The organism is Duganella sp. LjRoot269 (assembly GCF_964254095.1).
Taxonomy (GTDB): Bacteria; Pseudomonadota; Gammaproteobacteria; order Burkholderiales; family Burkholderiaceae_D; genus Rugamonas; species Rugamonas hordei.
This window is the reverse complement of sequence record NZ_CAXUSL020000001.1, coordinates 1,544,040-1,600,323: the sequence shown is the minus strand read 5'-3', so window position 1 is coordinate 1,600,323 and position 56,284 is coordinate 1,544,040. Positions and strand designations below refer to the sequence as shown.

The following is a 56,284-nucleotide window of genomic DNA, read 5'->3' as shown; positions in this document are numbered from 1 at the left end:
ATCGCACTCATCTCGCAGGCCATCGCCGTCGACGCATCGCAGGCCAAGGCCCATTGCAACCTCGGCGTCGCGCTGCTCGACGCCGGCCGTGCCGACGAAGCCTTGGCCAGCCACGACCGCGCGATCGCCCTGCAGGCAGGCTACGCGATGGCGTGGAGCAATCGCGGCAACGCCCTGCGCAAGCTGGGGCGACCGGACGAGGCGCTGCTCAGCTACCAGCGCGCGCTGGACATCCAGCCGAAGTACGCCGAAGCGCACTGCAACCGCGCCATCGTGCTGCAGGACCTGGGCCGCTACCTGGACGCGCTGGGCGCGGCGGAAAACGCGCTGCACATCCACGACCGCAACGCCGACGCCTGGTTCGCGCGCGGCAACGCGCTGCACTGCCTGCGCCTGCTGCCTGAGGCGGTGGAGAGCTTCGACCGCGCCATCCATCTGCGGCCGCGCTGGGCCGAAGCGTACAGCGGGCAAGGCGCGGCCTTGCAGCGGCTGGGCGAATTCGGCGCCGCGCTGGACAGCTACGACCGCGCGCTGGAACTCAAGCCGGATTACGCGCTGGCGCACTACCACCGCGGCAACACGCTGCGCTCGATGGGCCGCAACGACGACGCCGTCGCCGCCTACCGCGCCGCGCTGGCGCATGGCGACAATCCGGAAACCATCGCCTTCGCGCTGGCCTCGGTGGGCGCGGGCGACACACCGGCGGCGCTGCCGGCCGAATACGTGCGTTCGCTGTTCGACCAGTACGCCAACCACTTCGACCAGCACCTGGTGGAAGTGCTGGACTACCAGACGCCGGCCTACCTGGACGGCCTGATACGCCGCACCATGGGCGCCGCCGGCCTCGATACGCTGGACCTCGGCTGCGGCACCGGCCTGTGCGGCCCCTACTTGAAGGCCTACTCGCGCAGCCTGGCCGGCGTCGACCTGTCGCAGCAGATGCTGGACAAGGCGGCCATGCGCGACCTGTACGACCAGCTGGCCTGCGACGACGTCGCGACCTGGCTGGACGGCCAGCGGCAGGCCTGGGACCTGGCGGTGGCGGCCGACGTGTTCGTCTACATCGGCGACCTGGCGCCGGTATTCAACGGCGTGCGCGGCGCGCTGCGGCCCGGCGGCCACTTCTGCTTCACGGTAGAGGCCGGCGACGGCGCGGATTACGTCTTGCGTCCCTCCAACCGCTACGCCCACACGCTGCCATATATAAAGCGCCTGGCCGCCGCCCACGGCTTCGCCATCCTCGCCGCGGAACCGCTGTCGGCCCGCCAGGAAAACGGCGCCCCCATCGCCGCCCTCGCCTTGATGCTGAGGAAAGCAACATAGGCAAACTTGCATGTCAGCCGGGCTTGCCTTAGAATCCGTAGCTCTGTGGCCGCGTTTTGGGCCATGCCGTCTGGGCCGGCGCCGTGATCAGGCCGACCAGTTTCCCATGCAAGATTCTTTACGGTGACCCTTGGATACCGTGCCGTTTTGGGTGCAATTTCTTGCGCTCGCCCTCCTGATATTGTGCTCGGCCTTCTTCGCCATGGCCGAAACCGCCCTGATGGCGGCCAACCGCTATCGTTTGCGCCACATGGCCAAACGCGGCAGCCGCCGCGCCATCACCACGCTGTGGCTGCTCGACCGCACCGATAAGCTGCTGTCGCTGGTGCTGATCGCCAATACGCTGATCAACGCCATGGCCACCGCGCTGGTCACCGCCATCGCCATCCAGACCTTCGGCCACGACGACAACGTCATCACCATCTCCACCGGCGTGGTGGCCTTCCTGCTGATCGTGTTCGCCGAGATCTCGCCGAAAGTGCTGGGCGCCACCTTCCCCGAAAAAATCGCGCTGCCGACCAGCATGGTGCTGAAACCGCTGATGACCCTGGCCAAGCCGGTGATCTGGTTCGTCAACCTGTTCGTCTCCATCGTGCTCAAGGCTTTCCGCATCAAGGCCGGCGCACACGCGCACGAGGCGCGCCTGTCGCCGGAAGAGCTGCGCTCGATCGTGCTCGAGGGCGGCAACTTCATCCCGCAAAAGCACAAGAGCATCCTGCTCAACCTGTTCGACCTGGAAACCATCTCGGTCGAGGACATCATGACGCCGCGCTCGCAGATCGAGGCGCTGAACCTGGAACTGACCGTCGACGAAATCAAGCGCGAGCTGACCACCTGCTACCACAACAAGCTGCCCGTCTATGAAGGCGAGATCAACCGTATCATCGGCATCCTGCACGTGCGCAAGGCGGTGGCGCTGCTGAACCAGGAAGACGAGCTGACCGTCGAGCATTTCCGCGAACTGCTGACCACGCCCTACTTCATCCCGCAGGACACCGGCGTGTTCACCCAGCTGCAGTACTTCCAGGAGAACAAGGAGCGCCTGGGCATCATCGTCGACGAGTACGGCGAGGTGCAGGGCCTGGTCACCCTGGACGATATCATCGAGGAAATGATCGGTGAATTTACGACATCGATGCCGGGTGCCGCGCGCGCCGACACCTTCGGCTGGAACGAGCAGGGAGAATGCCTGCTGGAGGGCTCGACGGCGCTGCGCGACGTCAACAAACGCCTGGGCCTGAACTTCCCGCTGGACGGCCCGAAGACGCTGAACGGCATGCTGCTCGAGTTGTTGCAGGAAATCCCGGACGCGCCGATCAGCATCAAAATCGACCAGTGCATCATCGAAGTGGTGCAAGTCCACGACCAGGCCATCAAAGTCGTCAAATTGATACGTCCGGGTAGCAAACGCAGTCACTAATCCGCATCAATCCCGCATCAATCGCGTGGGCTTAAGCAACATTGCGGAGTACAATCGTTTCTTGGGAGCGACAAACGGCTTTACAAATATGATGCCTGAGAGCATCATTCCGTGATCCGCCCTCCTCCATCCGACGAACGCTTCTATGGCAGCAGTCCTACCCAACGCCGCGCCAGGCGCCCCGATGCCGGGGTTGGCACGCGCATTGCTGCAAGCGGGACGCCTTTCCGCCGTCCAGGCCGAGGCGTTGCAAAAAAAAGCCGTGGGCGAGAAACTGGCGTTCATCGACGTGCTGCTGGCCAGCGGCGCGATCGACTCGCGCGCGCTGGCCACCTTCTGTTCCGAAACCTTCGCCTATCCGATGATGGACGTGCAGGCGCTGAACGTCGAGGCGCTGCCGGCCAAGATCATCGACAACAAGCTGATGCAGGCGCAGCGCGTGATCGCGCTGGCCAAGCGCGGCAACAAGATGTCGGTGGCGATTTCCGATCCGACCAATATACAAGCGCTGGACCAGATCAAATTCCAGACCGAGTCGACGGTCGAACCCATCATCGTCCCGCATGACGCGCTGCTGCAGCTGCTGGCCAGGCTGAACAAGACCAGCGAGCAAAGCATCAGCGACCTGGCCGGCGACGAGGCCGACATCCAGTTCGCCGAAGAGGAAGACGCCGCGGCGGCGGCCTCGGCGGCGGCCGACGCCGGCGCCAACGACGTCGAGGACGCGCCGGTGGTGCGCTTCCTCAACAAGATGCTGATGGACGCCGTCAACATGGGCGCCTCGGACTTGCACTTCGAACCGTTCGAGAAATTCTACCGCGTGCGCTTCCGCGTCGACGGCGTGCTGATGGAGCACGCCCAGCCGCCGATCTCGATCAAGGAAAAGCTGGTGTCGCGCATCAAGGTGCTGGCCAAGCTGGACATCTCGGAAAAGCGCATCCCGCAGGACGGCCGCATGCGCCTGATCGTGTCGCCGACCAAGACCATCGACCTGCGCATCTCGACCCTGCCGACGCTGTTCGGCGAGAAGACCGTCATGCGCATCCTGGACGCGACCCAGGCCCAGATGGGCATCGACGCGCTCGGCTACGATCCGGACCAGAAGGAATTGCTGCTCGACGCCATCCAGCGCCCGTACGGCATGGTGCTGGTGACGGGCCCGACCGGCTCGGGCAAGACGGTGTCGCTGTACACCTGTTTGAACGTCATCAACAAGCCCGGCATCAACATCTCCACCGCCGAAGATCCGGCCGAGATCAACCTGCCGGGCGTGAACCAGGTCAACGTCAACGACAAGGCCGGCCTGACCTTCCCGGTGGCGCTGAAGTCCTTCCTGCGCCAGGATCCGGACATCATCATGGTCGGCGAGATCCGCGACCTGGAAACGGCCGACATCGCCATCAAGGCCGCCCAGACCGGCCACATGGTGTTCTCGACGCTGCACACCAACGACGCGCCGTCGACCCTGACGCGGCTGATGAACATGGGCGTGGCGCCGTTCAACATCGCCTCGTCGGTGATCTTGATCACCGCCCAGCGGCTGGCGCGCCGGCTGTGCACCTGCAAGCAGCCGGTGGAGATTTCGCACGACCTGCTGCTCAAGGCCGGCTTCAAGGAACACGAGCTCGACGGCAGCTGGAAGCCGTACGGCCCGGTCGGTTGCGAACGCTGCAACGGCGGCGGCTACAAGGGCCGCGTCGGCATCTACCAGATCATGCCGATCTCGCCGGCGATCGAGGCGATCATCCTGGCGCATGGCAACTCGATGGAAATCGCCGCCAAGTCGGAAGAGGAAGGCGTGAAGTCGCTGCGCCAGTCCGGCCTGGTGAAAGTGCGTAACGGTCTGACCAGCCTCGAAGAAGTGCTCGGCTGTACCAACGAATAGGAAACATACCCATGGCGACATCCGGCAACGCAGGCCACCAGGTCAAGGAATCGATTTTCGCCTGGGAGGGCAAGGACAAGAGCGGCAAGACCGTGCGCGGCGAGCTGCGCGCCGGCGGCGAGGCGGTGGTCAACGTCACCCTGCGCCGCCAGGGCATCATGGTCACCAAGGTCAAGAAAAAGGCCTACCGCAGCGGCAAGAAAATCACCGACAAGGATATCTCGCTGTTCACGCGCCAGCTGGCGACGATGATGAAGGCCGGCGTGCCGCTGCTGCAATCGTTCGACATCGTCGGCAAGGGCCACGCCAATCCGTCGGTGTCCAAGCTGGTGATGGACTTGCGCGCCGATATCGAGACCGGCACCAGCCTGAACCAGGCGTTCCGCAAGTTCCCGCTGTATTTCGATCCGCTGTTCTGCAACCTGGTCGGCGCCGGCGAACAGGCCGGCATCCTGGAAGACCTGCTGACGCGGCTGGCGATCTACAAGGAAAAGACGCTGGCCATGAAGGCCAAGATCAAGTCGGCGCTGATGTATCCGGTGTCGATCCTGGCGGTGGCCTTCATCGTCACGGCCGTGATCATGATCTGGGTGGTGCCGGCGTTCAAGGAAGTGTTCAAGAGCTTCGGCGCCAACCTGCCGGCGCCCACGCTGTTCGTGATGGCGCTGTCGGAATTCTTCGTCACCTGGTGGTACCTGATTTTCGGCGGGCTGTTCGCGGGGATCTACTTCTTCTTCCGCGCCTGGCAGCGCTCCTTGCAGATGCAGCGCTTCATGGACAAGCTGCTGCTCAAGCTGCCGGTGTTCGGCGACGTGATCCGCAAGGCCACCATCGCCCGCTGGACCCGCACGCTGGCCACCATGTTCGCCGCCGGCGTGCCGCTGGTGGAGTCGCTCGATTCGGTCGGCGGCGCGGCCGGCAACGCCGTGTACCTGGACGCCACGCGCAAGATCCAGAACGAGGTCAGCACCGGCACCAGCCTGACGGTGGCGATGCAGAACGCCGACGTGTTCCCCAACATGGTGACGCAGATGGTCGCCATCGGCGAGGAGTCCGGTTCGCTGGACGCCATGCTGGGCAAGGTGGCCGACTTCTACGAGGAAGAAGTGGACGAGGCCGTGGCCTCGCTGTCGAGCCTGATGGAGCCGGCCATCATGGTCATCCTGGGCGTGCTGATCGGCGGCCTGGTGATCGCGATGTACCTGCCGATCTTCAAGCTCGGTTCGGTGGTGTAGCCGGCGCGGGCGTTGCGGGGTCCGGCCGGCGCAGCGCCACGATCTGGTGGCGCGCCTCGGCCAGCACCTCGTCGGCCTGGTCGAGGATGGTTTCTATGGTCTCCCGCTCGGCGCTGCCGGGCGGCAGGCGGTGCGCGACGCTCTGGAAGCGCAGGATCATGCCCTGTATGCTTTGCAGCAGCGTATCGTGCAGCGCGGCCGCCGCGCGCGCGCGGTGCTCCAGCCGCCGCCGCATCCGCCGCATGCACACCAGCAGCAGCGCCGAAGGCACTGCGCAGGCCAGCAATAATAGCGGTATCAAGTAGGAAGGCAAGAGCGGCTCCGGGCCGGATGGGGCAGTTCATCACAGTGCCATAACTCGCTGGCGCGGCCCATATCTCCAACGAGGGAAGACGCGTATTGATTGCGATGGTAATCAATTTGACCTACAATCTGCCCATGCGCATCACCAAAGAAAAAGCCGAGGAAAACCGTAACGCACTGGTGCAGGCGGCCGGCCGCCTGTTCCGCGAGCGCGGCATCGACGGCGTCGGCGTGGCTGAAATCAGCAAGGAAGCGGGCCTGACCCACGGCGCGCTGTATGCGCACTTCCCGTCCAAGGAAGCGCTGGCGGCCGAAGCGCTGGGCTACGGCGTGCAGCGCGCGGCCGCGCGGCTGGGCAAGCACGCCAAGGACGGCATCCCCGACCTGGCCGAGTTCCTCGACTATTACCTGGCCCCCGCCACCCGCGACGACATGTCCGGCGGCTGCGCATTGGCGGCCTCGGCCAGCGAGATCGGCCGCCAGGACGCGGCCCTCAGCGCCCACTTCGCCGAAGGCTTCCTGCGCACCGCGACCGCGTTCGAGCGGCAGGTCGCCAAGGCCAGGCCGGAAGCCGACGCGCGCCAGACCGGACTGACGATCGCCGCCGCGATGATAGGCGGCGTGGCGGCGGCGCGCGCCGTCGCCAAGGCGGATCCGGCGCTGTCGGACGAGGTGCTGGCGGCGGTGCGCAACATCCTGGGCGAACTGGGTGGATTGCCTTGAAAAACGGCGCCGCAATGTTGCCGTAATGCTTTATTATGGGCTGGTGATTATCCTGCGGCCCTGAGCTTCTTTCCTATGCCTGAATCGACCCTGCTGTTCGCCCCCGCCGGCAACCTGGCCATCAGCCTCATCGCCGGCCTGTTCGGCCTGCTGTTCGGCAGCTTTCTCAACGTCGTGATCCACCGCCTGCCGAAGATGATGCAGCGCGAATCGGACAATTACGTCGCCTCCGAATCGGGCAAGCAATTGCCGCACACCGACCGCTACAACCTGATGGTGCCGCGCTCGGCCTGCCCGCACTGCAAGCACCAGATCACGGCGCTGGAAAACATCCCGGTGGTCAGCTACCTGGTGCTGCGCGGCCGCTGCAGCAACTGCAAGGCGCCGATCTCGGCCCGCTATCCGGCCGTCGAGGCGCTGACGGGCACGCTGAGCGCCGTGATGATCTGGCACTTCGGCAGCGGCTGGGCCGGCCTGTCGACCCTGCTGTTCCTGTATGCGCTGATCGCCATGACCTTCATCGACTTCGATACCCAGCTGCTGCCGGACGACCTGACCTACCCGTTGCTGTGGGCCGGCCTGATCATGAACATCAACGGCACCTTCGTGCCGCTGCGCGACGCCGTCATCGGCGCGGCGGCCGGCTACCTGGTGCTGTGGTCCATCTACTGGCTGTTCAAGCTGGCGACAGGCAAGGAAGGCATGGGCTATGGTGACTTCAAGCTGCTGGCCGCGCTGGGCGCGTGGATGGGCTGGACCATGCTGCCGACCATCATCCTGCTGTCGTCGGTGGTGGGCGCCATCGTCGGCATCGCGCTGATCGTGTTCGCCAAGCACGGCCGCAACAACCCGATTCCGTTCGGCCCCTACCTGGCGGCGGCCGGACTGGTCGCCATGCTGTACGGCGCGCCGATCGCCGCCTTCACGATGAGCTTTGTACCCTGACCCCGCCATGAACACGCTGCCCACGCTGCCCTTCTCCATCGGCCTGACCGGCGGCATCGGCAGCGGCAAGAGCACCGTGGCCGACATGTTCGCCGCGCGCGGCGCCAGCATCGTCGACACCGACCAGATCGCCCACAGCCTGACGGCGCGGCACGGCGCGGCGATGCCGGCCATCGTCGCCGAATTCGGCCCCGGGTTTGCCGACGCCTCCGGCGCGCTCGACCGCGCGCGCATGCGCAGCCTGGTGTTTGCCGACGCCGGCGCCAAGGCCAGGCTGGAAGCCATCCTCCATCCCCGCATCCGCGACGCCGCGCTGGCCGCGGCCGCAGCGGCCACCGGCAGCTACGTGATCTTCGCCGTGCCGCTGCTGGTCGAATCCGGTTCCTGGCGTGAGCGCGTCACGCGCATCCTTGCGGTAGACTGCCCGGAAGAAGTGCAAATTGCGCGCGTGATGGCGCGAAACAATTTGCCCGAAGCGCAGGTCCGCGCCATCATGGCGGCGCAGGCCAGCCGCCAGCAAAGGCTGGACGCGGCGGACGACGTGATTGAAAACGGCGGCGGAATCGAGGCGCTGGAGCCCCAAATCGACCGCCTGCACCATTTATATTTGGAAATGAGCTGGCATTTTCAAAAAGAACGGTAACAATACCTTCGCAACGTTTGTAATTTTGCTTCGCTTGCTTCAAAATCACGAGAATTCATCGCAAGTCCACCACACAGAGGGATGTTATTTTGATTGTCTACGAATATCCTTTCAACGAGCGCATCCGCACGTTGTTGCGACTGGAGGATCTGTACGAGAAATTCAAGTTCTTTGTGCATCAAGAACATCCCATGCAGCACCACGTCGCGCTGGCGACCATCTTCGATATGCTGGAAGTGGCCGGCCGCGCCGACCTGAAGTCCGACCTGCTGCAGGAACTGGAGCGCCAGCGCCAGAGCCTGCTGGGCTATCGCATGAATCCCAATGTACAAGCCGAAACGCTGGACGCCATCCTGGCCGAGCTGGACGGCGTCAGCAGCGCGCTGGTCGCCGCCCAGGGCAAGACCGGGCAGAACGTGCGCGACAATGAATGGCTGATGAGCATACGCGGCCGCACCATCATTCCGGGCGGCGCCTGCGAATTCGACCTGCCGTCCTACTACGCGTGGCAAAAGCGTCCGGCCGAGCAGCGCTTCAACGACATCGTCAACTGGTTCGCGCCGCTGGCGCCGCTGTTCGACGCGCTGGGCCTGGTGCTGCGCCTGCTGCGCGATTCCGGCGGCCCGGTCAAGATGATCGCCGTCGCCGGCAGCTACCAGCAGATGTTGCAGGGCAAGGTGTACCAGATGCTGCGGCTGACCCTGGACGAATCGCTGGGCGCGATCCCGGAAATTTCCGCCAACAAGTACATGTTGTGGGTGCGCTTTACCAGCCAGGGCGGCGACCTGAAACCCAAGCCGCTGGAAGATGATGTACCATTCGAGCTCACCCTCTGTAACTTCTGAAGATTGATCATGGCCACCGTAGTTGACTGCCCTACCTGCTCCGCCAAAGTGGAGTGGAAGGAAGAGAATAAGTATCGCCCGTTCTGCTCGGAACGCTGCAAACAGATAGACCTCGGCGCCTGGGCCGAGGAAAAATACACGATACCTGCCGAGCCGCCGAAGGATCCCTTCGACGAGGAATAAAACAGCGGGGTCAGTTCCGGCAATCGGACACGAGCTCGACAGCGTCGCTGTCGAGCTCGTGTCCGATTGCCGGAACTGAGGTATCCCGGATTTCCCGGACAGTTAAATAGGCACACAGAATTGTGCCTCGACTTTTACCGGTGTCTGGTACCTTAAGGTTTGGTGCAGACGCATTTGATTGTAGTACACCGCAATGTAGTCGTTGACGACCGCTGCCGCCTCAGCGCGAGTCGGAAAGATCCGGTCGTGTATCAGTTCATTCTTCAAGCTTGAAAAGAAACTCTCGGCCACGGCATTGTCGTGACAGTTTCCTTTGCGGCTCATGCTGGCCTGCAAGCCATGTCGCCCCATCAACTCTCGATAGTCGTGCGATCCATAGGCGCTGCCTTGGTCACTGTGGAAGATGAGGCCCGGTGCAGGTTTTCTTTGATCAATAGCCATCTGAAGTGCTGCGGTCGGCAACGCGACGACCGGGGCATCATGCATCGACCAGCCCACTACCCGACGCGCAAACAGATCTAAGACTACCGCCAGATGCAGGAATCCCTCTTTGGTGCGTATCATCGTCATGTCACCAACCCAGACCTGGTTCGGCAGCCCAACCTGAAAGCGACGCTGCACCAGATTGGGGGCCGGTGGCTGCGAGCGGTCCTTGGCTTGTTTGGAGTGAGCACGACGGCTGCGGTTGGATTTCACCCCGTCGAGCTTACGCAACCGGGCAATGCGGTGTTTGCCGCAACGAACGCCTTGCCCATTAAGCAGGCGCCAGGTCTTGACTGAACCCGGAATCCAGCGGTGTTCCGTGTGCACGCGAACAATCTCCTGCCGCAAGGCCATATCTTCCAAGCTATGCAAGCTCTGTGGCGCCGCCTTGTAGGCGTAATAACGGCTACGACTGATGTCTAGCGCCCGGCACAATGACTTGACGGCAAACTCGCGGCGGTAGCGGTCGATATAGGCGTACTTCACTTCGCTAGGCGAGTTAAGTACGCATCGAACTTTTTTAGGATGTCCAGTTCTTCCTCGGCCTTAGCCAACCGGCGCCGCAGTTGCGTCACTTCATCCTCCTCGTCCAAGCGTGGACGCCCCGGGATTCGGAATTTCTCATCCGGAACCAGCTGATCAAATTTCCTGGCCCATTTGTAGAGCAGGTTACGGCGAATACCTAGTTCCAGTGCCAGGTCGGTCGCAGTTTGCTCTCGTTGCCGCAACCTAACGACCGCCTGCCGCTTAAACTCATCCGAGAACACTGTGCGCAGTCTGGCTGTTTCGTTCTCCATGGCTATCCTCCCGAGGCATGCTGACCTCTGTTAGAGTGTCCATGAAACCCGGGGTTCCTCAAACTGACCCCGCTTTTCGGAACTGACCCCGCTTTTCTTAGCTGTAGCGCACCTGCTCCAGCCACTCCAGCAACGGGATCGTGGCCGGCAGCAGCGGTTCGACGCCCACCGTTCCCTGCCATGCGAACGCCTGCCCTTCCAGGCTTTGCGGTTCGCCATGCCAGTCGCGGCTGATGTAGAAATGCAGCCGCACGTGCGCGTGCGGGTACACGTACTCGACGCCGCACCACTCCTCGGCGCTGTTGATGGTCAGCCCCAGCTCCTCGACAAACTCGCGCTTGAGCGCCTGCAGTATCGTCTCGCCCGGATCGACTTTCCCGCCGGGGAACTCCCAGTAGCCGTCGTACGGTTTGCCCGCCGGGCGCTGGCCCAGCAGCACGTCGCCGTTCGGCTTGACCAGGATGCCCACCGCCACGTCGACCGGCTTGACCTTCACCTCCGCGCCGCTCATGCCTGCTTTCCGGCGTAGTCCTTGGCGAACTGCCACGCCACGCGGCCCGAGCGCGAGCCGCGCTGCAAGGCCCAGCGCAGGGCGTCGGCGCGCGCCGCCTCGATCTGCGCCTCGCTGCAGCCCAGCGACGACAGCCAGTGGCCGACGATGGCCAGGTAGTCGTCCTGCTTGAACGGGTAGAAGGTCAGCCACAGGCCGAAGCGCTCGGACAGCGAAATCTTCTCTTCCACCGTCTCGCCCGGATGCAGGTCGCCGTCCTCGTCGTGCTTGTATGTCATGTTATCCGACATCCGCTCCGGCATCAGGTGACGGCGGTTGGAGGTGGCGTAGATCAGCACATTGTCCGACTGCGCCGAGATGCTGCCGTCCAGCGCCACCTTCAACGCCTTGTAGCCGCTCTCGCCTTCCTCGAACGACAGGTCGTCGCAGAAGACGATGAAGCGCTCCGGCCGCCCGGCCACGATGTCGACGATGTCCGGCAGCTCGGCCAGGTCGGCCTTGTCCACCTCGATCAGGCGCAGGCCGTCCTTGGCGAACTGGTTCAGGCAGGCCTTGATCAGCGAGGACTTGCCGGTGCCGCGCGCGCCGGTCAGCAGCACGTTGTTGGCCGGCTTGCCCTGCACGAACTGGCGGGTGTTCTGTTCGATCTGCTCTTTCTGCGGGCCGATGTGCTGCAGGTCGTCCAGCGCGATCGGCGACACGTGGGCCACCGCTTGCAGGTAGCTGGCGCCGCCGCCGTTGCGCTTGCGCCAGCGGAAAGCGAAGCCCAGCTTCCAGTCCGGCTCGCGCGGCGCCTGCGGCAGCACCGCCTCCACGCGCGCCAGCAAGGCCTCGGCGCGCACCAGGAATTGTTCGAGAGGCGTCGCCATCTTAGGAACGGTAGTCGGCGTTGATGCTGACGTAGTCGTGCGACAGGTCGCAGGTGTAGACCGTGGCCGCCGCCGCGCCGCGCGCCAGCTTGACGCGCACCAGGATCTCGCTCTGCTTCATCACACGCTGGCCGTCCTCCTCCTTGTAGTCCGGATTGCGGCCGCCGTTCTTGGCCACCCACACGTCGTCCAGGTACATATTCAGCTTGCTGACATCCAGGTCGTCGACGCCGGCGTAGCCGATGGCGGCCAGGATGCGGCCCAGGTTGGGGTCGGAGGCGAAGAAGGCGGTCTTCACCAGCGGCGAATGGCCGATCGAATAGGCGATCTTGCGGCACTCTTCGACGCTCGCGCCCTCTTCCACGGTGATGGTGATGAACTTGGTGGCGCCTTCGCCGTCACGCACGATGGCCTGCGCCAGGAACAGCGACAGCTCGGTGACGGCGGCCGCCAGCTCGGCGTATGCCGGCGAGTCCACCGAGTCGATCACCAGCGAGCCGGCGCCGGTGGCGATCAGCATGAAGGAATCGTTGGTCGAGGTGTCGCCGTCGATGGTGATGCAGTTGAACGACTTGTCGGCCACCTGCTTGACCAGCACGTCGAGCACCGGCTGCGCGACCTTGGCGTCGAACGCCAGGTAGCCCAGCATGGTCGCCATGTTCGGCTTGATCATGCCGGCGCCCTTGCTGATGCCGCTCATGGTGACGCTGTGGCCGCCGATGGTGACGGTGCGCGAACCGGCTTTCGGCTGCGTGTCGGTGGTCATGATGGCTTCGGCGGCGTTGTACCAGTTGTCGGCCTTCAGGCCGGCGACCGCTTGCGGCAGGCCGGCGATCACCTTGGCGGCCGGCAGCGGCTCGAGGATCACGCCGGTGGAAAACGGCAGGATCTGCGACGCGTCGCAGCCCAGTTGCGCGGCCAGCGCGGCGCAGGTTTCATTGGCCAGCGACAGCCCCAGTTCGCCGGTGCCGGCGTTGGCGTTGCCGGTGTTGATCAGCAGCGCGGCGATCGGCTTGCCGCTTTCCTTGGCTGCCGCCAGGTGGGCCTTGGCGATCTGCACCGGCGCGGCGCAGAAGCGGTTCAGCGTGAACACGCCGGCCACGGTGGCTGTCGGCGCCACTTTCATCACCAGCACGTCCTTGCGGTTCGGCTTCTTGATGCCGGCTTCGGCAAAGCCGATTTCGATGCCGGCTACAGGCTTCAGGGCGGAGGCGACGGGCAGAGGGGAATTGACGGCCATATAAGTGATCTCGTGGGTGGAAAGTGGGAGCCGCTATTGTAATACCTGACGACGCAAACTGCGCAGGGGCATAGTGGACGCCGCATGGCGGCCATGATGGATGTCGTACAACCCCATGATTTCGTTGAGAAAATATTCATTTTTCAACGCAAAAACCACAGAAAATTAGAACACTCGTTCGGTTTTTAATAAATGCGGTTCGTGCCGTACGGAAATTCGTTTATCGTGAGCCCCGAAATGCCCACCCCCGCATGTCACGAGACAAAAAGACGACACGATCGTCTGCCGCAGACCACACGGACAATAAATCAAAGGATACAGACCACATGAAAAAGCAAGTTTTAGCAGCTGCCGTCTTCGCCGCCACCGCCGCTCTGCAAGCGCAGGCCGGCACCCTGGATGACGGCAACCTGAGCATCAGCGGCTTCGGCACGCTGGGCGTCGCCAAGAGCAATACCGATCAAGCGCAGTTTGCCCGCTACAACCAGGCCGAAGGCGTGGCCGACAAGGCCAAGATCGGCCTGGACTCCAACCTGGGCCTGCAGGCGACCTACAAGCTCAACGACTGGCTGTCGGGCACCGCGCAGATCCTGACCCGCAAGAACACCAGCCCGAGCTTCACCACCGACCTGACCTGGGCCTTCCTCAAGGCCCGCGTCAACGATGAAGTCAGCGTGCGCGTCGGCCGCGTCGTGCCGGCCATCTTCCTGATCTCCGACTACCAGAACGTCGGCTACGCCAACACCATGATGCGTCCGCCGATCGAGATGTACGGCCAGGCCCCGATTGAAAACGTCGACGGCGCCGACGTCAACTTCCAGCGCGCCTTCGGCGATTTCAACTTCACCACCCAGGCGTTCGCCGGCGTCAGCCGCGGCAAGCTGTTCATCCCGACCGCCGGCGGCGTCGTCGCCACCTACCGCGCGCCGGCCGTCGGCATCAGCTTCACCGGCGAATACGGCCCGTTCGTGGTGCGCGTCGGCCACGCGCAAGCTGACCTGAAGAGCAACGACCTGACCCCGATCAACAGCCTGACCGCGACGCTGACCAAGGTCGGCTTCGGCCAGCTGGCCAACGACATCGGCCTGACCGACGGCAAGAAGATCGCCTTCACCTCGCTGGGCGCGACCATGGACTGGAACAGCATCCTGGTGCAGACCGAGTACGCGCAGCGCCGCGCCAAGGAAGCCGTCTACATCCCGGACACCAACGCCTGGTACGTGCTGGCCGGCTACCGCGTCGGCAAGGTGCTGCCGTACTACGCGCACGCCGCCTACACCGACGCGGGCAGCTCGGTGACTCCGCCGGCCACCTTCCCGAAGACCGGCCCGCTGGGTTCGACCGTGTACGGCCTGCTGAAATCGGCCGAGCAATCGTCCGACCTGATCGGCGTGCGTTGGGACTTCGCCAAATCGATCGCGCTGAAGGTGCAGGTCGACCGCGTCAAGCCCAAGACCAAATCGGGTTCGCTGATCTACGTACCGGCAACCGGCATCACCAACAACGTTACCGTCGTCGGCGCCGCGCTCGACTTCGTATTCTGATCGGGAGGCACACATGAAAAAATTGATTATCGCCGCGCTGCTGTCGTCGCTGGCCGCCGCCGCCTCGGCGGAAACCGTCGTCATCGTCAGCCAGAAGAATCCGGCGACCCGCATGTTCTCGGAACAGGCGTCGCAATTCTTCCTCGGTAAATCCAACCTGTTCACGCCGATCGACCAGGCCGAAGGCTCCCACATCCGCGCCGAGTTCTACCAGAAAGTCGCGGAAAAGGATCCTGCACAGGTCAAGGCCCTGTGGTCCAAGCTGGTCTTCACCGGCAAGGCCACGCCGCCGAAGGAATATCCGAACAATGCCGAGGTGAAGAAAGCAGTTGCTGCCGATCCGAAGGCGATCGGTTATATTGACAAGTCGGCAGTGGACGATACCGTCAAGGTGATCCTTACCCTGCCTTAACCCCAGGCAGCCGCTTCATCCCGCCGTCCCACAGGGCGGCGGGCGCGCTCCTGGCATACCCACCGGGAGTGCATGTTTTGAGACTATCGCTGCGCGCGAAATTCCTGCTGCTGAGCGCCGTCATCCAGGCGCTGGTGGTCGGCCTGCTGATCTGGAACAGCCTGCGCCTGATGAACCACGCCGTCAGCACCAACGCCGAGCGGGTCGCGCAAGAATACGCGGTAACGCTCAACCTCTCCCTCAGCCCCTACGCCACGCGCGGCCGCCTGCCGGAACTGGCCGGCTACCTGGCCGAGATGCTGTCCGACCCGGACGACAGCTTCCTGCGCTACCTCGTCATCCTCGACCAGGACGAACAACCTATCATCGAAGTGGGCAAGCGCGCCATGCCGCTGCCCGAAATCCTCAGGCAAGGCGGAGGCACCAGCTTCAAAGGCGTGCGCACCCTCATCAGCGGCGCCACGCTGCACGCGCGCTCGCCGCTGCTGCTGCAGGATAACCGCATCGGCTCGGTCAACTTCGGCCTGACCACCAAGGACCTGAAACAGGCGCGCGACGAGGTGATGGTCCAGGGCGGACTGATTTCGCTGGTCGGCCTGGCGCTCGGGCTGGTGCTGTTCTACGCCTTCACCCACGGCATCGGGCGCCGGCTGGACGCGCTGACGGGCCAGTCGGAACAGATGGCGCTGGGCGACTACAGCAAGGCGCTGCCGGTCGAGGGCGGCGACGAGATCACCGTCTTCACCCGCGCGCTCAACACCATGAGCGCGACGCTGCGCGAGCGCATCGCCCAGCTGGAGCAGTCGCAATTGCGGCTGTCGGAATCGGAGGCGCGCTTCAAGACCCTGTTCGACATGGCGCCGCTGCCGCTGACGGTATCGGACCGCGACGGCCGCATCGTCGCCGCCAACCGGGCGCTGACGCATACCTTCGGCGCGGCCGCCACCAACCTGATCGGCAAGCGCAGCGACGAAGTGCCGTTCTGGGCCAGCGCCATCGAGCGCGAACGCATCTGGGATATGTACCGGACCGAAGGCGCCGTGCATGGCGCGGTGGCCGGCGTACTGCTGCCCGACGGCAGCGTGGGCAGCGTGGCGATCTGGTCGTCGTCGCTGACCTTGGACGGCAACCCGTCCATCATCTGGGCGCTGCTGGACCTGACCGAGGAACTCAACGCCAAGCGCGAGCTGAAGGACTTGAACGTGTCGCTGGAGAGCCGCGTGAGCGAACGCTCGGCCGCGCTGGAGCGCGCCAACGCCGACCTGAGCGCGGCGCTCGAGACCCTGCAGCGCACCCAGGACGAGCTGCTGGCGGCGGAGAAGATGGCGTCGCTGGGATCGCTGGTGGCCGGCATCGCGCACGAACTGAACACGCCGATCGGCAACAGCCTGCTGGCGTCGACCGCGCTGCGCGACCGCGTGGTGGAATTCGACCGCCACGTGGCGGCGGGCGCGCTGCGGCGCTCCGAACTGACGGCGCACCTGGACGAGGTGCGCATGGCCAGCCAGTTGATTTCCGGTTCGTTGCACAAGGCGGCGGAACTGATCTCGTCGTTCAAGCAGATCGCGGTCGACCAGACCAACGACCAGCGGCGCACGTTCGACCTGCAGGCGGCGGTGCACGACACGCTGGCCACCTACCTGCCGCGCCTGCGCCGCAGCGGTTGCGAGGCGGTGATGCAGATCGAGGAAGGGCTGGTGTTCGACTCCTATCCGGGCGCGCTGTACCAGGTCTTGAACAACCTGATCAACAACGCGCTCAACCACGCCTTCGAGGGCCGCCACGGCGGCACCATCACCGTGCGCGGCGAGACGGTCGACGAAGGCATCGTCGAGCTGATGTTCAGCGACGACGGCGCCGGCATGCCGGAGGACGTGCTGCGCAAGGTGTTCGATCCGTTCTTCACCACCAAGATGGGCCAGGGCGGCACCGGGCTGGGGATGAATATCGTCTATAACATCGTAACCGGCGTGCTGGGCGGACGCATCATCATCGATTCGGCGCCGGGCGTGGGCACGGCGGTGCGCATGCTGCTGCCGCGCGTCGCACCGCAGCGCGAGACGAAGTAAAACGCCGCCGTCTTCACGATCCCTTTCTGTTCTCCAGCCTATTTTGCCAGCAGCACGGTGCGGTTCAATACCAGTGTTGTCTGCTGTCCCGCCCCCGCCCCGGGCTGGCCCGAGCCGACACTCAGCTTGTACTGGCCGGGCATCAACTGCCGCGTGCCATCGCGCGTAACAAAGCTCAGGTCGCGCGGCGACAGACGGAAGCTGATCTGGCGGCGCTCGCCCGCCTTCAGCGTCACGCGCTGGAAACCGCGCAGCGCCAGCCGCGGCGCGCCCTCGAATGCCGGCGGCGTCAGGTACAGTTGGGCGACCTCGTCGCCGGCGCGGGTGCCGGTGTTGGCGATCTCGGTGGTGACCACCACGCCATTTTCCGGCGCGCCGCCCACCGGCGCTATCCGCAGCGGCGTATAGCTGAAGGTGGTGTAGCTCAAGCCGTCGCCGAACGAATAGACCGGCGTGCCGGCGTAATAGCGGTAGGTACGCCCCTGCATCGCGTAGTCGTCGAAGGGCGGCAGGTCGGCCAGGCCGCGGTAGAAGGTCAGCGGCAGGCGTCCGCCGGGATCGGCACGGCCCGCCAGCACGTTGGCGACCGCCAGGCCGCCGGCCTGGCCCGGATACCAGGCTTCCAGGATGGCGGCGGCATTGTCCTTCGCCCATGACAAGTCGAGCGCGCTGCCGTTCATCAGGACCACGACCAGGGGTTTGCCCAGCGCCTTGGCGCGCTCCAGCAAACGGCGCTGTTCCGCCGGCAGGTCCAGCGAGGTCTTGTCGCCGCCGGCAAAGCCGTCGATCTTCAGCGCCATCTCTTCGCCTTCCAGATCCGAAGTCAGGCCGACCACGGCGACGATGACATCGGCGTCGGCGGTGCCGGCCTTCAGGTCGGCGTCGACGTCGGTCGAGACCCGTTTCCAGTACAGGCCGGGCACGCCGCTGCCGCCCGCCTCCGCATGGAAGCGCAGCGGGTAGCGCTGGCCCTGCTCCAGCCGGACCTCATGCAGTTGCAACGGTTCCGCCCATTGCGAATAGGCCAGGGCTTCGACCGCCGGCCGGCCACCCACCGTCAGCGTCCCCTTCACGCCGGTCACGCCGAGGCGGTAGGTGCCGCTCTCCGGCGCGACCAGGTCGCCGCTCCAGACCACCATGTGGTGTTCGTCGACCTGCTTCAGCTCGAGCGCATGCGATTCCAGCCCCGGTTCGATGCGGGTGGCGGCCGGCGTGCCGTCGTACTTGCCGTCGTTGCGGTTGAAGTAGTCCGCGCGCAGGCCGGGCTGGCCGTCGGGTGTGCGCAGCGCGGCCGCCGGGACCGGATCGCCGTCGGTGACCGAGGCGCCGGCGGGCACCAGCGTCACCCGCGCCTGCGGCAGCACGCGGCGCAAGCCGTCGACCACCGACACCGGCGGCGCCGACAGCGTCGAGGAGTAATTGCCGCGCAGGACGCGGGTGGCGTCGGCCAGCGGACCGATCACCGCCAGCTTCAGGCCGGGCTTGAGCGGCAGCACGCCATCGTTCTTCAGCAGCACCAGGCTCTTGGTCGCGGCCTGCAGCGCCAGCTCCTGATGCGCCGCCGTGCCGATGGCGCTGACCGGAACGGCGCTGCCGCCGCGCGGTGCGAATCCCGCTAGGTCGCCGTTGCGATAGCGCGCCGAGAACAGGCGCACCAGCGCGCGGTCGATATCGGCGCCGCCGATCAGGCCGCGCTGCCACGCTTCGCGGTAACGCGCGCTCAAGCCCGGCACGTCGCCCAGCGTCTTGGTGTTGCACTCGTTGTCGGTGCCGGCCTTCAAGGCGACGGCCACCGCGGCGGCCGGATCCGGCGCATATTTGTGCTGCTCCGAGATATCGGTCACGGCATCGCAATCGGACACCACATAGCCCTTGAAGCCCCAGGCGCCGCGCAGGGTTTGCTTGAGCAGCAGTTCGCTGCCGCAGGCCGGCTGGCCGTCGATGCGGTTGTAGGCGCACATGATCGATCCGGCCTTGCCGTCCACGATGGCGGCGCGGAACGCGGGCAGATAGGTGTCTTCCAGGTCATGCGCGGAGACGAAGACGTCCGCGAGGTGCCGTGTCGACTCCGGCCCGCTGTGCACGGCGAAATGCTTGGGCGTGGCGATCACCTGCGGCAGGTCCGGGTTCGGGCCCTGCATGCCCTGGATGAAGGCGACACCCAGCGCCGCCGTCAGCTGCGGGTCTTCGCCATACGTCTCCTGCCCGCGCCCCCAGCGCGGATCGCGGAAGATATTGATATTCGGCGACCACGTGTCGAGGCCGGTGCCGATGCGTCCCAGGTGCCCGGTCGCGCGGCCCAGCGTGTGCAGCGCGCGGACCTCGACGCTGATCGCCGAGGCGACCTGCTGAACGAGGGGGGCGTCGAAACTGGCGGCGAGCCCGATGGGTTCCGGGAAGTTGGTGGTCGGCACCGGTCCCAGCGCGCCGTGCAGCGACTCGGTCCACCAGTTGTAGGCGGGGATACCAAGGCGCGGCAGTGCCGGCGCAACGTTCAGCAACTGGTCTATCTTTTCGTCCAGCGTCATCTGCGTCACCAGGGCGCGGGCCTGCGTTTCCGCCTGGGTCCGCACATCGGCGCCCTGGGCGGCGGCCGGAATGGCCAACGCCAGGAGCAGCGCGCAGTAGGTGGATGTCCCCGTATTTTTTTTCATGTTAGTTCCAATGTTATAGAAGTGAAAAATGGTTGCGGTACCATTTTTGCTCGTGATCCTGTCGTCCAAAGTGCAGCCATGGAAATGTAATGCGGGGATTACTGAATAACCAATAACTTTTTAACGAACAACGATATCACTATGGATATCGCAGCCGTTTGCATGCGCAAAAAAAACCCGTAAAGCCTGGACTTTACGGGTTTGTTTGCTTCACGCCAGGCTGTTCAAGCCAGCTTGCCGTGGCAGGCCTTGTACTTCTTGCCGCTGCCGCAAGGGCATGGATCGTTGCGGCCGACCTTCAGGCCCAGCTCCATCAGCTGTTCGCCGCTCAGGCCTTGCAGTTCCGGCGGCAGGCCGCTGACCTGCGCGGGCGCCAGCAGTTCCTCCGGCGCGGCGTTCGGGTTGAAGTCGGCGTGCTGGTAGTGCACGTTTTCCACGTGCGACTGCTGCATCGCCGCTTCCGCAGCGTCGATCTCTTCGCGCGACTGGATGCGTACCGTCATGATCAGCTTGACCACTTCGTTCTTGATCATGTCCAGCATCTGGCCGAACAGTTCGAACGCCTCGCGCTTGTATTCCTGTTTCGGATTCTTTTGCGCATAGCCGCGCAGGTGGATACCCTGGCGCAGGTGGTCCAGCGCGGCCAGGTGCTCGCGCCAGTGGCTGTCGACGCTCTGCAGCATGACGTTGCGCTCGAAGCCGCCGAACGATTCCTTGCCGACGATATCGATCTTCGACTGGTACAGCGCGTCGGCAGCGGCCAGCACGCGTTCCAGGATGTCGTCGTCGTTCAGGTTCTGTTCCGTTTCCAGCATGGAGCGCAGCGGCAGGTCGATCTGCCACTCCGACGCCAGCGCCGCTTCCAGGCCCTTGATGTTCCACTGTTCCTCGACCGATTCCGCCGGCACGTATTCGCGTACCAGGTCGGTGAAGGCGCCGTGGCGCAGGGACTCGATCAGCTCCGAGATGTCGGTGGTTTCCAGCAGCTCGTTGCGCTGCTGGTAGATCACTTTGCGCTGGTCGTTGGCGACGTCGTCGTATTCCAGCAGCTGCTTGCGGATGTCGAAGTTGCGTGCCTCGACCTTGCGCTGCGCCGATTCGATCGAACGCGAAACGATGCCCGCTTCGATCGGTTCGCCTTCCGGCATCTTCAGGCGGTCCATGATGGCGCGCACGCGGTCGCCCGCGAAGATGCGCAGCAGCTGGTCGTCCAGCGACAGGAAGAAGCGCGACATGCCCGGGTCGCCCTGGCGCGCCGCGCGGCCGCGCAGCTGGTTGTCCACCCGGCGCGATTCGTGACGCTCGGTGCCGACGATGTGCAGGCCGCCTGCGGCAACCACCTGCTCGTGCAGCGCCTGCCAGCCGTCGCGCAGCGCCTTGGCCTGCGCGGCCTTGTCGGCGTCGCTCAGTTCAGGATTGGCTTCGACGAACTGGATCTGCTTTTCGACGTTACCGCCCAACACGATGTCGGTACCGCGACCGGCCATGTTGGTGGCGATGGTGATCGCCTTCGGGCTGCCCGCCTGGGCGATGATTTCCGCTTCGCGGGCGTGCTGCTTGGCGTTCAGGACGTTGTGCGGCAGGCCGCCCTTGGTCAGGATGCCCGACAGCAGTTCCGAGTTTTCAATCGAGGTGGTACCGACCAGCACCGGTTGGCCGCGGTCGTAGCACTCGCGGATTTCCAGCATCATGGCGTTGTACTTCTCGGCCGAGGTCTTGTAGACCTGATCCTGGCGGTCCTTGCGCTGCGAAGGACGGTTAGGCGGGATCACCACGGTCTCGAGGCCGTAGATCTCCTGGAATTCGTAGGCTTCGGTATCGGCGGTACCGGTCATGCCGGCCAGCTTCGCATACATGCGGAAGTAGTTCTGGAAGGTGATCGAGGCCAGCGTCTGGTTCTCGTTCTGGATCTTCACGCCCTCTTTCGCTTCGACTGCCTGGTGCAGGCCGTCGGACCAGCGGCGGCCCGTCATCAGGCGGCCGGTGAATTCGTCGACGATCACCACTTCATTGTTCTGCACCACGTAGTGCTGATCCTTGAAGTACAGCGCGTGCGCGCGCAGCGCAGCGTACAGGTGGTGCACCAGCGTGATGTTGGCCGAGTCGTACAGCGAGGCGCCTTCCGGCAGCAGGCCCATCTTGGTCAGGATCGCTTCGGCCTTTTCGTGGCCGGCTTCGGTCAGCAGCACCTGGTGGGCTTTTTCGTCCTTGGTGTAGTCGCCCGGGACTTCGATCTTGCCCTTGCCGTCCGGGGTTTCCTCGCCGATCTGCTGGGTCAGCAAACGCGGCAGTTCATTGATCTTGTAGTACAGGTCGGTGTGGTTCTCGGCCTGGCCGGAGATGATCAGCGGGGTGCGCGCTTCGTCGATCAGGATCGAGTCGACTTCATCGACGATGCCGAAGTTCAGCGCGCGCTGCACGCGGTCGCGGGCCTCGAACACCATGTTGTCGCGCAGGTAGTCGAAGCCGAATTCGTTGTTGGTGCCGTAGGTGATGTCGGACGCGTAGGCCGCCTGCTTGGTGGCGTGCTCCATCTGCGACAGGTTGATGCCGGTGGTCAGGCCCAGCCAGCTGTACAGCTTGCCCATGGTTTCCGCGTCGCGCTGCGCCAGATAGTCGTTGACGGTGACGATGTGCACGCCCTTGCCCGACAGCGCGTTCAGATAGGCCGGCAGGGTCGCGGTCAGGGTCTTGCCCTCGCCGGTGCCCATTTCGGCGATCTTGCCGTAGTGCAGAACCATGCCGCCGATCAGCTGCACGTCGAAGTGGCGCATCTTGAAGACGCGCTTGCTCGCTTCGCGGCAGACGGCAAACGCTTCGGGCAGGAGCGTATCGAGCTCCTCGCCATTGGCGATGCGTTCCTTGAATGCAGGCGTTTTCGCTTGCAGCTCGGCGTCCGACAGTTTTTCCATCGCCGGCTCGAGCGCATTGATCTCGCGTACCGTTTTTTGGTATTGCTTGAGCAGCCGCTGGTTGCGGCTACCGAAAATCTGGGTCAGTAATGACATGCTTGAATTCTTGAAAAAACGCCGTTAAAAAAAGCTCTGTAGGTGAAAAACGCCTTACCGCACGGAGTTCGACTATGGCAAAAGACGGTGATTTTATCATGCGTCCGCGCCTACATTGGGTTATTGGCTTATATAACAATAGCCCAACAGTGAACAATGTCACAAAATCAAGGCATTTTAACCGGTGGTGACGTTTTTTTGCCGCTGTGATATGTTGCTGTGCATGCGCTTCAACTCTTCCAACCTGTCCATCAAACGCCGCACCGCCGTCGAGGCGACCGATTTCCTGCGCCGCGATGACAAAATGGCAGCATTGCTGCCCGCCATAGAACGCATGGCCTCGCTGCAAAAGGACTGCGCGGCGGCCCTGCCGGCCATGTTCAAGTATTGCGAAATCCTGGCGTTCGAGGATGGGCAGCTGACCTTGTCGCTGCCGAACGCGTCGCTGGCGGCCAAGCTCAAGCAGCAACTGCCCAAGCTGCAGGAGACGCTGGCCAGGCGCGGCTGGCAGGTGCACGGCGTGAAATTAAAGGTGCAGATGACCAAGCCGGCCGAGATCAAGGAGCAGATGCGCTCGTTATCGCTGTCGGATGCGGCCGTCACGGCCTTCGACGAGCTGGGCGATACGCTGGAGGCCACGCCACAGAACGCCACCCTGATCGCGGCGCTGAAGGCCATGGTGGCGCGTCGCCGCCAAACTTCTTAAGTTAGTGCCCACTCGCGCGCCATCTGGCGCAGATACGAGGGCGGAGCCACCTCGTTAGTCTCGAACGAGACGATTTCATACGCCTCCGGATGCTTCAGCAGCTCCAGCAGCAGCTGGTTGTTGAGCGCGTGGCCGGACTTGTGCGCCTCGTAGCTGGCCAGTAGCGGATGGCCGACCAGGTACAGGTCGCCGATCGCGTCGAGGATCTTGTGGCGCACGAATTCATCGTCGTAGCGCAGGCCGTCCGTATTGAGGATGCGGTACTCGTCCATCACGATGGCGTTTTCCAGCGAGCCGCCGCGCGCCAGGCCTATGCCGCGCAGCATTTCCACGTCCTGCATGAAACCGAAGGTGCGGGCGCGCGCCACGTCATGCACATAGGAGACGTCGCCGAAGTCCACATGGGCGCGCTGCTGGGTGCCGTCGACCGCCGGATGGTTGAATTCGATGAAGAAGTCCAGCTTGAAGCCGTTGTACGGGGTCAGCCGGGCCCATTTTTCCTTGTCGCCCGTGCCTTCGCGAATTTCCACCGGTTTCAGCACGCGGATGAATTTCTTGGCCGACGGCTGTTCCAGCACACCAGCCTGTTGCAATAAAAACACGAAAGACGAGGCCGAGCCGTCCATGATGGGGATTTCCTCGGCACTGACTTCGATGTACAGGTTGTCGATGCCCAGGCCGGCGCAGGCCGACATCAGGTGCTCGACGGTCGACACGCGGGCGCCGTCCTTGACCAGCACGGACGCCATGCGGGTGTCGCCCACCGCCATGGCGCTGGCCGGAAATTCCACGATGGGCGTCAGGTCGACGCGGCGGAACACGATGCCGGTGTCGGGCGCGGCCGGGCGCAGGGTCAGCTCGACCTTGGTGCCGGAGTGCAGGCCCACACCCGTGGTGCGGACCAGTTCTTTGATGGTGCGTTGTTTTAACATCCGGCGATTATAGCGAACTGTAGTTAAGGATGCTCAGCTTCGACATGCACCGCTTCGCGGCGCACCAGGTAGATGCCGCTGCCGATGATGATGGCGGCGCCCAGCAGCGTGTAACCGTCCGGCAGCGTCTGCCAGAGCAGCCAGTCGATCGCCACGCCCCAGGCCAGCGCCGAGTATTCAAACGGCGCCACCACCGAGGCCTTGCCGGAACTGAAGGCGCGGGTGATCGCCAACTGGCCGAGGAAGCCGCTCAGCGCCAGCGCCAGCAGCACCCAGCCGTCCTCGGCGCGCACCGGCACCCAGTGCTGGACCGACATCGCCAGGCCACCGGCCGCCATCAGCAGCAAATACCAGAACATCATCGACTCGTTGCTGTCGGTGCGCGCCAGCATGCGGCTGACGACGGCCGACAGCGCGTAGCACGCTGCCGAGCCCAGCAGCGCCAGCCCGCCCAGCGACAGGAAGCCCGTCCCCTCGGGACGCAGCACCACCAGCACGCCGAGCAGGCCGACCGCGATGGCCACCCACTGGCCGATGCCGACCTTCTCTTTCAATATGAATACGGACAGCGCGGTGATCAGCGACGGCGCGATGAAGAAGATCGAATACGCTTCGGCCAGCGACAGCGCCTTCAGGCCAAAGGCAAACGAGGTCAACATCGCGATGCCGAGCAGGCTGCGGAAAATATGCATGCCCCAGCGCACGCGGAAGATGCCGCGGAAAGCGCCGCGATACAGCATGTAGCCGCACAGCAGCGGCAGCGAACTGAGGGCGCGCATGGCGGTCACTTGCGTGGCGGGATAGTGGGCGGACAGCAGCTTCATGGTGGTGTCCATGAACGAGAACATGGCGACCGCGGCCAGCATCGCGTAGATGCTGCGCAGGTTTTCTGAGCGGGTGACGGAGGACAGGGGAAGCTCCTTGCAACAGGTCCGGGGAGGACCACTGGAAACGTCATCATGGCGACGTCCGGAGCCAGGACCGGCAGGCTGTGCCCGGTCGTTTCGATTATAGCAAGGGGCTACTTTCCTTGCTATTCCCGTGCTCCTCTCAGTAAAGTTTCCGGCAGCTCACTCTAAAGCCGTGACCGGCCAGCCGATATGCGCAGCGTGGCGCAGGCTGGCTTTGACGACCATGCGGTGCATGGGCGCGATGCAAAACAGGTAGACCCGCCCCAGCAGATTGTGACAATGGACCACCGTCGAGACGGTCAGCTCGCGCCCGCCGTCGGCCTCCGGCCTGCCGCTGCACAGTACCGACACGCGGAAATCGAGATGCATATCGTCCTCGCCCATCACAATCTCAGTTTCGCTGGTGCGGTAGACCTTGAAGATGCCAAGCCGCTCAGCCCTCGCATCATGGGCCAGGGTTGCCAGATGCCTGGCGGTCTTCAGACCAAAGCCGGCAACGATCACATCGCGAAGAGTGGTGAGTTTCCCTATCCATGAAGGCTGATGCGCAAAGATGAACCGGGCCAGCAGATCCGGATCACCGGAGGCGCCGGACGGCAGCCGTATGGCAAATGCGTCGGCCAGGTTGACCGACTGGTAGAGGTCGGTGATGCTGGACTGCGCGGGAAGCGCAACCGGCGTTGCAAAGCTGAGTTCGATCGGCATGTGTCAACCATAAGTGGAACGTCAGAACGATGCAGAAACTATAACATCAAATTCCTATCGTCGTTGCCAGGCCAATCAAGTCTGCGGCAGCAGCATCACCAACTTCAGATCGTGCCGCTTGGCCGGGTGCAGCGTCACTTGATTGAAGCTCAGCTCGCCCTGCAGCGGATGGCGGAAACGGCGCAGGCCGCCTTCCCGGCCGACCACGTCCTGCAAGGTCCACAGTTCGGCGAAGAATGCGCTGGCCTCTGACAGTTCGGCGATCAGCCCGGCCAGCGGCGGCTCACCGGCATGGCGGCCGATGTCCGCGCGGAATTCGGCCACCAGCCGCCGGGCGCGCTCCGGCCAGTCGACGATGAGCTCGCGTGCCGCCGCATTGCCGAACATGTAGTACAACAGATTGGGCCGGGACTGCTGCGGCTGCGACGGCAGCCAGCCGGCAAACAACCGTGCCGCCTGCGGATTCCACGCCAACGCATCCCATTGCCGGTCGAGGATGTAGGCCGGCGCGCCGATGGCCATGACGATCGCGTCCAGCGCTTCGGCCGTGCCGCCGCCGTCGTCGTGATGCGGATCGAGCCGGTCGGCCAGGCCGAACAGGTAGGCGCGCTCGGCGGGCGACAGTTGCAGCACTTCCGCCAGCCGCGCCAGCATCTTGCTGGACGCCTGCACCGCCCTGCCCTGCTCCAGCCACGTCAGCCAGGTTGGGCTCACGTCGCACAGTTGCGCCAACTCTTCGCGCCGCAGGCCGGGCGTGCGGCGCCGGCCGCCGCCGGGCAGGCCCACACTGCCCGGAGTGGTGCGCTCCCGGTGTGCACGGATGAATTCGCCGAGTTTGTTGTGCATGGTAGTCCTTATACCAGGATAAGTACTTGCCTTGTTACAGGATAAAAACACGCCTATTCTGCCCTGACTCGCACAACTTTTGGAGAAAACCATGCAACAGCAAGCCGTCGTCGCCCAGCAGTTCGGCAATACCGCCAGCGCCTACCTGACCAGCACCGTCCACTCGCAAGGGGCCGACCTGGCCGCGCTGCGCGAGCTCGCCGCCGCACTGCCGCGCCCGCCGATCGTGCTGGACCTGGGCTGCGGCGCCGGCCACGCCGGCTTCGCCGTGGCGCCGGTGGCGGAATCGGTGACGGCGTTCGACCTGTCGGCGCAAATGCTGGAAGTGGCGGCCGGCGCGGCGCGCGAGCGCGGACTGACCAACATCGCCACGCGGCAAGGCAACGTCAGCCAGCTGCCGTTTGCCGACGCCTCGTTCTGCATGGTCGTCACGCGCTTTTCCGCGCACCACTGGTTCGACGTGCCGGCCGCGCTGCGCGAGGTCAAGCGCGTGCTCAAGCCACGCGGCCTGTTCGTCGTCATCGACATCACCGCGCCGGAAAATCCGCTGCACGACACCACCTTGCAAGCGGTCGAACTGCTGCGCGACGGCTCGCACGTGCGCGACTACCGGCCATCCGAATGGTGCGCGATGCTGGCCGGCGCGGGCTTCAAATGCGAGCGCGTCAGCGACTGGAAGCTGGAGATGAAATTCGACGAATGGACCGCCCGCATGCGCACGCCGGCCGAGCGGGTGACGGCGATCCGCAGCCTGTTCGGCACCGCGCCGGAAGAGACGCTGCAATACTTCGCCGTGCAGCCCGACTGCTCGTTCTCGATCGACTCGACCTTGTTCAAGGCCAAACACGACTTCGGCGACATCTACTGAGGCGGCCCCGCGCGGGCGAACAACGCTATACTTCTCCTACGTTCAGGGAGAATGCAATGCCGCGCGATGTGCCATCGGAACCGCGCAGCTGGCTGCTGGAGCGCCGCTGCACACTGACCCAGCGTCAACTGGCGCTGGTGTTCGTGACGCTGTGCGTGCCGTCGGGGCTGGTGGCGCTGGCGTTCCTGTGGCAAGGCTATTGGTATGTATTGGTCTATGCGGTGCTGGAGCAGGCGGCGCTGGCGGCCTGCCTCAGCTACTGCGCCCGCCATCGCGGCGACTACGACCGCATCGACATTTCCCCCGCCGCCATCATGGTCGAGCAGCGCCGGGGCAGCAAGCGCAGCGAACGGCGCCTGCATCCCCCTACCACCCGCCTGCTGCCGCCAAGCGGCGACAGCGATCCCATCCATCTCGAAGACCGTGGCGAGCAGATCGAAGTGGGCCGCTTCCTGAGTTCAGCCCAGCGGCGCAAGCTGGCCGACGAGCTGTCGACATGCTTGAGCAGTCACGGCCGGCAATAAAAAACGGCGCCGCAGCGCCGTTTTGCTACCGCATCCAGCCGGACCGGCGATTAGGCCTGGGCCAGCAGGGTTTCGGCGTTCGACACTTCGAACTTGCCGCCCTGTTCGATGTTCAGCTGGGTCACGACACCGTTGTCGACCAGCATCGAGTAGCGCTGCGAGCGGGTGCCCATGCCGAACTTGCTGAAGTCGGCGTCCAGGCCCAGGGCCTTGGAGTAGGCGGCGTTGCCGTCGGCCATCATGCGGACGATGCCGGTGGCTTTCTGGTCGCGGCCCCAGGCGCCCATGACGAAGGCGTCGTTGACCGAGATGCACCAGATTTCATCGACGCCCTTGGCTTTCAGGTCGGCGGCGTGCTTGACGTAGCCTGGCACGTGCTGTGCCGAGCAGGTCGGGGTGTAGGCGCCTGGCAGGCCGAAGATCGCGATCTTCTTGCCCTTGACCAGGTCTTGTACGTTGAACGTGTTCGGGCCGAGCGAGCAGCCTTCGGTTTCGGTTTCGATGAATTCGGACAGGGTGCCTTCTGGCAGGGTGTCGCCAATCTTGATGGTCATGTATGACTCCTTTTATGAATGTTGAACGTAAAAAAGCCGCGCCTAAGCGCGGCTTTCACCGGCATAGAACGAGCAGTATGCCTTAATCGGCCTGTTTGCGCAGGAAGGCTGGAATGTCGTAGGTCTCCATGCCATTCTTCTCCATCGCGCGCACCTGTTCGGAAGCCGATTCGCGACGCCATACCGCCGGCGCCTTCATGCCGTCGAAGGCCGGCGATGCACCGCCGCCCATGCCGCCGGTCGCGCCCATCGACACGCCCGCCGAAGCGGCGCCGCCGCCCAGTGCAGCCGATGGCATCATCGGGCTGTTGTGGGTGCCGGTGCGCAGCATCTGCTGAGGAACCAGCTGCACGTGCTTCTTGGCCTTGCCCAGGCCGGTCGCCACCACGGTGACGCGGATGTTGTCGCCCATGTCGTCGTCGTAGGCGATGCCCTGGGCGATCGACGCGTCCGGCGCCGCAAACGCGCGCACGGCGGCCATGACTTCCTTGATCTCCTTACCTTTCAGGCCGCGCGAGGCGGTCACGTTGACCAGCACGCCGCGCGCGCCCGACAGGTCGACGCCGTCCAGCAGCGGCGAGGCCACGGCCTGCTCGGCGGCGATGCGCGCGCGGTCGACGCCGGACGCGGTCGCGGTGCCCATCATGGCCTTGCCCTGCTCGCCCATGATGGTCTTGACGTCGTTGAAGTCGACGTTGATGTGGCCCGGAACGTTGATGATCTCGGCGATACCGGCAACGGCGTTGTTGAGCACATCGTCGGCGTGCTGCAGCCATTCGATCAGCGATTCGTCTTCGTAGATCTCTTCCAGCTTCTCGTTCAGGATCACGATCAGCGAGTCGACGTTGGCCGACAGGGCTTCCAGGCCTTCGTCGGCGATGTCCATGCACTTCTGGCCTTCGTGCGAGAACGGCTTCGACACCACGGCCACGGTCAGCGCGCCCAGCGATTTGGCGATTTCCGCCACGATCGGCGCGGCGCCGGTGCCGGTGCCGCCGCCCATGCCGGCGGCGATGAACACCATGTGCGCGCCGCGCAGCGAGTCTTCGATGCGCTGGCGCGATTCCTCGGCCAGCTTGCGGCCGACGTCAGGCTTCATGCCGGCGCCCAGACCGGTCTCGCCGATCTGGATGATGTTGTCGGCCTTGGAGGTCGACAGCGCCTGGGCGTCGGTGTTCGCGGCGATGAATTCCACGCCGGACATGCCCTTGTTGATCATGTGTTGAACTGCGTTGCCACCTGCTCCGCCGACTCCGACGACCTTGATGACGGTACCCAAAGCTGCGTTATCGACCATATCAAACTCCATGATGTACTCCCTATCAGAATGCGGTTTTCAAGCGCCAGTCCTCATATTTTTTAGAAGAACTGGGGATTGAAAACTGCGGTTTCAATATTAAAAAAACGTCGCGTTTTACTTCAAAAATTACCGAGGAACCATTCCTTCATGCGCTGCCATACTGCCTTTACCGATCCATCCTGCCGCGTGACGATATGGCCACGCAGGTACTGCTTTTTCGCTTCCAACAACAGGCCCAGCACCGTCGCGTAGCGCGGGCTGCGCACCACGTCGGCCAGCTGGCCGCGGTAGTCCGGCGTGCCCAGGCGCGCCGGCTTGAGGAAAATGTCTTCCGCCATCTCGACCATGCCCGGCATGATCGCGGTGCCGCCGGTCAGCACGATGCCCGAGGAGAGCACGCCTTCGTAGCCGGATTCACGCACCACCTGGTGCACCATCGCGAACAGCTCCTCGACGCGCGGCTCGATCACGGCGGCCAGCGCCTGGCGCGACAGGTTGCGCGGACCGCGGTCGCCCAGGCCCGGCACTTCCAGCGTCTCGCCCGGATCGGCCAGCACCTGCTTGGCCACGCCGTAACGGATCTTGATCTCTTCCGCTTCCGAGGTCGGCGTGCGCAGCGCCATCGCGATGTCGTTGGTGATCTGGTCGCCGGCGATGGGGATCACGGCGGTGTGGCGGATCGCGCCGTCCGAGAACACGGCGACGTCGGTGGTGCCGCCGCCGATGTCGATCAGCACCACGCCCAGTTCCTTCTCGTCCGGCGTCAGCACCGCGTCGGCCGAAGCCATCGGCTGCAAAATCAGGTCCGACACTTCCAGCCCGCAGCGGCGCACGCACTTGACGATGTTCTGCACCGCGGACACGGCGCCGGTCACGATATGGACTTTGACTTCCAGCCGGATGCCGCTCATGCCGATCGGTTCGCGCACGTCTTCCTGGCTGTCGACGATGAATTCCTGCGGTACCGTATGCAACAGCTGCTGGTCGGTCGGAATGTTAACCGCCTTTGCCGTTTCGATGACGCGCGCCACGTCGGTCGCCGTCACTTCCTTGTCCTTGATCGCCACCATGCCGCTGGAATTGAAGCTGCGGATATGACTGCCCGCGATGCCGGCATAGACATTGCGGATCTTGCAGTCGGCCATCAGCTCCGCCTCTTCCAGCGCACGCTGGATCGATTCGACGGTCGCTTCGATGTTGACCACCACGCCTTTCTTCAGGCCCTTGGACTCGTGCTGGCCCAGGCCTATCACTTCGTGGCGTCCATCGCCCATCACCTCGGCCACCACGGCCACCACTTTCGAGGTGCCGATGTCGAGGCCAACGATCAGGTTTTTAGCGTCTTTAGTCATTTATCTCTGCCTACTGAATTTTTTTCTTCACTATCGGTTTTGGCTTGGTTCCCTCTGTCGGAATCTTCAATCCCGTCGCGCTCAGGGCCAGCCCGTTCTGGTACCGCATATCGATCGTGTCGATGTTCTGCAAGTGCTCCACCAGCTGCGGATAAATCCCGGTCAGGCGGTCCACCCTTTCCTTCAACGTGGTGCTGGTCTGTTCGCGCCCCAGCGCCACGCTCATGCCGTTACTCAGTTTCACCGTCCACGCATACCGGCCCGACAGCGACAGCGACTCCGGCACCAGCTTGAGCGGTGCGAACCACGCGCGCAGCTCGTCGTAACGCGACAGCACTTCCTTCTCGCTGCCGTCCGGCCCATCGAACTCCGGCAGCGTGTGGTCCTCTTCCGCCTCGGCCAGGTTGGCGGTGAACACATCGCCCTTGGTCGACAGCAGCTTGCCGTCCTCGCCCCACGTTCCCAACGCCTCATGCTCTTCCAGCGCCACGATCAACTGGTCCGGCCATTCGCGGCGTACCGTTGCGCGGCGCACCCAGGGCACCGATTCAAACGCCTGGCGCACCGCATCCAGGTTGGTCGTGAAGAAGTTGCCCTTGATGCGGCCCAGCGCGTTGCTGCGCAGCGTCAGGTGATTCACATGCTTTAACTCGTCCTGCCCTATCGTCTCGATGCGGATGGTGCGCAGGTTGAACATCGGACGCTGCGCCACCCACCACACGCCGGCCCCGATGCACGACAACAGCGCCAGCACGAAAATGGCACTGGCGGTTGCATTCAAGGCTTTTGCGTCTTGCCACATCCTGCCGCTTATCCCTTCATCTTCAAGCGCGCCGTGCGCAGGATTTCCACGCACAGGTCCTCATAGCTGATGCCTTCCGCGCGCGCGGCCATCGGCACCAGCGAATGACTGGTCATGCCAGGGGAAGTGTTCACCTCCAGCAGGAACGGCTTCTGATCGCGCTCGCGCAGCAGCACGTCGACCCGGCCCCAACCCTCGCAACCCAGCGCCAGATAGGCTTGCAGGGCGATGCGGCGCATCTCTTCGCTCAGCGCTTCCGGCAGCGCGGCGGGGCAGAAATACTTGGTGTCGTCGGTGAAGTACTTGTTCTGGTAGTCGTAATTGCCTTCCGGGGCGACGATCTCCACCACCGGCAGCGCGCGCGCGGCAGCGCCCGAGCCGAGGATGGCGACCGTGAATTCGCGGCCGGTGACGAATTCCTCGGCCAGCACCGAATCGTCCAGCGCGGCGGCGATGTCGTAGGCGGCCTTCAGTTCATCGGCGGCGTTGACCTTGGTGATGCCGATGGTCGAGCCTTCATGCGGCGGCTTGACGATCAGCGGCAGGCCCAGGTCGGCGGCCACGGCGTCCAGGTCGGAGCCGGCGTTGAGCACCGCGTAGCGCGGCGTCGGCACGCCGGCGGCCAGCCAGACGATCTTGGTGGTGATCTTGTCCATGCCCACCGAGCTGGCCATCACGCCGCTGCCGGTGTAGGGTATGCCCAGCAGTTCCAGCGCGCCCTGCAGGCTGCCGTCTTCGCCGTAGCGGCCGTGCAGCGCGATGAACACGCGGTCGAATTTTTCAGCGGCCAGTTCGGCCAGCGAGCGCTCGCCGGTGTCGAACAGGTGGGCGTCCACGCCCTTGCTTTGCAGCGCCTTCGCAACGCCGGTGCCGGACATGATCGAGACTTCGCGTTCGGCGGAACGGCCGCCGAACAGCACGCCGACCTTGCCGTATGCTTTTGCGTCAGTAGAAGTAAGGTGATTCACTTTCAGACCTTAGTGTAATTAGTCAGTTTTGCCGGGACGCCGCTGATCGAGCCTGCGCCCATGGTCATCACGACGTCGCCGTCGCGCACCACGCTCATGATGGTTTCCGGCATATCGCCGATCGCCTCCACGAAAATCGGTTCCGTCTTGCCGCGTGCGCGCAATGCGTGCGCCAGCGCGCGGCCGTCGGCGGCCACCACCGGCGCTTCGCCGGCGGCGTAGACTTCGGCCAGCACCAGCACGTCCGGCGCGCCCAGTACCTTGACGAAGTCCTCGAACAGGTCCCGCGTACGGCTGTAGCGGTGCGGCTGGAAAGCCAGCAGCAGGCGGCGGCCCGGATAGGCGGCGCGCGCGGCGGCCATCGTCACTTCCATTTCCAGCGGATGGTGGCCGAAGTCGTCGACCAGCGTAAAGGTGCCGCCGCCTGGAATGGCGACGTCGCCGTATTTGGTGAAACGGCGGCCGACGCCGGCAAAGCCGGCCAGGCCGGCCTGGGTGGCGCTGTCCTCGATGCCGATTTCGCGCGCGATGGCGATCGCCGAGCAGGCGTTCTGCACGTTGTGCAGGCCGGGCTGGTTCAGCACCACGTCCAGGTCCGGATAGCCTTCCTGGATCACGGTGAAGTGCATCTCGACGCCGACTGCGCGCGCGTTCACGGCGCGCACTTCCGCATCCTCGGCAAAGCCGTAGGTGGTCACCGGCTTGGTCACCTGCGGGATGATGGCCCGCACATGCGGATCGTCGATGCACAGCATCGCGCGGCCGTAGAACGGCAGGCGGTGCGTGAAATTCACAAAGGCCTGCTTGAGCTTCTCGAAATCATGCTCGTAGGTTTCCATGTGATCGGCGTCGATGTTGGTGATGACTTCGATCATCGGCGTCAGGTTCAGGAACGATGCATCCGATTCGTCGGCTTCCGCGACCAGGTAGTCGCCGGTACCCAGCTTGGCGTTGGCGCCGGCGGACGTCAGGCGGCCGCCGATGACGAAGGTCGGATCCAGCCCGCCCTGCGCCAGCACCGACGCCACCAGGCTGGTGGTGGTGGTTTTGCCGTGCGTGCCGGCGATGGCGATGCCGCGCTTCAGGCGCATCAATTCGCCCAGCATCACCGCGCGTGGAACGATAGGGATCTTGCGGCTGCGCGCGGCCACCACTTCAGGATTGTCCTGCTGGACGGCGGTCGAGGTGACGACGGCGTCGGCCTTGCCGATGTTCTCAGCCGCATGGCCCTGGAACACCTGCGCGCCCATGTCGGCCAGGCGTTGCGTGACGGCGTTGCTGCCCAGGTCCGAGCCGGACACGGTATAGCCCAGCGTCAGCAGCACCTCGGCGATGCCGCTCATACCGCTGCCGCCGATGCCGACGAAGTGAATATTCTGTACTTTATGTTTCATGCTAACTGTTCCAATACGGTGGCGATAGCGTCGTTGGAGTCGCGCTTGCCGACGCCCAGGGCCGCGTTGGCCATGGTCAGGCAAGCGCCGCGGGTCAGCGTTTCCAGCAGCGTCGCCACACTTTGCGCGCTCATTTCCGTCTGCGGCATATGAATCGCCGCGTTTTGTTTCGCCATCCACTTCGCGTTTTCGCGCTGGTGGCTGGTTGTCGATGCGACCAGCGGAACCAGCACGCTGGCCACGCCGGCCGCCGTCAGTTCCGACAGCGTGATCGCGCCGGCGCGGCAGATCACCACGTCGGCGGCGCTGTAGGCAGCCGCCATGTCGTCGATGAAGTCCACCACGTTCGCTTCCACACCCGCCTGCGCATACGCCGCGCGCAGGGCATCGATATTCTTCTTGCCCGACTGGTGCGTTACCACCGGACGCCGCGCGGCCGGGATCAACGCCAGCGCGGCCGGCAGGTTGTCGTTCAGCGCTTTCGCCCCGAGGCTGCCGCCCACCACCAGGATGCGCAGCGGGCCTTCACGGCCGGCGAAGCGCAGCGCAGGCATCGGCATGTCCAAAATCTCCTTGCGCACCGGGTTGCCGGTGACGACAGCCTTGCTGGCGGCCTTGCCGAAATTGGCGGGGAAGCCGAAGCACACGCGGTCCGCGAACGGCACCAGCGTCTTGTTCGACAGCAGCAGCGCCGCATCCGCATTGACCAGCACCAGCGGCACGCCGCGCACGCGCGACATCAAGCCGCCCGGTACCGTCACGTAACCGCCCATGCCCATCACCACATCCGGCTTGCGCTTGCCGATGAAGCCGAAGCAGTCGACGAACGCCTTGACCATCTTCAGCGCGCCGGCGAGGGAATGCTTGATGCCCTTGCCGCGCATGCCGGTGAAGTCGATGCTGTCCATCGCGATGCCGTGCTTCGGCACCAGATCCTGCTCCATGCCGGCGGAAGTGCCCAGCCAGCTCACTTCCCAGCCGCGCGCGCGCATGGTTTGCGCTATCGCCAGGCCGGGGAAAATATGACCGCCCGTACCGGCCGCCATAATCATCAATCGTTTCATAATCTGCCACCACGCATCAGGACCCGGTTCTCGTAGTCGATCCGGAGCAGGATCGCGAGCCCGACGCAGTTAATCACAACACCCGTGCCGCCATAGCTCATCAGCGGCAAGGTCAAGCCCTTGGTCGGCAGCAGGCCAAGGTTGACACCCATATTAATAAACGTCTGCACACCGATCCAGATGCCGATGCCCTTGGCCGTCAGGCCGGCAAAGGTCTGGTCGATGGCGATGGCCTGGCGGCCGATGTCGAAGGCGCGCTTGACGATCCAGTAGAACAGCGCGATCACCACCAGCACGCCGGCCAGGCCGAGTTCCTCGCCGATCACCGCCATGATGAAGTCGGTGTGCGCTTCCGGCAGGTAGTGCAGCTTTTCCACGCTGCCGCCCAGGCCGACGCCAAACAACTCGCCGCGCCCAAAAGCGATCAGCGAGTGCGTCAGCTGGTAAGCCTTGTTCAATGCGTTGTCCTCTTCCCACGGATTGAGGTAGGCGAAATAGCGCTCGCGGCGGAACTTCGACAGCGCGATGATCGACCCGAAGATCGCCACCAGCACCAGGCCGATGCCGCCGAACCAGACGGCGTTGATCCCGCCCAGGAACAGGATGCCCATCGCGATGCAGACGATCACGCCGAATGCGCCCAGGTCCGGCTCCAGCAGCAGCAGCAGGCCGACCACGCCGACCGCCGCGGCCATCGGCATGAAGCCCTTGGTCAGCTTGTGCATGTATTCCTGCTTGCGCACGGTGTAGTCGGCGGCGTACAGCACGGCGACCACCTTCATCAGCTCCGACGGCTGGATCTTGATCACCACCAGCGACAGCCAGCGGCGCGACCCGTTGACCACCGAGCCCAGACCGGGCACCAGCACCAGGAACAGCATCACCAGCGTACCGGCGAACAGATAAGGCGCGGCCTTCTGCAAATCGGCGATGCGGATGCGGAACACGAACAGGCCGACGACCAGCGAAACCACGATGAACATCGCCTGCCGCTGCAGGAAGTAGGTGTTCTGCCAACGGACGTAGTTGACGTATTTCGGCGAATCCGGCAGCGAGATCGAGGCCGAATACACCATCACCATCCCGAACAGCATCAGCAACAGCGTGACCCAGACCAGCGGCTGGTCGTATTCCATCATCTTCGACTGACGCGCGCGGCTGTCCATCGACATGCCTGTCGACTTTTCAGCGAAGCGGAACGGCAGCTGGAAGGCCATCAGATCTCCTGTCCTGCGTCGAGTGCGATATCGCGCACGGCGTCGATGAACACCTGGGCGCGATGCGCGTAGTTCTTGAACATGTCCATGCTGGCGCAGGCCGGCGACAGCAGCACGGCGTCGCCGGCCTGCGCCAGTTCGCTCGCGCGCTTGACGGCCAGCGGCAGGTCGGTGCCGCAGTCTTCCAGCTCGACACCGGATGGCTCCAGCGCGGTGCGCAGCAGCGGCGCGTCGCGGCCGATCAGCAGCACGGCGCGCGCATAGCGCGATACCGGCTCGGCCAGCGGCGTGAAGTCCTGGCCCTTGCCGTCGCCGCCCATGATGACCACCAGGCGCTGTTCCGCGCCGGCGAAGGCCTTGCCCAGGCCGTTCAATGCGGCCACGGTGGCGCCGACGTTGGTACCCTTGCTGTCGTCGTAGTACTCGACTTCGCTGATGGCGCCGACCAGCTCCACGCGGTGCGGCTGGCCGCGATACTCGCGCAGGCCGTGCAGCAATGGCGCCAGCGGCAGGTCGATGGCGCGGCACAGCGCCAGCGCGGCCAGCGCGTTGGATGCGTTGTGCACGCCGCGGATCTGCAACGCGTCGGCCGGCATCAGGTTCTTGACCATGCACTCGACCGGCGGTGGCGGTGGATCGTTCTTCTTGCGTTTCTTCGGTTCGCCCTCTTCCTCGGCCGGAACGGCGGTGGCCAGCCACAGCACGCCGCGCTCGTTGTTCAGGCCAAGGTCGTCGCGCAGCGTCGGCGCGTCGGTGCCGAAGGTGACATTGACGCCGGTGGCGCTGGCCATGCGCATGACGGTGGCGTCGTCGCGGTTCAGGACGCGTACCGTGTCGGCGGCGAAGATGCGGTGCTTGGCGGCGGCGTAGGACGGCATGTCGCCGTGCCAGTCCAGGTGGTCCTGGGTCACGTTCAGCACCGTGGCGGCATCCGCTTCCAGCGTGTAGGTGGTCTGCAGCTGGAAGGAGGACAATTCCAGTACCCACACTTCGGGCAACGCTTCGTTATCCATCACTTCGCGCAGCACGTCCAGCGCTGCAGGGCTGATGTTGCCGGCCACGCGCACCGTCTTGCCGGCGCGTTCGCACAGTTGGCCGACCAGCGTGGTGACCGTGGTCTTGCCGTTGGTGCCGGTGATGGCGATGACCTTGGGCGTGTAGGCGCGTTCATTTTCCAGCGCTTCCAGCGCCTGCGCGAACAATTCGATCTCGCCCCATACGGGGATGTTCGCCGCGGCGGCGGCGGGTGCGATCTCTTTCAGTTCGCGGCCGGGCGCCAGGCCGGGGCTGACGGTGACGAAGTCCACGCCATCCAGCAGCGTAGCGCCGAACGGACCGGCGATGAATTCCACGTCGGAGATCGCTTCGCGCAACGCAGGCAGGCGGTCCGGCGACTCACGGGTATCGGCAACGCGCACGCGCGCGCCGCTGCGGGCGAGCCACAGCGCCATCGCCAGACCGGATTCACCCAGTCCCAATACCAGTGCGTTTTTGCCTTCGTAAATCATCAGCGCAGCTTCAGCGTAGACAAACCAATCAGTACCAGCATCATCGTGATAATCCAGAAACGCACGACGACCTGGGTCTCTTTCCAGCCTTTTTGTTCAAAGTGGTGATGCAAGGGCGCCATCAGGAATACGCGGCGGCCGACGCCGAAGCGCTTCTTGGTGATCTTGAACCAGCCCACCTGGATAATCACGGACAGCGTTTCAGCGACGAAGATGCCGCCCATGATGAACAAGACGATTTCCTGGCGCACGATCACGGCGATGGTGCCCAGCGCGCCGCCCAGCGCCAACGCGCCGACGTCGCCCATGAATACTTGCGCAGGGTGCGTGTTAAACCACAGGAAAGCCAGACCCGCGCCGGCCAGTGCGCCGCAGAAGATAATCAGTTCGCCCGCGCCGGGAATGTGCGGAATGAACAGGTACTTCGAATACGTCGCGCTGCCCGTCAGGTAGGCGAACAGGCCCAGTGCCGAGCCGACCATAATCGTCGGCATGATCGCCAGGCCGTCCAGCCCATCGGTGAAGTTAACGGCGTTGCTGGTGCCGACGATGACACAGTAGGTCAGCGCGATGAAGCCCCACACGCCCAGCGGATAGCTGATGGTCTTGAAGAACGGGACGATCAGGTCGGCCTTCGGCGGCAGATCCATCGAGAAGCCGGACTGCACCCAGGCGAAGAACAGCTCAAACACCTTGCCCGCGTTCGGCGCGGACACCGAGAACGCCAGGTACAACGCCGCTGCCACGCCGACCAGCGACTGCCAGAAGTATTTTTCCGCCGAACGCATGCCTTCGGGATCCTGGCGCACCACCTTGCGGTAGTCGTCGACCCAGCCGACCGCGCCGAAGCCCAGCGTGACCACCAGCACAGGCCAGATCAGTCGGTTCGACAGGTCGCACCACAGCAGCGTCGACACGCCGATGGCGATCAGCAGCAGCACGCCGCCCATGGTCGGGGTGCCGTGTTTTTTCAGGTGGGTTTGCGGACCGTCGGTGCGCACGGCCTGGCCGTACTTCATGGCCGTCAGTTTGCGGATCACGGCCGGGCCGGCGCCCAGGCCGATGACCAGCGCCGTGATCGTCGCGAAGACGGCGCGGAAGGTGATGAAGTTGAAGACGCGGAGTGGTCCGAGGTCCTGCTGGAAATATTGTGCGAGCCAGAGCAGCATGATTAGTGACTTTCCTTGTTAGCTTGTTGCGATCCAATCAAATGCTGCACGACCCGTTCCATCTTCATGAAACGGGAGCCCTTGATTAATACGGTTGCATCCGGCGTTACCGCTGCATCGACAGCAGCCAGCAGATCGCCGAAGTTTTCAAAATGACGAATGGACGCGCCTTTCATGTGCGTGGCCAGCTCGCCCGTTACCAGCACCTGTTCGATGCCTTTGGTCTGCGCATATGCGCCGATTTCTTCATGAAACTCCGGACCCTGCGTGCCGACTTCGCCCATGTCGCCCAGCACCAGCACGCGCGGCGCGGCGGACTTGGACAATACGTCGATGGCGGTGCGCACCGAATCCGGGTTCGCGTTGTAGCTGTCGTCGATGACCACGGCGCCGTTGGCGGCGGCCTTCTTCTGCAGGCGGCCGCTGACGGGCGCGAAGGTGTCGAGGCCCAGCTTGATCTTGTCCAGTGCGATGCCGGCGGCGTAGGTGCAGGCGACGGCGGCCAGCGCGTTGCGCACGTTGTGCTCACCGGCTGCCTGCAGGTTGACGAAGAACTGTTCAGGCTCGCCCTCGCCTTCGCGGATGGTGACGAACATCTCGTTGCCGAAATCTCCGGCGCGGAAGGTGCAGCTCACTTCCGCGTCCTTGGTCAGGCCGAAGCGCAGCACGCGGCGGCCTGCCGACAGCTCTTCCCAGATCGGCGTGAATTCGTCGCCGTGCGGGAACACGGCCACGCCGTCCGCCGGCAGGCTGGCCAGCACGGCGCCGTTTTCGCGGGCGACCGCTTCGACGGTGTGCATGAATTCCTGGTGCTCGCGCTGGGCGTTGTTGACCATGGCGACGGTCGGCTCGGCGATGGCGCTGAGGCGGCCGATTTCGCCGGGATGGTTCATGCCCAGCTCGACGACGGCCGACTGCTGCTTCGCTTCCATGCGGAACAGCGTCAGCGGCACGCCGATTTCGTTATTCAGGTTGCCGCGCGTGGCCAGGCGGCCTTCTTCGCCATGAGCCGCCGCGAGGATGGTCGCGATCATTTCCTTGACCGTGGTTTTGCCATTGCTGCCCGTGACGCCGATGACCGGCATCGCGAACTGGCGGCGCCAGTAGTTGGCGATCTGGCCCAGCGCGGTCAGCGTGTCCGGTACGACGATGGCCGGAAGGTTCCAGCCATCAGGCAGCTCTTCGACGATGGCAGCGGCGACGCCCTGCTCCGCCACCTGCGCGAGGAACTGGTGGGCATCGAACACTTCGCCGCGCAATGCGACAAACAAATTGCCGGCCATGACGCTGCGGCTGTCCGTGGAGACGCCGTTAAACACCACTTCGCCGGCGCCAATCAGCCTGGCGCCCGCGATCGAAGGCAGAATCTGTGCGAGTGCTGCGCGCATCAATTCGTCCTCATCATGGTTAAACGTGCCGACAGCGCCAGCTGCGCGTGCTCGGCATCCGAGAATGGCAGTTTCTTGCCCTTGATTTCCTGATAGGGCTCGTGGCCTTTACCGGCCAGCAGGATCACGTCCGGCTTGCCGGCATGCTTGATCGCCGACAGGATGGCGGCGGCGCGATCGTCCAGCGCCTGCACCGTCGATGCCGGATTGTTCTGGTCCATGCCGGCCAGGATCTGCTCGATGATCGAATGCGGATCTTCGCTGCGCGGATTGTCGCTGGTGACCAGCACGTGGTCGGCGATCTGCGCGATCTTGCCCATCTGCGGGCGCTTGCCCGGATCGCGGTCGCCGCCGCAGCCGAACACGCACCACAGCTGGCCGCCGCGATCGCTGGCCACCGGACGCAGCGCGGCCAGGGTCTTCTCCAGCGCATCCGGCGTGTGGGCGTAATCGATGACGATCATCGGCGCATCCTGGCCGCCGACCTGCTGCATGCGTCCAGGCGCAGGCTGCAGCGCTTCGGCCGCTTCGATGGCGGCGCGCAGGCCGGCGCCCTTGGCCAGTATCGCGCCCATCACGCCCAGCGCGTTGCTGATGTTGAAGTTGCCGACCAAATGCGTTTTGACCAGCGCCACGCCCAGCGGGCAATCCAGATGGAATTCGGTGCCGAGGCTGCGGCTGCTGCGCATCTGGCTGGCGCGCAGCATCAGCACGCCGTCGATGTCCGGCCGCGCGGTCGTGTCGTGCAGCGTGTAGCCGATCAGCGGGATGTTACCGGCCAAAGGAGCCGGCTTGGCTTTCAGGTGATCGATGATGCGCACGCCGGCGGGATCGTCCAGGTTGACGACCGCCGTTTTCAGGCCGGGCCAGTCGAACAGCTTGACCTTGGCGGCCTCGTAGGCCTCCATCGTGCCGTGGTAGTCCAGATGGTCGCGGGTCAGGTTGGTGAACAGCGCGACGTCGAAGTGCATGCCGGCCACGCGGCCTTGTTCCAGGCCGATGGACGACACTTCGATCGCCAGCGATGCCGCGCCCTGCCCGCGCAGGTCGGCCAGCGTACGCGCCAGCAGCACCGCGTCCGGCGTGGTGTAGCCGGTGACGTCGTATTCGACTTCGCCGCGCGCGCGGAACAGGCCCACGCCCAGCGTGCCGACCACGGCGGCCGGTTCGGCGCCGCGCGACAGGGCCTGGCCCAGCCACACGGCGCTGGAGGTCTTGCCGTTGGTGCCGGTCACGCCGACGGTGAACATCGCCGCATCGGGCTGCTGGTAGAAGGCGTGCGCGATCGGACCGGCGTTCTGCTTCAGGTTATCCACGGCCAGGTGGGGCACGGTCCAGCTGTCGTTCCAGGTGAAACCGGCGGGGTCCAGCACGATCAGCGACGCGCCCTGCTCGATGGCGTTGTCGATAAAGCTGCGCCCATCGCCGGCGTCGCCGGGATAAGCGAAAAACACATCGCCCAGCTTGATGCGGCGCGAATCCGACGCCAGCTGCGCGCTCGGCGCCAGCTTGCGGATCGCGGCTGCAATAGCCATCGGGTCGAAGTCAGAAGTGGTCACATGTTCTCCTGTGCTGCATTATCAGGAATGATGATATGGGTAAGGGTTGAATCCGGCGTGATGTTCTTGGCGCGCAACGCATTGGCGGCCAGCGCGGAGAACACGGGACCGGCGACGTCGCCGCCGACGTGCACCGGGCCGCCCGGTTCGTCGATCATGACGGCGATGATGAAGCGCGGGTTCGACATCGGCGCCATGCCGACGAAGTTGCCGATGTATTTGGTCTGCGAATAGTGCCCGTTGAGGAACTTCTGTGCCGTGCCGGTCTTGCCGCCGACGCGGTAGCCCGGCACCTGCGCCTTGACGGCCGAGCCGCCCGGCTGGGTCACCATCTCCAGCATCTCGCGCATCTCGGCGGCGGTCTTGGCGCTCACCACCTGCGTGCCGTGCGGCGCCTCGCTGACCTTCTGGAACGACAGCGGAATGATGTCGCCGTCGCGGGCGTAGATCATGTAGGCGCGGGCCAGCTGGATCAGCGACACCGAGATGCCCTGGCCGAAGCTCATGTTGGCCTGCTCGATGGGGCGCCAGGATTTATAAGGACGCACGCGGCCGGCCACGGCGCCGGGGAAGCCCCACTTGGGCTGCTGGCCGAAGCCGACCTTGGTGAACATCTCCCACATCTCCTGCGGCGGCATGGCCAGCGCGATCTTGGAGGTGCCGATGTTGGACGATTTCTGGATGATGCCCTGCACGTCGATCATGTAGTGCGGATGGGTGTCGTGGATCACGTGGTCGGCGATCACCATCGAGCCGGCGCCGGTGTCGAACATGGTGTGCGGCGTGATGCGTTTTTCATCCAGCGCCAGGCCGACGGTGAACGGCTTGAGCGACGAACCCGGCTCGAAGGTGTCGGTCATGACGCGGTTGCGCAGCTGCTCGCCGGTCAGCTTGGAGCGGTCGTTCGGGTTGTAGGTGGGCCAGTTGGCCAGCGCCAGCACCTCGCCGGTGTGCACGTCCAGCACCACGGCGGCGCCGGCCTTGGCGTGGAACTTCTCGACCGACTCCTTCACCTGCGTGAAGGCGATGTACTGGATCTTGCTGTCGATCGACAGCGTCAGGTCCTTGCCGTCGTGCGGTTCGCGCACCGACTCGATGTCCTCGACGATATGGCCCAGGCGGTCCTTGATCACGCGGCGGCTGCCCGGCTGGCCGACCAGGGTTTTCTGCTGCGCCAGCTCCATCGATTCCTGGCCCACGTCCTCGACGTTGGTGAAGCCCACCACGTGGGTGGTCACTTCGCCCTGCGGGTAGAAGCGCTTGTATTCCTTGCGGGTCTGGATGCCGTCGATGCCCAGCTTGGTGATCTGGTCGGCCACGTCCTGCTCGACCTGGCGCTTCAGGTAGACGAAGCCGCGGTCGGAATCGAGCTTCTTCTGCAGGTCGGCGTTGCTCATGTCGAGCAGCCTGGCCAGCTCTTTCAATTTGGCCGGCGGCGCGTCCTGCACGTCGTCCGGGATCGCCCAGATGGCTTTGACGGGAATCGACGAGGCCAGCACCTGGCCTTCGCGGTCGGTGATCTTGCCGCGCGTGGCCGGCAGGTCCAGCGTGCGGGCGTAGCGGATCTCGCCCTGCTTCTGCAGGAACTGGGTCGACAGGCCTTGCAGCCACAGGGCGCGGCCGGCCAGGCCGGCGAAGGCGGCAAACAAGACGAACAGCACGACGCGCGAACGCCATACCGACAGGCGCACCGCCAGCACAGGGTTCTTCGAGAACGGCACGCCCCTGGAGGCGGCTACGCGCGAGGTGTTCGCATTGCTGCCGCGGCTCATTTCGATCCTTCCGGCGTCAGGTACTGCGTGCGGGCCGCGGTCAACGGGGTCATGTTCAGGTCGCGGCGGGCGATTTCCTCGATGCGCGCGTGCTTGCCCAGCGTCGACTGGTCCAGCTGCAGCTGCGCCCATTCGATGTCCAGCTGGCGCGCCTGCGACTGCGCCCGTTCCAGCTCGATGAACAGGTGGCGCGCCTGGTATTGCGCGTTAACCAGCGACAGGCCGCAAGCGACCAGCATCGCCGCCAGCACCAGGTTGATCTTGCCGCTCATGCCGCACCTTCCGCGATTGAAGGAATCGGCAGCCGGCGCGCCACGCGCATCACGGCGGAGCGGGCGCGCGGGTTGGCGTCGACCTCGGCGTCGGACGGCTTCATCTTGGCCAGCAGCTTCAGCTCCGGCTGCGGCAGGTCGACCGCGCGGATCGGCAGGCGGCGGTCGGGCTGCTCGACATTGGCCTTGGACGCGAAGAAGCGCTTGACCATGCGGTCTTCCAGCGAGTGGAAGCTGATGATGGCGATGATGCCGCCCGGCGCCAGGCTGTCGTAGGCCTGGTTCAGACCGATCTCGAGATCTTCAAGCTCTTTATTGATGAAAATCCGGATAGCCTGAAATGTGCGGGTTGCCGGATCCTTGCCCTTTTCCCGAGTCTTGACCGCGCCTGCCACGATGCCGGCAAGCTGTCGTGTGGTTGAAATTGGCTCGACTGCCCGGCGAGCAACAATCGCCTTTGCAATCTGAAAAGCAAACCGTTCTTCCCCATATTCTTTTATCACCTTTTCCAGTGTCTGTTCGGTTTCAGTGGCGATCCACTGCGCCGCCGACATGCCGCGCGTGGTGTCCATGCGCATGTCGAGCGGGCCATCGTTGCGGAAGCTGAAGCCGCGCGCGGCGTCGTCCACTTGCGGCGAGGAGATGCCCAGGTCGAGCAGGATGCCGTCCGCCTTGGGCGCGCCGCGTTCGGCCAGCGCCGCGCTCATGGTGGCGAAGCTGTCATGGACGATGGTGAAGCGCGGGTCGGCGATCTGTTCGGCGGTGGCGATGGCCTGCGGGTCCTTGTCGAAGGCGATCAGGCGCGCGTTGGCGCCCAGCCTGGACAGGATCAGGCGCGAGTGGCCGCCGCGGCCGAAGGTGCCGTCGATGTAGACGCCGTCGGCGCGCGCGCCGTCCAGCGCCAGCGCGTCGACCGCTTCGTCTAGCAGCACCGTCCGATGCTGAAATTCCGGCACCGATGTCATGGTCATCACGGAGCCTTAGAAGGAGAAATTGGCGAGTACATCGGGGGTGCCGGCATCCATCGCCTGCTGCTCTTTTTCCGCCATTTTCGCGGTATCCCAGATTTCGAAATGGGAACCCATGCCCATCATCATGACTTCGCGGTCGAGGCCGACGGCGCTGCGCAGTTCCGGCGAGATCAGGATGCGGCCGGCCGTGTCCATTTCGACGTCGACGGCGTAACCGAGGAAAATACGCTGCCAGGCGCGGGCCTGCATGGGCCAGCTGGCGATCTGTTGACGGTGTTGTTCCCACACGGGGCGGGGGAACAGCATGACGCAGCCATCGGGATGGCGGGTCAGCGTGAGGCGGCCTTCGCACTGGATCGACAGCGCGTCACGGTGCTTGGCAGGAATAGACATCCTGCCTTTGGCATCGAGATTGATTGCGGACGCGCCTTGAAACACGGGATTACCTTTTGACCTCAGTATGGTTAGCGGAGCATGAACAGCACTTTCCTTGTTTCATCTCCCCCGCCGCTAAGTCGGGTGAAATTTCCCACAAAAAGACACTTTTTCACACAGATGCCCACTTTAGAGGAAGCAAGAATAGTGGTCAAGCGCTTTCAGGCAAACGAAACAGCGATTTTATTAATGAAATTAAGGACTTAGCGCGATTCCTTGAAGCCGCATAGAAATAAAATAGTTAGCCAAATTAAGCACTTATGAAAGAGTGTGAATGTGCTACCTCATCTGTGCACATGTGTTTGGGCGCACTAAAAGGGGGAAAATGGCTTTAATAAAATAGTGAAATAAATGCATATAGTTGCAGTTCGCCAACATTGCAGTATCAAATCGACAATGTGGCGATTCGGCGCTGGGTCGGCGGAAAACAGGGTGATTTAAGGGAGGAATTGCGGGTATGTCGCGCCAAGAGCGCCGTTACGCGGAATGGGAAACCTTCAAAAAGCAGCTACAGCGATTTCTAATACTATGACCAAGGCCAATGACGTTCGCAAACTTGTCTATACAAATTTTGCAGTGCAGCACGTCGACTCACCTGCCATTATACGCCCGGGCCGAGGACACTCGATACGGAATTCAGGTCGAAAGACAGCTGACGGTGATGATCGAGCGGCCCGCGCGGGCGAGAAAAGGTGTCCCCATGGCGGCTTTATTTATCAAGGCCGACGGCGCCTTTTCAGTGCCGCAACGGCCGACCTGGCATCCCTGGCACGGCCGGCGGCGACATCATCCAAACCTTTGGAAGCCTCGTCGATCAACAGCAGATGCACCCGCCCGCGCTCAAGCTGATGATGATAATCCAGCCGCGCCGCGTCTATCAACGCAACGTAGCTCACTCCGTTCTTGGTAATAATCTTCTCAGCGCCGGCCTTGACCTCGTCCGTCAATTCAGAAAGATTGGCGCGTGCTTGCGAAGGCGGCACGATATCAGCAGCAGAAATCGCCATAACACCTCCGGATAGTACAAAATTTTGTACATGATACGCCAGTGACGGCAGCCGCTCGGCTGCTGCGTGAGCGGCCGGATAGCGGCAATCGCCGCACTGAAACCTTGCTGCCTGAATACATACACTGGGTGTCTCCCCTATGTCCCTCTAGTAAATCTACTGAAATTTTTACTGAAATCTGCTGAATTGAACTTTGCCTTACTGAGCTAGTCTAACTCAGTAGGACTCAGAGAATTTCAGTAGACCTCAGTAAGGAGAACAGCATGTTTGCTACAGTAAGCGTGAATGTCGCACCCGCCACCCTGCTCGCCCTGATGGATCGGATGCGCGAAACCGGTTCGCCCGCCGATCCGGCCGAAGCGGTTGATGCCGCGATCCGCCACTGGCTCGCGACCTCGGCAAGCGTGCCGCCGGCCGAACCGCGCGGCTACCAATGGAAAACGCTGTTCCTGCCCGAGGGCACGTGGCTGCGCATGGCTTACCGCAACGACCATGAATATGCAATCGTCGAAGGCGACCACATCATGTACAAAGGCCGCGCCGTCTCGCCCAACCAGTTTGCCAGCGCTTTCGCCGACAGCGTGCGCAACGCCTGGCAAGATATCTCGATTCGCATGCCCGGAGAAAAGAACTGGAAAAGGGCCAGCCTGCGCCGCAGGGAACTGGCCCGCGCCGCAGCCGATGCTCCCCCCTGCTCCGTTGCAAGCCCACCAGCGACGCCAGCCGCTCCTGCCGCGCGCGCTGATCTCACAAAATCAACGGCCACGATCCAGCCATTGACGCCCTCTGTGCCTCGCAACACCGGCCCCGGCCAGGGCTGGACCGAACCGGAACGCCGCAAATACCGCTTCCGGCTTGAAGATGTGGCCTTCGAGTGAGCCCTCTATGTAGCAATCCAGGCTTTTGAGCGCTCCACCGCGCGCCCCCACTGCCCCAGCAACTCAGCGCGGCGGTCGGCCGGCATGGCCGGATCGAAGCGGCGCTCGGACGACCACTGCGCGGCGATTTCTTCCTGCGTGTCCCAGAAGCCCACCGCCAGCCCGGCCAGATAGGCCGCGCCCAGCGCGGTGGTCTCCGTCACGGTCGGCCGCACCACCGGCACGCCCAGCAAATCGGCCTGGAACTGCATCAGCAGGTCGTTGCGGGCGGCGCCGCCGTCGGCGCGCACCTCGGCCAGCGGTATCGCCGCATCCTTCTGCATCGCCGCCATCAGCTCGGCGCTTTGATAGGCGATCGCCTCCAGCGCGGCGCGGGCGATGTGGGCGCGGTTGCTGCCGCGGCTCATGCCGACCAGCGTGCCGCGCGCGTACGGATCCCAGTGCGGCGCGCCCAGCCCGACAAACGCCGGCACCATGAACACGCCGCCGCTGTCGGGCACGCTGGCGGCCAGCGCCTCGACGTCGCTGGATTTCTCGATGATGCCCAGGCCGTCGCGCAGCCACTGCACCGTGGCGCCGCCCATGAACACGCTGCCTTCCAGCAGGTAGTCGGTGGCGCCGTCGATCCGCCAGCCCACCGTGGTCAGCAGCCGGTTGTGCGAGGCCACCGGATGCCGGCCCAGGTGCATCAGCATGAAGCAGCCGGTGCCGTAGGTATTCTTGACCATGCCCGGCTGGTGGCAGGCCTGGCCGAACGTGGCCGCCTGCTGGTCGCCGGCGATGCCGGCCACCGGGATCTCCGCGCCGAACAGCGCGGCCCTGGTATTGCCCACCTCCTCGCTCGACGACACCACCTGCGGCAGCATCTCTTCCGGAATGTCGAACAGCTGCAGCAGGTCGTGGTCCCAGCGCATCAGGTGTATGTTGAACAGCATCGTGCGGGCGGCATTGCTGACGTCCGTCACGTGGCGCCCGGTCAGCTTGTAGACCAGCCAGCTGTCGATGGTGCCGAACGCCAGCGCGCCGTTGCGGGCCCGCTCGCGCGCGCCCGGCACGTGGTCGAGCAGCCATTTGAGCTTGGTGGCGGAGAAATAGGCGTCCAGCTCGAGGCCGGTGATCGAAGTAATCTTTTTAGCCTTGCCGTCGGCGCGCAGCGCTTCGCAGACGTCGGCCGTGCGGCGGTCCTGCCAGACGATGGCCGGCGCGATCGGCTCGCCGCTCTTGCGGTCCCACACCACGGTGGTCTCGCGCTGGTTGGCGATGCCGATGGCGAGGATCTGGTGGCTGTCGACGTGATGGTCGTGCAGCACCTTGCGGGCCACGGTGAGCTGGCTGTTCCAGATCTCGTTCGGGTCGTGCTCGACCCAGCCGGGCTGCGGAAAATGCTGGGGAAACTCTTGCGCCGCGCTGCCGCAGATCTGCCCCTGATGGTCGAACAGGATGGCGCGCGAACTGGTGGTGCCTTGATCCAAGGCCAGTATGTATTTTTTCATCGGCAATGTCCCCGGTCGTCGCAGCGTGCGCTTCGATCCGGCGGCCGCCGCGAAATCATTGTTAGTTGAAGCAAGCCGATAGGCCGGATTTTGTTACGGCGCAGGCGAACCTGCGCTATGACAGCCATTCCTCTAGGCGCTGGATTACTCCAGCGCTCAAGCTTCCTACCCGCACGCTCCGCGAGCAGCATCATCGCGTGCCTATTTGGAATTGCACCAGGTGGAGGTTACCGCGTTTCACCGTAACTTAATACGCTCGTCTCTGTGGCCCTATTCCTCGCCTTATACCCTGGGCTTGCGCTTGCGGCTTTCAGCGGACGGCCGTTAACCGTCACCCCGCTCTGTGGAGTCCGGACCTTCCTCCCGCCAGGCATTACGCGCTGGCCAGCGGCTGTCTGGCTTGCTTCAGGCGGTATTGTACCAGTCCGGCCATCCAAATCTGAAATTTGGTGTCGCCATTAGAAAAGCCGCTGCCCCGCCCCGGCCGTAGAATGAGGCACACCGTGATGTACACCTATAATATCGATAAGGCCCGCACAATGACGCAACCATCCCGCACCGGCGGCCAGATCCTGGTCGACGCCCTGAAGATCCACGGCGTGGACACCGCTTTCGGCGTACCCGGCGAAAGCTATCTGGACGTGCTCGACGCGCTGCACGATTCCGACATCCGCTTCATCATCAACCGCCAGGAGGGTGGCGCCGCCTTCATGGCCGACGCCTACGGCAAGATGACCGGCAAGCCCGGCATCTGCTTCGTCACCCGCGGACCGGGCGCGACCAACGCCTCGATCGGCGTGCACACCGCGTTCCAGGATTCGACGCCGATGATCCTGTTCATCGGCCAGGTCGGCAACGACTTCGTCGACCGCGAAGCGTTCCAGGAAATCGACTACCGCCGCATGTACGGCCAGATGGCCAAGTGGGTGGCGCAGATCGACCGCGCCGACCGCGTGCCCGAATACATCGCCCGCGCCTTCCAGATCGCCACCAGCGGCCGTCCGGGCCCGGTGGTGCTGGCGCTGCCGGAAGACATGCTGACCGCGATGGCCGCCGTGGCCGACACGCGCGCCTACCAGCCGGTGCAAGCCTCGCCCGCCGCGTCGCAGATCGCGCAAGTGCGCAGCATGCTGGCCGGCGCGAAGAAGCCGCTGGTCCTGCTGGGCGGCGGCGGCTGGAACGCGCAAGCCTGCGCCGACCTGCAGGCCTTCGCCGAAGCCAACCACCTGCCGGTGGCCTGCGCCTTCCGCTTCCAGGACCTGCTCGACAACGCCCATCCGAACTACATCGGCGACGTCGGCATCGGCATCAACCCGAAACTGGCCGCGCGCGTGCGCGAAGCCGACGTGATCCTGGCCATCGGCCCGCGCCTGGGCGAGATGACCACCGGCGGCTACGCGCTGATCGCCGCGCCGGTGCCGGCCCAGCGCCTGATCCACGTCCACGCGGACGCCGAGGAACTGGGCAGCGTCTACCAGGCCGAGTTGATGATCAACAGCGGCATGCCGCAAATGACGGCGATGCTGGCCGCGATGGCGCCGCTCGACAGCGGCGCGTGGCAAGCCAGCGTGGCCGAAGCGCGCGCCGACCTGGCCGCGTGGCAGAAGCAGCCTCCGATCTTCCAGGACGGCGCCGCGCCGCTGGACCTGTGGCAGGTGGTGCAGCAGATCGACCAGATCGCCCCGCACGACACCATCATCACCAACGGCGCCGGCAACTACGCCACCTGGGCGCACCGCTTCCACAGCTACGGCGGCATGCGCACGCAGCTGGCGCCGACCAGCGGCGCGATGGGCTACAGCGTGCCGGCCGGCGTGGCGGCCAAGATCATCGCTCCCCGGCGCACCGTGATCACCTTTGCCGGCGACGGCGAGTACATGATGAACGGCCAGGAGCTGGCCACCGCCGTGCAGTACCGGGCGGGCGTGGTCATCATCGTGTTCAACAACGGCATGTTCGGCACCATCCGCATGCACCAGGAGCTGCACTACCCGGGCCGCGTGTCCGGCACCCAGCTGCACAACCCGGACTTCGCGGCGCTGGCCGTGGCCTACGGCGGTCATGGCGAGGTGGTCGATACGACGGCGGCATTCGGCCCGGCGCTGGAACGCGCGCTGGCCTGGGCCAACGGCAAGAACCTGCCGGCCGTGATCGAACTGCGCTACGACGGCAACCTGATCACGCCGGGCGCGACCCTGGAAACCATCCGCAAGAACGCGCAGGCGGCCAAGGCCGCGAAGTAAGCCGCCAATGGAAAAACCGCCGGCTCAGAGGCCGGCGGTCGTGGTCTTGACTGGATCGACGTACGGCGCCGGGGCCGTCTCTCCGTCTTCATCCTTCTCTTTCTTGTGCTTGGGCGCGGGACAGGCGCGGCAGGCGCCGGCCTTGCGCCCGAAATCGGTCACCAGCGACAGCCGCATCGGCACCGCCTCGTCGCCGCAATAGCCGCCGTCGAGCACCAGCGTCCTGCCGCCATCGGCCAGCTTGCCGTTGATGGTGCGCTCATCCTCGTCCGGCGGCTGCACGGTGAAATACAGCTGCTGGCCGCGCGGGTCTATCGTGACGTCGCTGGCCACCACCGGCCAGCTCAGGCCGCCGGCCGTGTATTCATACAACACCGTATCCACTTCTGAAAACCGTTGCAGCGTGATGCGCTGGCCGCCGAACTCGCCGCTGTCCGGATGGATGCACAGGTCGGAGTACACCACCATGCCGTAGCGCGGCAGGCCGCCGGGGGCGGACTTGCGCGACAGCTTGGGCGCGGCGAACACCGCGCAGGACGCCAGCAGGATGGAACCGGCCAGCACGGCACGTCGGGTAGTCATCATGTAAGGGCTTTCAGAAATGAACAACGGCTGCACCAGGCAGCCGTTGTTGATTCTAACTGATTAAATCAGATTAGAAGGAGTGACGCATGCCGACGTTGAACGCCTTGTCGCCGCTACCGACATCGGTGTTGCCACCAACGGTGTAGCTTGCGCCGTTCTTGTTCTTGATCTTGGCGTACGACACGTAGGTGCTGGTGCGCTTCGACAGAGCGTAGGAGTAACCCACTGCCCACTGGTCGGCGTCGCGGTTAGCAACTTCTTTGTCGTTCTTGCGGATCCACGAAGCCATCACGGTACCAGCGGTGTCGCCCACTGGTGCGGTCAGACCCAGCAGGGTGTCGTTGCTGTCTTGCGAAGCCACTGGTGCCACGGTGTAGCCGTATGGGTTGCTGGTGTTGGCCAGGGCGGCGCTGTTCAGGCCCTTGTCCTTGCCGAAGGCGACGTATGCCTTGACGACTTTGAAGTCGTAGTTGGCAGCGATCAGGGCGTTGTGGCCCATGCCGTTGGTTTTCACGGTGGCGGTGTCGTTGTTGCGGCTGTTGTAAGCCGCGGCAACGTTCAGAGGACCGTTGGTGTAGCCAACCGAAGCGCCGATCTGACGGTTTGCCGAAGCGTCGCCAGCGGTTTCACCGACGCTGTACGAAACCGCGCCCTGGAAGCCTTCCAGGTTAGGGGTTTTGTAGACAACGGCGTTGTCGTTGCGGGTCTGTGCGCCAGCAACTGGGAAGATGTTCTTGGCGGTACCAGCGTAGCCCAGTGCGAATGGATCGGCCACGTCGCGCAGGGTTTCGTAGTACGGGGTGTACTGACGACCCAGGGTCAGGGTGCCGGCGGTCTTCGAACCGATGCCGACGTAGGCTTCGCGGTTGAACAGCTTGTTGTTGGTGTTGTCCAGCGAGCCGTCGTCGATTTTCACGCCGGCTTCCAGTTTGAAGATGGCGCTCAGACCGCCACCCAGATCTTCGGTGCCTTTGAAGCCCAGGCGGGAAGCCGAAGCGGTGCCGCTGGCTACTTTGGTGACATTGCCAGCTGCGCCACCGCGCTCGCTAACGATACCGGCGTCGACGATACCGTAGATCGTTACGTTCGACTGTGCGAAGGCTGCGGAGCTCATTGCGCCCAGTACGGCGATGGAGATAAGGGATTTTTTCATTGCGTGTTTCCTTCAGTTGTGTTGCTGTAAAAAGGTAAAGCTAGTCTTACGCTTAAATTCGGTGCTTATCGGCGCCACCAGCAGGCGCCGTCTGTGCGTGAGGGCATACTCCCCAGCTGCCACTGTGCGGTCCCGGTAGCCGGGACGGCGTTCACATAAGTTGCGGCCGATTTAATCGACGCCGGCTTTATCGCAGTGCACAAAGGCACCGGAGGCGGCACTATACTGATGCTTTGCTTTTCTATCAAGTGTAAATGCATTCATGTTGACTGTTGTTATGCATGCCAGATGATCAAAGCGCCAGCATTTTACCGCATCGCAATATTTCTTGCCGAGCAAGCGAACTAGCCCAGTATTTCCGCACGATGAACCAGTGCAGCAGCCCGTTGTGCGGGCTGCCCTGGTAACAAATGCAAGATCTATGCATGCGCGACCACATCGTTGTCGGACCAAGTAAAAATAGCCACTTTGCTATTTCTGACGCCATTTTATACTGAAGCACCCGCGCGCCCGCCTCTACCGAATGGTAATAAGCTTACAACTCAAGACAATGTTCGGCAGTTTCCGACGGCAAAATAGCTCAGGCGCCAACTTTGCTCATAGTGATACCCCTTTATTTGTGTACTAAATTTTGTGCCGTCGGAAAAGTGTTGCGTTGCATCAGCAATTTGTAAGAAATTGCTACTTGTTGCTGTTTTGCGACAAAACCAGCGACAACTCTTGCATATTTCCATGGAATGCGCTGCGAATAGTGCAGCGTCTGCATGAATGAAATGCATACAGGCAAGCGGCATGTCGTTTCGAGAAATTCCGCCACTTGCAACACATTTTTCCCCCGTTACAAAAAATTTTGTCTATGACAAAACCGGGGGATGGGCGATAAATAGTTAATTAGTTCCCGATGTCAACTGTGTGTCGTGGACAAGGTGTTTTCCATGACTTATACAGAGTAAAACACGATGTGCATGCATTACTTTCAGGCGCGAAAGGAATGTAAAATGCAGGTCGCGTTATGCCCGCCTCACGCTAGCGCACTGTGCACCCAGACCCTGTGCCAACCCTCGCGGCTGTCAAAAACGGCGGCCGCATATGCCTGATGACAACTACAGCTTCTTCACAAACAGTTCCTAGCACGATCAGCGACGTCGAGCGCGACACCGGCGTCGCCAAGGAAACCCTGCGCGTGTGGGAGCGGCGCTACGACTTCCCCCAGCCCCTGCGCGACCCGAACGGCGAGCGCGTCTACCCCATCGAACAGGTGCAAAAGCTGCGGCTGGTCAAGCGCCTGATCGACCTCGGCTTCCGTCCCGGCAAGGTGATCCAGTACAGCGCGGACGAGCTGCAGGCGCTGACCGGCCAGGCCACCAGCAAGCTCGGCGGGCCGTCGGTGCCGCCGCCGGAGCTGCAAACCTATCTGGACCTGTGCAAGAGCCATCAGATGGAGGCGCTGCGCCGCAAGCTGTCGCAGGCGCTGCTGATGATGGGCCTGAAGAGTTTCGTCATCGAACTGGTCGCCCCGCTGACTTCGCTGATCGGCGAGGCCTGGGCCAGCGGCCAGCTGGCCACGTTCGAGGAACATCTATATACCGAGTCGCTGACGGTGGTGATGCGCAGCGCCATCTTCGCCATGCCGCAGGCCAACGCCAACAACGTCGGCGCGCCGCGCATCATGCTGACCACCTTGCCCCAGGAGCGCCACGGCCTGGGCCTGCTGATGGCCGAGGCCATGTGCGTGGCCGAAGGCGCCCACTGCATCTCGCTGGGCGTGCAGACGCCGCTGCTCGACATCGTCGAGGCGGCGCGGGTGCAGCGCGTCGACATCATCGCCCTGTCCTTCTCCGTGGCCATGAACGCGCGCCAGGCGCTGGACGGCCTGGCCGAGCTGCACTTGCGCCTGAACGGCAGCGTCGAGCTGTGGGCCGGCGGCGGCAATGCCGCGCTCAAGCGGCGCCGGCCGTCGTACGTGCGGGTCTACGCGCTGTCCGACATCAGCGCCGCCATCGCCGAATGGCGCCAGCGCAACGGTCCCGCCGCCAGCTGAAACGTTGTCATTCCGGTAGCAATCCGGGGCCGCCAGGCCGCGCTCTGGTAAAATACGCGCATTTCCCCGTGTCCGGCGCTGCCGGGCATCTGCTTGAAGCGCCCCCAACCACATATCCATGTTTAGTTTCTTCAAGAAAAAACCTGTCGCCCCGGAAGTGCCTGAGCTTAAACCCCTGGCACCGGCCCCCACCCCTACCGTTGAAACCGCCCCCGCCGCCGCCGTCGAGCCGCTGCTGCCGATCGAAGAGCCGGCGCAGAAACTGTCGTGGATGTCGCGCCTGAAGGCCGGCCTGTCCAAGACCTCGAACAACCTGTCCATCCTGTTTGTCGGCGCCAAGATCGACGACGCGCTGTACGACGAGCTGGAAGCGGCGCTGCTGATGTCCGACGCCGGCATCGACGCCACCCAGTACCTGCTGGACGCGCTCAGGCAAAAGGTCAAGGACGACAAGCTGCTGGACGCGGCCGCCGTCAAGGCCGCGCTGAAACAGCTGATGATAGACCTGCTGCTGCCGCTGCAAAAGCCGTTCGAACTGGGCCGCCATAAACCGATGGTGATGATGATTTCCGGCG

General features: G+C 64.0%; 52 protein-coding genes and 1 other RNA gene (2 of these 53 only partly in view). 19 read left to right on the top strand and 34 right to left on the bottom strand.

Annotated features, from left to right (window positions below; translation table 11 throughout):
- From ACSQ3S_RS07080 to ACSQ3S_RS07065, 4 genes are all read left to right on the top strand, one after another.
- Positions 1 to 1,323 carry the 3' portion of a tetratricopeptide repeat protein gene (locus ACSQ3S_RS07080; protein WP_436141954.1) on the top strand. 186 nt of this gene lie to the left of the window's left edge, so 1,323 of the gene's 1,509 nt are visible here — the last part of the coding sequence; its start codon lies beyond the left edge, outside the window; its stop codon occupies positions 1,321 to 1,323.
- Between the two features lie 130 nt (positions 1,324 to 1,453).
- Positions 1,454 to 2,743: an HlyC/CorC family transporter gene (locus tag ACSQ3S_RS07075; protein ID WP_176654607.1), complete on the top strand. Its 1,290-nt coding sequence runs from the start codon at positions 1,454 to 1,456 to the stop codon at positions 2,741 to 2,743.
- Positions 2,744 to 2,888: 145 nt separating this feature from the next.
- Entirely contained in the window at positions 2,889 to 4,628 is a 1,740-nt protein-coding gene (pilB, locus tag ACSQ3S_RS07070; protein WP_436141953.1) for a type IV-A pilus assembly ATPase PilB, read from the top strand.
- Between the two features lie 11 nt (positions 4,629 to 4,639).
- Positions 4,640 to 5,863 (top strand): type II secretion system F family protein, encoded by a 1,224-nt coding sequence (locus ACSQ3S_RS07065; protein WP_353399854.1) that lies wholly within the window; start codon positions 4,640 to 4,642, stop codon positions 5,861 to 5,863.
- Here the strand turns inward: ACSQ3S_RS07065 and ACSQ3S_RS07060 are convergent.
- The gene (locus tag ACSQ3S_RS07060; RefSeq protein WP_176654610.1) at positions 5,841 to 6,176 is read right to left on the bottom strand and encodes a histidine kinase; all 336 of its coding nucleotides are present in this window, start codon (positions 6,174 to 6,176) and stop codon (positions 5,841 to 5,843) included. The genes ACSQ3S_RS07065 and ACSQ3S_RS07060 overlap by 23 nt on opposite strands.
- Positions 6,177 to 6,301: 125 nt before the next feature.
- Here ACSQ3S_RS07060 and ACSQ3S_RS07055 point away from each other — a divergent pair, with 125 nt between their 5' ends.
- From ACSQ3S_RS07055 to yacG, 5 genes are all read left to right on the top strand, one after another.
- The gene (locus tag ACSQ3S_RS07055) at positions 6,302 to 6,889 is read left to right on the top strand and encodes a TetR/AcrR family transcriptional regulator (protein ID WP_353399848.1); all 588 of its coding nucleotides are present in this window, start codon (positions 6,302 to 6,304) and stop codon (positions 6,887 to 6,889) included.
- A gap of 75 nt (positions 6,890 to 6,964) precedes the next feature.
- On the top strand, positions 6,965 to 7,834 hold the full coding sequence (locus ACSQ3S_RS07050) for a prepilin peptidase (RefSeq protein WP_436141952.1): 870 nt from the start codon (positions 6,965 to 6,967) through the stop codon (positions 7,832 to 7,834).
- 7 nt (positions 7,835 to 7,841) lie between these two features.
- Positions 7,842 to 8,477, top strand: a complete 636-nt coding sequence (gene coaE / locus ACSQ3S_RS07045) for a dephospho-CoA kinase (RefSeq protein ID WP_436141951.1) — start codon at positions 7,842 to 7,844, stop codon at positions 8,475 to 8,477.
- Positions 8,478 to 8,566: 89 nt separating this feature from the next.
- Entirely contained in the window at positions 8,567 to 9,322 is a 756-nt protein-coding gene (zapD, locus tag ACSQ3S_RS07040; RefSeq protein ID WP_176654614.1) for a cell division protein ZapD, read from the top strand.
- A gap of 9 nt (positions 9,323 to 9,331) precedes the next feature.
- Positions 9,332 to 9,505 carry a DNA gyrase inhibitor YacG gene (gene yacG, locus ACSQ3S_RS07035; protein WP_176654615.1) on the top strand — a complete coding sequence of 58 codons (174 nt, stop codon included), beginning with the start codon at positions 9,332 to 9,334 and terminating at the stop codon, positions 9,503 to 9,505.
- Between the two features lie 102 nt (positions 9,506 to 9,607).
- Here the strand turns inward: yacG and ACSQ3S_RS07030 are convergent, their stop codons facing one another.
- From ACSQ3S_RS07030 to argJ, 5 genes are all read right to left on the bottom strand, one after another.
- The gene (locus tag ACSQ3S_RS07030; protein ID WP_413449690.1) at positions 9,608 to 10,474 is read right to left on the bottom strand and encodes an IS3 family transposase; all 867 of its coding nucleotides are present in this window, start codon (positions 10,472 to 10,474) and stop codon (positions 9,608 to 9,610) included.
- Complete coding sequence (locus ACSQ3S_RS07025) at positions 10,471 to 10,785, bottom strand: transposase (protein WP_353403268.1); 315 nt, start codon at positions 10,783 to 10,785, stop codon at positions 10,471 to 10,473. The genes ACSQ3S_RS07030 and ACSQ3S_RS07025 overlap by 4 nt, the downstream gene beginning before the upstream one ends.
- Positions 10,786 to 10,882: 97 nt before the next feature.
- Complete coding sequence (gene mutT / locus ACSQ3S_RS07020) at positions 10,883 to 11,296, bottom strand: 8-oxo-dGTP diphosphatase MutT (RefSeq protein WP_176654616.1); 414 nt, start codon at positions 11,294 to 11,296, stop codon at positions 10,883 to 10,885.
- The gene (locus tag ACSQ3S_RS07015) at positions 11,293 to 12,165 is read right to left on the bottom strand and encodes an ATP-binding protein (protein ID WP_353399837.1); all 873 of its coding nucleotides are present in this window, start codon (positions 12,163 to 12,165) and stop codon (positions 11,293 to 11,295) included. The genes mutT and ACSQ3S_RS07015 overlap by 4 nt, the downstream gene beginning before the upstream one ends.
- 1 nt (position 12,166) lies before the next feature.
- The gene (gene argJ, locus ACSQ3S_RS07010; protein ID WP_436141950.1) at positions 12,167 to 13,405 is read right to left on the bottom strand and encodes a bifunctional glutamate N-acetyltransferase/amino-acid acetyltransferase ArgJ; all 1,239 of its coding nucleotides are present in this window, start codon (positions 13,403 to 13,405) and stop codon (positions 12,167 to 12,169) included.
- 326 nt (positions 13,406 to 13,731) lie between these two features.
- On the opposite strand from argJ, the gene ACSQ3S_RS07005 reads away from it, so the two are divergent.
- The 3 genes from ACSQ3S_RS07005 (at position 13,732) to ACSQ3S_RS06995 (ending at position 17,430) form a co-directional block, all read left to right on the top strand.
- Entirely contained in the window at positions 13,732 to 14,949 is a 1,218-nt protein-coding gene (locus ACSQ3S_RS07005) for a porin (RefSeq protein ID WP_436141949.1), read from the top strand.
- A 13-nt stretch (positions 14,950 to 14,962) separates the two neighbouring features.
- Positions 14,963 to 15,361, top strand: coding sequence for a hypothetical protein (locus ACSQ3S_RS07000; RefSeq protein WP_176654620.1), 399 nt, complete (start codon positions 14,963 to 14,965; stop codon positions 15,359 to 15,361).
- Between the two features lie 77 nt (positions 15,362 to 15,438).
- Positions 15,439 to 17,430, top strand: a complete 1,992-nt coding sequence (locus tag ACSQ3S_RS06995) for an ATP-binding protein (protein ID WP_436141948.1) — start codon at positions 15,439 to 15,441, stop codon at positions 17,428 to 17,430.
- A 38-nt stretch (positions 17,431 to 17,468) separates the two neighbouring features.
- Here ACSQ3S_RS06995 and ACSQ3S_RS06990 read toward each other — a convergent pair whose 3' ends face one another.
- Positions 17,469 to 20,084 (bottom strand): glycoside hydrolase family 3 C-terminal domain-containing protein, encoded by a 2,616-nt coding sequence (locus tag ACSQ3S_RS06990; protein ID WP_436141947.1) that lies wholly within the window; start codon positions 20,082 to 20,084, stop codon positions 17,469 to 17,471.
- Between the two features lie 224 nt (positions 20,085 to 20,308).
- A complete protein-coding gene (gene secA / locus ACSQ3S_RS06985; RefSeq protein WP_176654623.1) occupies positions 20,309 to 23,092 on the bottom strand; it encodes a preprotein translocase subunit SecA in 2,784 nt (927 codons plus the stop codon).
- Positions 23,093 to 23,315: 223 nt separating this feature from the next.
- Here secA and ACSQ3S_RS06980 point away from each other — a divergent pair, with 223 nt between their 5' ends.
- Entirely contained in the window at positions 23,316 to 23,798 is a 483-nt protein-coding gene (locus tag ACSQ3S_RS06980; protein WP_436141946.1) for a DciA family protein, read from the top strand.
- On the opposite strand, the gene lpxC is transcribed toward ACSQ3S_RS06980, so the two are convergent.
- The 4 genes from lpxC to ACSQ3S_RS06960 all read right to left on the bottom strand — a co-directional run bounded on the left by lpxC (position 23,795) and on the right by ACSQ3S_RS06960 (position 27,192).
- Positions 23,795 to 24,730: a UDP-3-O-acyl-N-acetylglucosamine deacetylase gene (gene lpxC / locus ACSQ3S_RS06975; RefSeq protein WP_176654625.1), complete on the bottom strand. Its 936-nt coding sequence runs from the start codon at positions 24,728 to 24,730 to the stop codon at positions 23,795 to 23,797. The two genes, ACSQ3S_RS06980 and lpxC, sit on opposite strands and share 4 nt — an antisense overlap.
- Before the next feature lie 23 nt (positions 24,731 to 24,753).
- Positions 24,754 to 25,596 carry a DMT family transporter gene (locus ACSQ3S_RS06970; RefSeq protein ID WP_176654626.1) on the bottom strand — a complete coding sequence of 281 codons (843 nt, stop codon included), beginning with the start codon at positions 25,594 to 25,596 and terminating at the stop codon, positions 24,754 to 24,756.
- Between the two features lie 204 nt (positions 25,597 to 25,800).
- Positions 25,801 to 26,346, bottom strand: coding sequence for a DUF2867 domain-containing protein (locus ACSQ3S_RS06965; RefSeq protein ID WP_436141945.1), 546 nt, complete (start codon positions 26,344 to 26,346; stop codon positions 25,801 to 25,803).
- A gap of 75 nt (positions 26,347 to 26,421) precedes the next feature.
- On the bottom strand, positions 26,422 to 27,192 hold the full coding sequence (locus tag ACSQ3S_RS06960) for a helix-turn-helix transcriptional regulator (RefSeq protein ID WP_436141944.1): 771 nt from the start codon (positions 27,190 to 27,192) through the stop codon (positions 26,422 to 26,424).
- 91 nt (positions 27,193 to 27,283) lie between these two features.
- On the opposite strand from ACSQ3S_RS06960, the gene ACSQ3S_RS06955 reads away from it, so the two are divergent.
- Together ACSQ3S_RS06955 and ACSQ3S_RS06950 are read left to right on the top strand one after the other, a co-directional pair.
- A complete protein-coding gene (locus ACSQ3S_RS06955) occupies positions 27,284 to 28,060 on the top strand; it encodes a class I SAM-dependent methyltransferase (protein ID WP_436141943.1) in 777 nt (258 codons plus the stop codon).
- Positions 28,061 to 28,116: 56 nt separating this feature from the next.
- The gene (locus ACSQ3S_RS06950; RefSeq protein ID WP_436141942.1) at positions 28,117 to 28,584 is read left to right on the top strand and encodes a DUF2244 domain-containing protein; all 468 of its coding nucleotides are present in this window, start codon (positions 28,117 to 28,119) and stop codon (positions 28,582 to 28,584) included.
- 50 nt (positions 28,585 to 28,634) lie between these two features.
- Here ACSQ3S_RS06950 and ACSQ3S_RS06945 read toward each other — a convergent pair whose 3' ends face one another.
- The 17 genes from ACSQ3S_RS06945 to ACSQ3S_RS06865 form a co-directional block, all read right to left on the bottom strand.
- Positions 28,635 to 29,138, bottom strand: coding sequence for a peroxiredoxin (locus ACSQ3S_RS06945; RefSeq protein ID WP_176654631.1), 504 nt, complete (start codon positions 29,136 to 29,138; stop codon positions 28,635 to 28,637).
- 82 nt (positions 29,139 to 29,220) lie between these two features.
- The gene (gene ftsZ, locus ACSQ3S_RS06940; protein ID WP_176654632.1) at positions 29,221 to 30,447 is read right to left on the bottom strand and encodes a cell division protein FtsZ; all 1,227 of its coding nucleotides are present in this window, start codon (positions 30,445 to 30,447) and stop codon (positions 29,221 to 29,223) included.
- A 110-nt stretch (positions 30,448 to 30,557) separates the two neighbouring features.
- On the bottom strand, positions 30,558 to 31,790 hold the full coding sequence (gene ftsA / locus ACSQ3S_RS06935; RefSeq protein ID WP_008445439.1) for a cell division protein FtsA: 1,233 nt from the start codon (positions 31,788 to 31,790) through the stop codon (positions 30,558 to 30,560).
- Between the two features lie 10 nt (positions 31,791 to 31,800).
- Complete coding sequence (locus ACSQ3S_RS06930) at positions 31,801 to 32,592, bottom strand: cell division protein FtsQ/DivIB (protein ID WP_176654633.1); 792 nt, start codon at positions 32,590 to 32,592, stop codon at positions 31,801 to 31,803.
- Between the two features lie 8 nt (positions 32,593 to 32,600).
- Positions 32,601 to 33,560 (bottom strand): D-alanine--D-alanine ligase, encoded by a 960-nt coding sequence (locus tag ACSQ3S_RS06925; protein WP_176654634.1) that lies wholly within the window; start codon positions 33,558 to 33,560, stop codon positions 32,601 to 32,603.
- Between the two features lie 2 nt (positions 33,561 to 33,562).
- Positions 33,563 to 34,954 carry a UDP-N-acetylmuramate--L-alanine ligase gene (murC, locus tag ACSQ3S_RS06920; protein WP_176654635.1) on the bottom strand — a complete coding sequence of 464 codons (1,392 nt, stop codon included), beginning with the start codon at positions 34,952 to 34,954 and terminating at the stop codon, positions 33,563 to 33,565.
- Positions 34,951 to 36,018 (bottom strand): undecaprenyldiphospho-muramoylpentapeptide beta-N-acetylglucosaminyltransferase, encoded by a 1,068-nt coding sequence (gene murG, locus ACSQ3S_RS06915; protein WP_436141941.1) that lies wholly within the window; start codon positions 36,016 to 36,018, stop codon positions 34,951 to 34,953. The genes murC and murG overlap by 4 nt, the downstream gene beginning before the upstream one ends.
- Positions 36,015 to 37,235, bottom strand: a complete 1,221-nt coding sequence (ftsW, locus tag ACSQ3S_RS06910) for a putative lipid II flippase FtsW (RefSeq protein ID WP_176654636.1) — start codon at positions 37,233 to 37,235, stop codon at positions 36,015 to 36,017. The genes murG and ftsW overlap by 4 nt, the downstream gene beginning before the upstream one ends.
- Positions 37,235 to 38,743: a UDP-N-acetylmuramoyl-L-alanine--D-glutamate ligase gene (gene murD, locus ACSQ3S_RS06905; RefSeq protein ID WP_436141940.1), complete on the bottom strand. Its 1,509-nt coding sequence runs from the start codon at positions 38,741 to 38,743 to the stop codon at positions 37,235 to 37,237. Before murD ends, ftsW begins: the two co-directional genes overlap by 1 nt.
- Complete coding sequence (gene mraY / locus ACSQ3S_RS06900; protein ID WP_176654638.1) at positions 38,743 to 39,912, bottom strand: phospho-N-acetylmuramoyl-pentapeptide-transferase; 1,170 nt, start codon at positions 39,910 to 39,912, stop codon at positions 38,743 to 38,745. The genes murD and mraY overlap by 1 nt, the downstream gene beginning before the upstream one ends.
- 2 nt (positions 39,913 to 39,914) lie before the next feature.
- A complete protein-coding gene (locus ACSQ3S_RS06895) occupies positions 39,915 to 41,300 on the bottom strand; it encodes a UDP-N-acetylmuramoyl-tripeptide--D-alanyl-D-alanine ligase (protein WP_436141939.1) in 1,386 nt (461 codons plus the stop codon).
- The gene (locus ACSQ3S_RS06890) at positions 41,300 to 42,835 is read right to left on the bottom strand and encodes a UDP-N-acetylmuramoyl-L-alanyl-D-glutamate--2,6-diaminopimelate ligase (RefSeq protein ID WP_176654901.1); all 1,536 of its coding nucleotides are present in this window, start codon (positions 42,833 to 42,835) and stop codon (positions 41,300 to 41,302) included. The genes ACSQ3S_RS06895 and ACSQ3S_RS06890 overlap by 1 nt, the downstream gene beginning before the upstream one ends.
- Before the next feature lie 20 nt (positions 42,836 to 42,855).
- Positions 42,856 to 44,631 carry a peptidoglycan D,D-transpeptidase FtsI family protein gene (locus ACSQ3S_RS06885; RefSeq protein WP_176654640.1) on the bottom strand — a complete coding sequence of 592 codons (1,776 nt, stop codon included), beginning with the start codon at positions 44,629 to 44,631 and terminating at the stop codon, positions 42,856 to 42,858.
- Positions 44,628 to 44,903, bottom strand: coding sequence for a cell division protein FtsL (ftsL, locus tag ACSQ3S_RS06880; RefSeq protein ID WP_176654641.1), 276 nt, complete (start codon positions 44,901 to 44,903; stop codon positions 44,628 to 44,630). The genes ACSQ3S_RS06885 and ftsL overlap by 4 nt, the downstream gene beginning before the upstream one ends.
- Complete coding sequence (gene rsmH / locus ACSQ3S_RS06875) at positions 44,900 to 45,874, bottom strand: 16S rRNA (cytosine(1402)-N(4))-methyltransferase RsmH (protein WP_436141938.1); 975 nt, start codon at positions 45,872 to 45,874, stop codon at positions 44,900 to 44,902. The genes ftsL and rsmH overlap by 4 nt, the downstream gene beginning before the upstream one ends.
- 9 nt (positions 45,875 to 45,883) lie before the next feature.
- Entirely contained in the window at positions 45,884 to 46,312 is a 429-nt protein-coding gene (mraZ, locus tag ACSQ3S_RS06870) for a division/cell wall cluster transcriptional repressor MraZ (protein ID WP_436141937.1), read from the bottom strand.
- A gap of 713 nt (positions 46,313 to 47,025) precedes the next feature.
- Positions 47,026 to 47,316, bottom strand: coding sequence for a type II toxin-antitoxin system Phd/YefM family antitoxin (locus ACSQ3S_RS06865; RefSeq protein WP_436141936.1), 291 nt, complete (start codon positions 47,314 to 47,316; stop codon positions 47,026 to 47,028).
- A 263-nt stretch (positions 47,317 to 47,579) separates the two neighbouring features.
- Between ACSQ3S_RS06865 and ACSQ3S_RS06860 the strand changes: the two genes are divergently transcribed.
- Positions 47,580 to 48,194: a hypothetical protein gene (locus tag ACSQ3S_RS06860; RefSeq protein WP_436141935.1), complete on the top strand. Its 615-nt coding sequence runs from the start codon at positions 47,580 to 47,582 to the stop codon at positions 48,192 to 48,194.
- Positions 48,195 to 48,199: 5 nt separating this feature from the next.
- Here the strand turns inward: ACSQ3S_RS06860 and glpK are convergent, their stop codons facing one another.
- Complete coding sequence (gene glpK / locus ACSQ3S_RS06855; protein ID WP_436141934.1) at positions 48,200 to 49,687, bottom strand: glycerol kinase GlpK; 1,488 nt, start codon at positions 49,685 to 49,687, stop codon at positions 48,200 to 48,202.
- A gap of 63 nt (positions 49,688 to 49,750) precedes the next feature.
- Positions 49,751 to 50,094: RNase P RNA component class A (gene rnpB / locus ACSQ3S_RS06850), an RNA gene on the bottom strand.
- 132 nt (positions 50,095 to 50,226) lie between these two features.
- Between rnpB and ACSQ3S_RS06845 the strand changes: the two genes are divergently transcribed.
- On the top strand, positions 50,227 to 51,930 hold the full coding sequence (locus ACSQ3S_RS06845) for a thiamine pyrophosphate-binding protein (RefSeq protein ID WP_176654647.1): 1,704 nt from the start codon (positions 50,227 to 50,229) through the stop codon (positions 51,928 to 51,930).
- 24 nt (positions 51,931 to 51,954) lie between these two features.
- Here ACSQ3S_RS06845 and ACSQ3S_RS06840 read toward each other — a convergent pair whose 3' ends face one another.
- From ACSQ3S_RS06840 to ACSQ3S_RS06830, 3 genes are all read right to left on the bottom strand, one after another.
- Positions 51,955 to 52,515 carry a hypothetical protein gene (locus tag ACSQ3S_RS06840; RefSeq protein WP_353399785.1) on the bottom strand — a complete coding sequence of 187 codons (561 nt, stop codon included), beginning with the start codon at positions 52,513 to 52,515 and terminating at the stop codon, positions 51,955 to 51,957.
- 70 nt (positions 52,516 to 52,585) lie between these two features.
- A complete protein-coding gene (locus ACSQ3S_RS06835; RefSeq protein WP_176654649.1) occupies positions 52,586 to 53,668 on the bottom strand; it encodes a porin in 1,083 nt (360 codons plus the stop codon).
- A 613-nt stretch (positions 53,669 to 54,281) separates the two neighbouring features.
- Positions 54,282 to 54,434 carry a hypothetical protein gene (locus ACSQ3S_RS06830; protein ID WP_436141933.1) on the bottom strand — a complete coding sequence of 51 codons (153 nt, stop codon included), beginning with the start codon at positions 54,432 to 54,434 and terminating at the stop codon, positions 54,282 to 54,284.
- Between the two features lie 330 nt (positions 54,435 to 54,764).
- Between ACSQ3S_RS06830 and ACSQ3S_RS06825 the strand changes: the two genes are divergently transcribed.
- Together ACSQ3S_RS06825 and ftsY are read left to right on the top strand one after the other, a co-directional pair.
- On the top strand, positions 54,765 to 55,709 hold the full coding sequence (locus ACSQ3S_RS06825; protein ID WP_176654650.1) for a MerR family transcriptional regulator: 945 nt from the start codon (positions 54,765 to 54,767) through the stop codon (positions 55,707 to 55,709).
- Between the two features lie 118 nt (positions 55,710 to 55,827).
- On the top strand, positions 55,828 to 56,284 hold the 5' portion of the coding sequence (ftsY, locus tag ACSQ3S_RS06820; protein WP_436141932.1) for a signal recognition particle-docking protein FtsY. 581 nt of this gene lie beyond the right edge of the window; the window shows 457 of its 1,038 coding nt (coding positions 1-457); the start codon lies at positions 55,828 to 55,830; the stop codon falls past the right edge of the window.

Bases quoted from the DNA above. Each gene is read 5' to 3' on its own strand.
- pilB (WP_436141953.1), top strand. From the start codon at position 2,889: ATGGCAGCAGTCCTACCCAACGCCGCGCCAGGCGCCCCGATGCCGGGG.
- ACSQ3S_RS07065 (WP_353399854.1), top strand. From the start codon at position 4,640: ATGGCGACATCCGGCAACGCAGGCCACCAGGTCAAGGAATCGATTTTC.
- ACSQ3S_RS07055 (WP_353399848.1), top strand. From the start codon at position 6,302: ATGCGCATCACCAAAGAAAAAGCCGAGGAAAACCGTAACGCACTGGTG.
- ACSQ3S_RS07050 (WP_436141952.1), top strand. From the start codon at position 6,965: ATGCCTGAATCGACCCTGCTGTTCGCCCCCGCCGGCAACCTGGCCATC.
- coaE (WP_436141951.1), top strand. From the start codon at position 7,842: ATGAACACGCTGCCCACGCTGCCCTTCTCCATCGGCCTGACCGGCGGC.
- yacG (WP_176654615.1), top strand. From the start codon at position 9,332: ATGGCCACCGTAGTTGACTGCCCTACCTGCTCCGCCAAAGTGGAGTGG.
- ACSQ3S_RS07025 (WP_353403268.1), bottom strand. From the start codon at position 10,785: ATGGAGAACGAAACAGCCAGACTGCGCACAGTGTTCTCGGATGAGTTT.
- mutT (WP_176654616.1), bottom strand. From the start codon at position 11,296: ATGAGCGGCGCGGAGGTGAAGGTCAAGCCGGTCGACGTGGCGGTGGGC.
- ACSQ3S_RS07015 (WP_353399837.1), bottom strand. From the start codon at position 12,165: ATGGCGACGCCTCTCGAACAATTCCTGGTGCGCGCCGAGGCCTTGCTG.
- argJ (WP_436141950.1), bottom strand. From the start codon at position 13,405: ATGGCCGTCAATTCCCCTCTGCCCGTCGCCTCCGCCCTGAAGCCTGTA.
- ACSQ3S_RS07005 (WP_436141949.1), top strand. From the start codon at position 13,732: ATGAAAAAGCAAGTTTTAGCAGCTGCCGTCTTCGCCGCCACCGCCGCT.
- ACSQ3S_RS07000 (WP_176654620.1), top strand. From the start codon at position 14,963: ATGAAAAAATTGATTATCGCCGCGCTGCTGTCGTCGCTGGCCGCCGCC.
- ACSQ3S_RS06990 (WP_436141947.1), bottom strand. From the start codon at position 20,084: ATGAAAAAAAATACGGGGACATCCACCTACTGCGCGCTGCTCCTGGCG.
- secA (WP_176654623.1), bottom strand. From the start codon at position 23,092: ATGTCATTACTGACCCAGATTTTCGGTAGCCGCAACCAGCGGCTGCTC.
- ACSQ3S_RS06980 (WP_436141946.1), top strand. From the start codon at position 23,316: ATGCGCTTCAACTCTTCCAACCTGTCCATCAAACGCCGCACCGCCGTC.
- lpxC (WP_176654625.1), bottom strand. From the start codon at position 24,730: ATGTTAAAACAACGCACCATCAAAGAACTGGTCCGCACCACGGGTGTG.
- ACSQ3S_RS06970 (WP_176654626.1), bottom strand. From the start codon at position 25,596: ATGCTGGCCGCGGTCGCCATGTTCTCGTTCATGGACACCACCATGAAG.
- ACSQ3S_RS06965 (WP_436141945.1), bottom strand. From the start codon at position 26,346: ATGCCGATCGAACTCAGCTTTGCAACGCCGGTTGCGCTTCCCGCGCAG.
- ACSQ3S_RS06960 (WP_436141944.1), bottom strand. From the start codon at position 27,192: ATGCACAACAAACTCGGCGAATTCATCCGTGCACACCGGGAGCGCACC.
- ACSQ3S_RS06955 (WP_436141943.1), top strand. From the start codon at position 27,284: ATGCAACAGCAAGCCGTCGTCGCCCAGCAGTTCGGCAATACCGCCAGC.
- ACSQ3S_RS06950 (WP_436141942.1), top strand. From the start codon at position 28,117: ATGCCGCGCGATGTGCCATCGGAACCGCGCAGCTGGCTGCTGGAGCGC.
- ACSQ3S_RS06945 (WP_176654631.1), bottom strand. From the start codon at position 29,138: ATGACCATCAAGATTGGCGACACCCTGCCAGAAGGCACCCTGTCCGAA.
- ftsZ (WP_176654632.1), bottom strand. From the start codon at position 30,447: ATGGAGTTTGATATGGTCGATAACGCAGCTTTGGGTACCGTCATCAAG.
- ftsA (WP_008445439.1), bottom strand. From the start codon at position 31,790: ATGACTAAAGACGCTAAAAACCTGATCGTTGGCCTCGACATCGGCACC.
- ACSQ3S_RS06930 (WP_176654633.1), bottom strand. From the start codon at position 32,592: ATGTGGCAAGACGCAAAAGCCTTGAATGCAACCGCCAGTGCCATTTTC.
- murC (WP_176654635.1), bottom strand. From the start codon at position 34,954: ATGAAACATAAAGTACAGAATATTCACTTCGTCGGCATCGGCGGCAGC.
- murG (WP_436141941.1), bottom strand. From the start codon at position 36,018: ATGAAACGATTGATGATTATGGCGGCCGGTACGGGCGGTCATATTTTC.
- ftsW (WP_176654636.1), bottom strand. From the start codon at position 37,235: ATGGCCTTCCAGCTGCCGTTCCGCTTCGCTGAAAAGTCGACAGGCATG.
- murD (WP_436141940.1), bottom strand. From the start codon at position 38,743: ATGATTTACGAAGGCAAAAACGCACTGGTATTGGGACTGGGTGAATCC.
- mraY (WP_176654638.1), bottom strand. From the start codon at position 39,912: ATGCTGCTCTGGCTCGCACAATATTTCCAGCAGGACCTCGGACCACTC.
- ACSQ3S_RS06895 (WP_436141939.1), bottom strand. From the start codon at position 41,300: ATGCGCGCAGCACTCGCACAGATTCTGCCTTCGATCGCGGGCGCCAGG.
- ACSQ3S_RS06890 (WP_176654901.1), bottom strand. From the start codon at position 42,835: ATGGCTATTGCAGCCGCGATCCGCAAGCTGGCGCCGAGCGCGCAGCTG.
- ACSQ3S_RS06885 (WP_176654640.1), bottom strand. From the start codon at position 44,631: ATGAGCCGCGGCAGCAATGCGAACACCTCGCGCGTAGCCGCCTCCAGG.
- ftsL (WP_176654641.1), bottom strand. From the start codon at position 44,903: ATGAGCGGCAAGATCAACCTGGTGCTGGCGGCGATGCTGGTCGCTTGC.
- rsmH (WP_436141938.1), bottom strand. From the start codon at position 45,874: ATGACCATGACATCGGTGCCGGAATTTCAGCATCGGACGGTGCTGCTA.
- ACSQ3S_RS06865 (WP_436141936.1), bottom strand. From the start codon at position 47,316: ATGGCGATTTCTGCTGCTGATATCGTGCCGCCTTCGCAAGCACGCGCC.
- ACSQ3S_RS06860 (WP_436141935.1), top strand. From the start codon at position 47,580: ATGTTTGCTACAGTAAGCGTGAATGTCGCACCCGCCACCCTGCTCGCC.
- glpK (WP_436141934.1), bottom strand. From the start codon at position 49,687: ATGAAAAAATACATACTGGCCTTGGATCAAGGCACCACCAGTTCGCGC.
- ACSQ3S_RS06845 (WP_176654647.1), top strand. From the start codon at position 50,227: ATGACGCAACCATCCCGCACCGGCGGCCAGATCCTGGTCGACGCCCTG.
- ACSQ3S_RS06840 (WP_353399785.1), bottom strand. From the start codon at position 52,515: ATGATGACTACCCGACGTGCCGTGCTGGCCGGTTCCATCCTGCTGGCG.
- ACSQ3S_RS06835 (WP_176654649.1), bottom strand. From the start codon at position 53,668: ATGAAAAAATCCCTTATCTCCATCGCCGTACTGGGCGCAATGAGCTCC.
- ACSQ3S_RS06830 (WP_436141933.1), bottom strand. From the start codon at position 54,434: ATGCAGACGCTGCACTATTCGCAGCGCATTCCATGGAAATATGCAAGA.
- ACSQ3S_RS06825 (WP_176654650.1), top strand. From the start codon at position 54,765: ATGACAACTACAGCTTCTTCACAAACAGTTCCTAGCACGATCAGCGAC.